Genomic DNA, 57,671 nt, shown 5'->3' with positions numbered 1-57,671 from the left:
GAATTGCACGTGCTAACCTTTTAATAGAGAGAGTTCCGGGAGCTACCATGAGTGAAGATCTTAAGAAAAGATATATTGCAGAAGCTAAAGTTCTCCGTTCTTTATATTATTTTGAGCTGTTAAGAATGTTTGGAAATGTTCCGTTAATTCTTAGCACCATAAAATTTGATGATGATTACTGGAATATACCACAGGCCAAGCCAAGCGATGTCTATGCTCAGATAGAAAGTGATATCAATGCTGCTATTCCGGATCTGATGATGACGCCAAGTATCGGTGATAAAGGACGAATTACGCAGGGAACAGCCAGAGCTATATTGGGTAAAATCTATCTTTATGATAAAAAAATGCCTGAAGCGGCTGCACAATTTGCTCAAGTAAATGGTACGCCTGGAGGAACCAGCCAGTATGGTTACAAGCTCGTGGCAAATTATGCAGATTTATTTAAAGTGGGGCTGGAAACTGATCCGGATCCCAATAGATACAAATTTTTATCAGAATCCATTCTTGAAGTAATGCATACCAATAAGGGAAGCTCCGACTGGGGATTCTGGGGACAGGGAAAAGATGAAGGTAACTCTATCAATGTAATGGTAGGACCCCGTTCCTATTCATTAAAAAATGTTCCGAATAATAATGCACCAGATCTCTATTCGGGCTGGGCATTTAATACAGTAACAGAGAATTTTGTCAGTTTTATGCAGGGGGATCCTAGACTGGATGTGACGGTTTTTGATGCGAAAAAACTGGTGACAGAAGGTAAAATCACTTATGCACCTGCTTTTGCAGATACCGGCTATTTCCTAAACAAATATTTACCTACAAATGCTTTGAAGAGCTCACTTCCAGGACCAGCAGAACTGAATTTCAGGCAGAATTATATAGCCATAAGACTGGCGGATACTTATTTAATGGAAGCTGAAGCTTTGGGCGGTGCCGGAGGCAGAGCACAGGCTCTGTTGGATGCCGTAAGAGCAAGAGTAGGGTTAACTTCAGTTCCTGTTTCTCTACAGGCCATTAAAGACGAAAGAAGAAGAGAACTGGCAGGAGAAGGACACAGATGGTTTGACCTTGTCAGATGGGGAGATGCTCCTTCTAAGCTTGCCGTCAAAGGATTTAAAGCAAATAAAAATGAAATTCTTCCAATTCCGTTCAATGAATTGCCGAATACTGCTTTAAAACAAAACCCAGGTTACTAAAATATGAAGTTTCACAGTTTATATAGTTTCTTTTTTAAAGGTACTGCGCTGCTTTGCGGCGTGGTACTTTTTCCTGTATCATGTGCATCGGTAAATGAGGGTAAAGAAATTGATGTTCAGTCCTGGCTGACGAAAGGCAATGAAAGTGTAAAATTACAGCAGCAGAACCCTGTTAAGTTTGTTAAAAATGCCAACAACTGGCAGAATATTGAAATTGATGATACTCAGAAATTTCAATATGTTGACGGTTTTGGATATACCCTGACAGGAGGAAGCGTTGAGGTGATCAACAGGCTTTCATCTTCCAAACGAAAGGCACTTCTGAATGAACTTTTTGGAAAAGATAAGAATTCGATTTCCATAAGCTATTTACGGTTAAGCATTGGAGCTTCCGATCTCGATGGTGAAGTTTTCTCTTACGACGATCTTCCGGAAGGCCAGACAGATCCTACACTTTCAAAATTCAGCCTGGCAAAGGATAAAGATCTTATTGCAATGCTGAAAGAGATCCTGGCCATTAATCCCAACATCAAAATCATTGCCGCTCCATGGTCACCTCCGGTTTGGATGAAAGATAACGGAAAATCCAAAGGAGGAAGTTTAAAGCCCGAATTTTTTAAGGTATATGCAGAATATTTTGTAAAATATATCCAGGGAATGAAAAAAGAAGGCATTACCATTGATTCCATTACGCCTCAGAATGAACCTCTCCATCCAGGAAACAATCCGAGCCTGTATATGTCGTCTGAGCAGCAGAAGGATTTTGTCAAAGATCATTTGGGACCTGTTTTTAAAGCAAATCATATCAAAACAAAAATTGTTGTTTACGATCATAACTGCAACAAACCTGAATATGTCCTTGATATTCTGAAAGATCCCGAAGCGTATCAATATATTGACGGTTCGGCTTTCCATTTGTATGAAGGAGATATTTCAGCATTAAGTACGGTGCACAACGCGTTTCCCGATAAAAATTTGTATTTTACCGAGCAGTGGACCGGATCGAAGGGAACTTTTACTGAAGACCTGAACTGGCACATGAAAAATGTAATCATCGGTTCCATGAGAAACTGGAGCAGAATTGCTTTGGAATGGAATGTAGCTAATGATCCGCAATACAAACCTCATACAGACGGCGGATGTACAGAATGTAAAGGGGCAATAACAGTTTCCGATAGTGAACACTTTACCAGAAATGTTTCCTATTACATTATTGCGCACGCTTCCAAATTTGTTCCTGCAGGCTCCCGGCGTATTGCCTCTACACAGACAGAAATACTGTCTACGGCAGCATTTAAAACTCCTGCCGGAAAAACGGTACTTATTATCCAGAACGGAAACAGTACAGATGAAAGTTTTAATATCAAATATAACGGAAAGACCGCCCCGGTTACCCTTTCAGGATACTCGGCAGCGACTTATGTTTTTTAATTTAATATCATGAAAAAAGCTTATTTCTTACTTACAGTTGCAGCATTGGGAATGAATGTTCACGGACAGAAAACGGTTGATCAGAAAGTTGCAGAACTGCTGTCTAAAATGACACTCGAAGAAAAAGTAGGACAGATGGTCCAGTACAGCGGATTTGAATATGCTACAGGACCTCAACAGTCTAATTCTGCCGCGGTTTTAGAAGAAATAAAAAAAGGGAAAGTAGGCTCCATGCTCAATGTAGCCGGTGCTGAGGAAACCAGGGCTTTTCAGAAACTGGCTCAGCAGTCAAGGCTGAAAATACCCTTACTGTTCGGTCAGGATGTGATCCATGGCTACCGGACGACTTTTCCTGTTAACCTGGGGCAGGCAGCAAGCTGGGACCTGGCAATGATTGAAAAGTCAGAAAGAATTGCCGCTACAGAAGCTTCGGCTTATGGGATACACTGGACCTTTGCACCTATGGTAGATATAGCAAGAGATCCGAGATGGGGAAGGGTAATGGAAGGTTCCGGTGAAGATACCTATCTGGGAACGCAGATTGGTCTGGCAAGGATTAAAGGATTTCAGGGAAAAGGTTTAGGGAGCCTTGACGCGGTAATGGCCTGTGCCAAGCATTTTGTGGCGTATGGAGCAGCTGTCGGAGGAAGAGATTACAATTCCGTAGACATGAGCTTACGACAGTTGAATGAAACTTATCTGCCGCCGTTTAAAGCCGCCGCAGAAGCGGGAGTGGCCACATTCATGAATTCTTTCAACGATATCAACGGAATTCCTGCTACAGCCAATCAATATATTCAAAGAGAACTTTTAAAAGGAAAATGGAATTATAAAGGTTTTGTAGTATCAGACTGGGGAAGTATAGGAGAAATGATTCCTCACGGTTATGCCAAAGACGCAAACGAAGCCGCTGAAAAAGCAGTTTCAAGTGGAAGTGATATGGATATGGAAAGCCGTGTTTATATGGCCGAACTTCCGAAACTGGTTAAAGAAGGAAAAGTAGATGTGAAATTAGTGGATGATGCAGCAGGGAGAATTTTAGCCAAGAAATTTGAAATGGGACTTTTCGATGATCCTTACAGGTTCAGCAATGAAAAGAGACAGAAAGAACAGACCGACAATCAGGAACACAGGAAGTTCGGAAGAGAATTTGGCTCAAAAAGTATTGTTCTACTGAAAAATAAAGGAAATATTCTTCCGCTTTCTAAAAACGTGAAAACCGTTGCGCTAATCGGGCCTTTCGGGAAAGAAACAGTAGCCAATCACGGATTCTGGTCTATTGCCTTCAAAGATGACAACCAAAGAATTGTTTCTCAGTTTGACGGAATTAAAAATCAACTCGATAAGAATTCAACTTTATTATATGCAAAAGGATGTAATGTAGACGATCAGGACAGATCCATGTTTGCAGAAGCAGTGGAAACTGCAAAAAAAGCTGATGTAGTGATCATGACGTTAGGAGAAGGTCATGCCATGAGTGGTGAAGCCAAAAGCAGAAGCAGTATCGGTTTTTCCGGCGTACAGGAAGACTTATTGAAAGAAATAGCTAAAACAGGGAAACCTGTTGTTTTAATGATCAATGCGGGAAGACCTTTGATCTTCAACTGGGCAGCAGATCATATCCCTGCAATAACATACAATTGGTGGCTGGGTACTGAAGCAGGAAATTCTATTGCTGATGTTCTGTTCGGTGCAGTGAATCCGGGAGGAAAGCTTCCAATGAGCTTCCCAAGAACCGAAGGACAGATCCCGGTTTATTATAACCATTACAATACAGGAAGGCCTGCAAAAAACAATACGGACCGGAATTATGTTTCAGCCTATATTGATCTGGATAATGATCCGAAATTTCCATTTGGTTATGGCCTAAGCTATACGGATTTTAAATATTCTGATATGGTTTTAAATTCTGCAAATCTTAAAGGAAATCAAACATTAAATATCAGCGTTACTATTACCAATACAGGAAAATACGACGGTGAAGAAGTGGTGCAGCTTTATATCAGAGATCTTTTCGGAAAAGTGGTAAGACCTGTAAAAGAATTAAAAGGCTTTCAGAAAGTTTTCATTAAAAAGGGCGAAAGTAAAAAGGTTGATTTTAAGCTGACCACTGAAGATCTGAAATTCTATGACGATCAGTTAAATTACGACTGGGAAAGCGGTGAATTTGATGTGATGATTGGAACCAATTCTCAAGATGTTCAGACGAAAAGAATTAACTGGGTAAAATAAATAGCAATGAGAACATTAAAAGAGGAAATGAAGGAATGGACTGATGCTGATATTGCAATGCATCAATTAGCATTACAATTAGGGATGATACCGGAAGATAATTTTCCAAAGTTTAAATCTTGTTATTGGACAAATAATGAGAAAAGTAAAGTGCTAAAAAACATCCTGTTGGAATTGTCTAAAATAGGGTTTATGAATTTTAATGAAGATGAAAATACTTTCAAAGTAAATCCAGATTTTATTTTTAAAGAAGATTGAGATACGAAGCCACTTTGCACAACATTGTATAGAAAAAATTAGGATGAAAATCAAGATAAACATCTATTTTTTAACAGGAATATTAGCTTTTTCTGCTGTAAGTTGTATTTCAAATAAAACAGATTCTAACAGAAAACTGATCTGGAGTGATGAATTTAACGGAGCCGGACTTCCCGATTCCTTAAAATGGAATTATGATGTAGGTGGCGACGGATATGGAAATCAGGAAGCTCAGTTTTATACAGAGAAAAGACCTGAAAATGCCAGAATGGAAGATGGAAATCTTGTTATTGAAGCCAGAAAAGAAAACTGGGACAAGAATAGATATACTTCTGCAAGGCTTTTGACCAAAGGGAAATTCTCTTTTCAGTACGGAACAGTAGAAGTAAGGGCAAAACTTCCCAAAGGCCGTGGAACCTGGCCAGCCATCTGGATGATGAGTGAGAATATGAAAAAATGGCCGGAAGACGGTGAACTGGATATCATGGAACATGTAGGTTTCAATCATGGGTATATCCATGCTTCAGTGCACACCAAGAAATATAATCATATTCAGGGAACACAGAAAACGGATACCTTGATAGTGAAAGATGTCAGTGAAAAATTCCATGTATATAAAGCAGACTGGACACCGGAAAAAATTGATGTCTACATTGACGGGAAGAAGTTTTTTACCTATGAAAATAAAGAAAAAACCTATGAAGCCTGGCCTTTTGATCAGCCTTATTTTATTATTTTAAATCTGGCTGTAGGCGGTTTCTGGGGCGGAAAAGAAGGAATAGATGACACTATATTTCCGCAAAAATATTATATAGACTATGTAAGAGTTTATCAAAATAAATAATGAAGAGAGGGCAGTTACGCCCAAAACAGAAAGAAAAAGATTATGAAAAAACTAATTGTTAGCTGTTTGACAGTAGGAGTGTTTCTGAATGCGAATGCACAGAACTATTGGAAAAAGAACGCAGGGAAAACAGCAAAGGTTATTCTTACCAATTCCAAGACCAATGAAAAAATGGCGGATAAAGGATCGGTTAAGTTTGAGAAATTCGGACAGCCTAAAGAAACAGATGCCTGTATCTTTGTAGATCCGGATTTTAAATATCAGAAGCTGATCGGAATAGGTGGTGCCATCACTGATGCGTCTGCAGAAACCTTTTATAAAATGCCGAAGGATAAGCAGAAAGAAATTATAGAAGCTTACTTTGGGAAAAATGGATTGGGCTACACAGTAGTGCGTACCAATATGAACTCCTGCGATTTTTCCAGCGATTCCTATACTTATGTAGAAGATAATGATACAGCTTTGAAGACTTTCAATATTGCCCATGACGAAAAGTATAAGATCCCGATGATCAAAGAAGCCCAGAAAGCGATAGGTAAAGATTTTACATTTTACTTCTCCCCATGGAGCCCGCCAGCATGGATGAAATCTAATAAAAGTATGCTGAAAGGAGGCCGTCTGGAAAATGCATTCTACCAGACTTGGGCAGATTATTATATTAAATTTATTAAAGAATACGAAAAAAGAGGGATCAACATCTGGGGGCTGACTATACAGAATGAGCCTATGGCAACACAAACCTGGGAATCCTGCATTTATTCAGCTGAAGAAGAAGGTGAATTTCTTAAGAACAATCTGGGACCAACACTTTGGAAAAATGGCTACAGAGACAAAAAGGTAATGATCTGGGATCACAACCGGGATTTGATCTATCAAAGAGCCACTACTACTTTAAGTGATCCTGAAACCTCAAAATATGCCAGCGGAATTGGGTATCACTGGTATGAAACCTGGAATAATAAAACCCAGCTTTTCGACAATCTATCCGAAACCCAGAAAGCTTTCCCGGATAAGTTTCTCGCTTTTACCGAAGGTTGTAAAGAACAGTTCAACATGTCCGGAGTTTATGATGTGAGCCTGGGTGAACTTTACGGAAGAAATATGCTTAATGATTTCAATAAAGGAACGGCTTTATGGACAGACTGGAATGTATTGCTGGATGAAACGGGAGGCCCAAACCATGTCGGAAACTTCTGTTTTGCCCCAATTATAGCAGATACCAAGACAGGAGAGGTACATTATACCTATGAATATTATTATGTAGGCCACGTCTCAAAATTCATTAAGCCTAATGCCCAAAGAATCGGGAGTTCATCAAACAGAGCCGCTCTTACATCTACCACTTTCATGAATGAAAACGGTCAGCTGGTTACTGTGATCATGAATGATTCTGCGAACGATATTGAAACGAATTTGTGGATCGAGGGAATGGCTGCAAAATTATCTGCGCCGGCCCATTCTATACAGACTGTTATCCTGTAACTTCATATTAACATTTTATAGAACCGGCGGCCTCGTAGAGGCCGCCGGTTTATTGTTACAGTATATTTTTAATGTTGTTATTCAACATCATATTTGCTGATCACTTTCTGAGTTACTCCCGAGCTGCTGAAACCACCGTCATGGAAAAGGTTCTGCATGGTTACTTTCTTGGTAAGGTCAGAGAAAAGAGTTACACAATAGTCTGCACATTCTAAGGCTGTAGCATTTCCAAGCGGAGACATATCTTCCGCATATCCAAGGAATCCTCCGAAACCTTTCACACCGCTACCTGCAGTGGTCATTGTTGGAGACTGGGAAACTGTGTTGACACGTACTTTTCTTTCTCCCCAGTAGTTTCCGAAAGTTCTTGCGATACTTTCCAGGTAAGCCTTGTTATCAGACATATCATTATAATCCGGGAATGTTCTCTGAGCCGCAATATAAGTAAGCGCCAAAATACTTCCCCACTCATTCATGCAGTCTTTTTCCCAGGCCACACGCATTACTTTATGGAAAGAAACGGCTGAAATATCCCAACCTTTTTCTAACCAGTCGTAATTCATTTCTGTATAATGTTTTCCCTTCCTAACGTTGATAGACATTCCGATGGAATGAAGAATAAAGTCGATTTTTCCAAATTTTGCAACAGCGGCATCGAAAAGTTTTTCAAGATCTTCAATAGAAGTAGCATCTGCAGCAACCACCTCAGAACCTGTTTTTTCCGCTAAACCATTAAGTTCTCCCATTCTCAAAGCAATAGGGGCGTTTGATAAGATAAATTCAGCACCTTCTTCATGACATCTTTCTGCAACTTTCCATGCGATTGATTGCTCATTAAGGGCTCCAAAAATAATTCCCTTTTTGCCTTTAAGTAAACCGTATGACATAATTTTTTAATGTTTATTTAAATACAAATGTAGCAATAATTTGTGTTTGTGACATCATAAAAATGGAGCCTTATTGATTTAAGACTCCATTTTATTGAAAATATTTATATGACTGAAATTTTAATTGGTTTTCTTATTCCATTCTGCTTTCGCATCTTCTGCAGCATCCTTAGTTTTTTCCCAGGCTTCGTTCGCTTTATCTTTGATGTCATCCCATGCATCAGCAGCATTATTTTTTACTCTTTCAAACCAGTCTTCCTGCTGTGCCTCTTCATCATTATTCCTTTTTTCATTGATATAATCTTTTGCTCTGGCTGCCAGATCATCAATTTTCCATTTAGCATTGTCTGCTGCATTCTTTAAAGAGTTTTCTGTATTATTTACTGCATCTTCGGCTTTGTTGTATTCTGAATTGTTCATAATATATAATATTTTATTGTTGTGTAACAGTAAATAAACAATAACCATTCCTAAAATCCGGAACTGCTGTTAAACTTTTCTTAATCTTTTGTTATACTTTTCCAAATCAGTATTACCTTTAGCATAGTATAAAAATTACTGTTATGGAAAGAATACGTTGCGGCTGGTGTGAAAAAGACGACCTGTACCGAAAATATCATGATGAAGAATGGGGAAGACCTGTTTATAATGACGAAACCATTTTTGAATTCCTGATCCTTGAAAGCTTTCAGGCAGGACTGAGCTGGTATACTATTCTTGCTAAAAGGGAGAATTTCAGAAAAGCTTTTGATGATTTTAATTATAAAAAAATTGCGGTTTATACGGAAGATAAAATAGAAGAGCTTATGAATGATCCCGGCATTATAAGAAACCGGCTTAAGATAAAAGCTACGGTAACCAATGCACAGAAATTTCAGGAAGTTCAGAAAGAGTTTGGAAGTTTTTCAGAATACATCTGGGGTTTTGTTGGAGGAAAGCCGCTGGACAACAGTCCCAAAACTTTAGATGATGTACCGGCTGTAACAGATATTTCTGATGCTTTGTCTAAAGATCTTAAGAAAAGAGGCTTTAAATTTATGGGATCTACAGTTGTTTATGCTCATATGCAGGCCACCGGAATGGTGAACGATCATATTGAAAACTGTTTCGTCAGACAGAAATAGATTTTATTTTATTCATTTTTACGTGATATTTTTTATATATAATGTAATTTATTTTTAAATATTATAGATTGTGAAAGCCTTTTAATACTGCACTGGTATTGAGTTTTTAAGTTTCTTTAATGTCTGATAATGTTTCAAATATAAGTGATTAAAGGTTGATTTAATCACTATCATGTGTTTATTTATTGATTTGATAAAAAATACGGCTATTTTATTGTAAATTCGTATATTTGCAACCTCAAAAAATAAATTATTATCATCAGGCTATGCAAATTAAATCCAAACCTCAACTTTTTTTCCTTTTCTTACTGATTACTCATTTTGTTACCGCACAGGTGGGGATTGGTTTGCCTGAACCTGATTCTTCTTCTATACTGCATATCAGTTCAAAAAACAAAGGAGTCCTTTTTCCAAGTGTGTCTTTAGCATCCAATATAGATCAGGTAACCATTCAAAAGCCGGCTGAAGGATTGGTGGTCTGGAATAATGGAAATGGCGGGTTAACGGAAGCGGGTTTTTATTATTGGAATAAATCCCGATGGAATATGCTCTCCACCAGTACTGGAACCGGAATGAACGGAGGGGGTGCTACTCCAATTTCGGCATGGAACAGCTCGGCTACAAACAGCGGTAATTCAGGTGGCGCCAATACAAATCTTTCTTTAGGAACCAATACTTCGGATGACCTTATTTTTAAAGTAAATTCTACTGCAGTTGGAAGATTGGGTGTCAATAACTCAATAAGTTTTGGAAAGGCAGCCAATGCAGATCAGAATGGTATTGCCCTGGGGAATTCAAGCAGCGCTTACCAGGGAATTGCCATCGGAACAAACACTTCTGTTACGGCCAATGAATCGGTAGCCTTGGGAGCCAATTCTAAAATTTCCGGTTATCAGTCAACAGCAGTGGGGTTCAATGCCAAAGTAACTGTGAATGAAGCTACAGCAATAGGAAATAATGCGGAAGCATCAGGTTTTCAATCTTTCGCAGCAGGATACAACGCTAAAACCACAACAAATGATGCAACAGCAGTAGGGAAAAATTCAACAGCATCAGGGTTTCAGTCTACTGCAATAGGGTATAATGCAAAAACAAGTTCTAACAGTGAAACGGCTGTAGGGTATAGTGCGGTGACCAATAATCAGAATTCTACGGCAATAGGATCGGGAGCGAATGCTTTGGGGCAGTTTTCTACAGCAGTGGGATATGGAGCGGTAACTTCCCAATCTAATGCCATTGTTATCGGAAATAATAATGCTAATGTTGGTATAGGCACAGGAATCCCCAATATTTCTGCTAAACTGGATGTAAATGGGGCATACAAATTGGGTGAAAAGGGGAGTGTACAGAAAAACCAGATTACCTTTGAAGTTTGGCCGTCGGTCTCTGTAAATAACCTGCCTTCGGGAAAATCTGCTACAATGGAAATTCCGGTTCCGGCAAATATGCAGCCCGGATCCACAAGAGCTGTACTGGTAGTTTCTCCGGCAGGAGATTTTGCAGGTAATCCTTCTTTTTCCATATCAAATCCCAGGATGACCTCTACTTCCAGTATTACAGTTAATCTTACAAATATCTCCGGAGGGGTTGAAAGCTTATATTCGGCACATTTCTATGTGATGATTAATGAGTTTTAGGGAAAGATAAATATAATAAGTAATGAATTTTGCGTTGTAAGTGAACAGTAAATTTAGAGATTTTATAAAACACTTATTTTTCTTAAACGGTATAGGCTCATTATTAGTTATTGCATTTACTTCAGGTTTGTTCCACAGTCCATTAGCTGAGGTTCCTTCAACCCATTCTCCATTGGTTTTAGTAATCTTTCTTTTTGATACCCACTATGCACCAAGATCCCATCCTCAGTCACATAATAATTCTCATTACCTTCAATATCAAAATTATAAACTTTTTCGTAATGAGGCAAGGTTTCAATGCTGATAATGGTGGTGTAATGTCGTCCTTTTAGATGCAATAAGTCTCCTGGTTGTAAATCTCTGGCTTCAATCCACTCATCATTACAGTAGAAACGATGTTCAGGAGTTACCCGTACAAATTCTCCTGTTGGCAATTCTATCGCAAGCATCTGTAAAGTAAACCGTTCATGCTTTTGAAGAATAGGCTTGTATTCCTGCTGCTTTGTTTCTTCATTAAAGGTGAGGACAAAGTCTCTTCAAACAGGTCTTCAATATTGGCTAGTCCCAAACTAGGGAACTCTTCTTAATCAATTTATGTATATTGAATAAGGCTCAGATTATAAATCCAAGCCCTAAATTTTTTAACATACACACTTTGTAGGATAGTTTGCTTTATTTTTCAATCGGAGGCAAACCCTGCAAAGCTCTAATTCTGTTTACCTGGATTAAATCTTCACCAGAAAATTCTTTAAGTTTCTCTTCATCCTGAAACTTATCCCAACTATTAGATTCTTCTACTTCTTCACCGTATAAGTTTGTAAGTGTCTCTGTAAAACTATCAGCAACAAAATCTAAGTAATAATAATCTGATTCTTGCTCATGATCTTCAATAATCAATTCTTTATCTTCAACAACAAATTTTTGTTCATGATCCCATCTTACAACTTTTGGGTTAGCTTTATCTTCTCTAAAATCATAGCATAAAAAATTTCCTCCGGGATCCATCGTAATTGGGAATACCTCTTCAGGGATTTTATTCTTTAATTCTTGATATAAAGAGATGATATTTTCGCTTGAATCCAAATTAAAATTCAAAAGTTCACCAAAAGCTTTTCCAGTTTGTCTTGATGTATCGATCGTATTGGGAGATGGTGTGGCTGCATTGTTTTCTAAGACAATATTTTTATAATCTGATGGAAATTTAATACCAAAAACATCTTCTACATTCTTTATTGAATTGAAATCTTTTAATTCTTTTTTATATAACCATTTCATAAATCTTAAATTTTATTTTATCTTTTCCCCTCACCCCAGATACTATTCCCACCTGTATGGCCAGTATCTCCGTGTATTTTTCTATCAACTAATTCCATGACTCCAGTTTTCTCATTATGGTGCCAAGTAAGACCATCAGGGCGAGGCTTATGATTCATAATATCAGCCAATTGCTGATCTGTAAATTTGCTTGCCATAGCAGGGTTTTTAGTAATTTCGTCTGCTAATTTTTTGGTACAATGTTTAAATTGGCTTGGATCACTTGCTACCAAAAGGTTATCCGGAAGTGTTGTGGTAAATTTAGAATCAAAAACTGGAAATACCCCATTAACTTTTTGACCATCTACAATCACTTCGGAGTTTTAAATGGAACACCTGTTACTGGATGTACACTTCCATCTAATGACTGATTAATTGTTTTTAAACTTCCGTCATTATTGAAAACATACCCATTATGCACCAAGATTCCATCCTCAGTCACATAATAATTCTCATTGCCTTCAATATCAAAATTATAAACTTTTTCGTAATGAGGCAAGGTTTCAATGCTCATTAACAATAAATAATACTATAATTAATAGTAAAAAAAAAGAGGTTTCATCATTATGACAAAACCTCTTTTACTTAAAAAAAATATTAATAGTTTTTTAAAAACTTTTTAACTTTCAGAATGTTTTCAGAAATTTCACTTTCTAAATTGTCATTTTCAGATTTCACTAATTCCTTGAAAGATCTAATAAAAAATAGTTCTTTTAAGTATGGTATAATGGATGCTACAATTAAATTTTCATCATTCTTATTTTCTGCTTCTTCAACTTTATTTTTATTTAACAACTGTCCCAAAAGCCTTCTTTGAAAAGCTTTATTTTTAATTTTATTGATGGATTCATCATTGCCATAGTCTAATGTATCTAAAATTTTTTGTTTTAATTCTTCATTTTTAAAATTATCAATAAATAACTTTAAGACAATTATGCCTTCAACCCATGTCCATTTATTGTAATCTCCATCAAATTCAAGTTGTGATGAAATAGCAAAAATTTCATTCATCGAATTTAAATCCTCTAAGAAATAATAGCTGTAAGCCGCCATCATCAGATTTTTTAATGTTTCTGGGTCATTTAAATCTGTTTTTTCAAAATGTTGAAATATGTAAATAAAAGGTTTTTTATTTTCAAATGTTTGTCTAATCTTTTCAAAAGTATTTTCCATATTAATCTGTAATTATTATTTTAACTATTGTTCCATCGGGATATTTTCTTAGGCCATTTCCAATAGCACTTCCTGCACCTCTGTTGTCAGAGGGATTTATGTATCTTACACTTGCACCATTACCTCCCTCAGTAAACATAGCCATTGGCCATTCATCTCTGTCAAACCCTGGTTTTGTTGGAATTCCATCTAATGATGCGGCTCTGTTTGCATCAGCCATTGTTCTGTCAATCGTTATTAAATCAGGGTGACCATTCTTTATTGCATCCTCTATATGTGCTGCAGTTTCAGGATAATCGGACTTACTTATACTAATTTCTAAATCGTGAGTTAACTCGTCAACTTCTCTTACAGTAGCTTTTGGTTTATACCCATTATGTACCAAAATCCCATCCTCAGTTACATAATAATTCTCATTGCCTTCAATATCAAAATTATAAACTTTTGGTAAGGAGGAAATGCTTTAAAAAAAACTGTCTCAAAAGTAAGACAGTCTCATCATATTTTTATTTCTGTAATCCTGATATAACATACGTGGTCTATGTTAATAATTATTTATCCATTTAACAATGCATCCCACTCTTCAAAAGACAAGGGTGGTAATCCTTGTTTTTCTCTTTGCTCATTTTTAATTTTAACTGATATAGGGGTAATTTTTACTTTGCTGTTCTTTTTTGCTATCTCAATTTCTTGTTGAGTAGGAAGTTCAGGTAAAATCAAATCATTTATATACTCCTCTAAATGATTAGCAACTTTAATTGGCCAATGATCTATGCCTTCGAGCCCCCAATCGTCCTGCTCATGAAACCAATAATATATTTCTCCTGTTTTCTTATGCATACATAGTAAATCTCCTCCATCTACGCTTCCAATTGGAAATAGCTCATCAGGCATCCTATTAGTATAGGTGTAATAGTTTTCAGATAAACTTTGAAATTTGTCATCGGAGATTCCAAAAAAATAATTTAAATTAAACTGAACCTTATTATTTTTATAGAATGTTTTAATGGGTTTACAAACATTGTAATCTAATATTAATTCTTTAAGGTCGAAATGAAGTTTAAAATTATATTCTGCTTCAAAAGCATTAATTTTTTCTGCAATGATATTTTTGTCTAATTCTACTAATGTGATTATTTTAGCCATATATATATATTATTTATTTTAAGGTAAAGTCCCATCCCTTAAACCAGAAGCACCTCCAGTATGTGGGAAATTACCATTAATTGATTTAGGAACTAATTGCATTGTCAATCCATCTTCCACATGGTGCCAAACATAACCTGCTGGAGTCTCTGTATAGCCTGCAGCTGCATTTGCTAAACCTTCATCGTGTGAATATTTACCATTCATACCTGTCACTGGACTAACTTCATCAATCGCATGTGGTGAAAAATCTGGATAACCTGCAGAATTATATGTTACCGAATCTCCATTAATATCTGTGTAAGTAGTGCTACCATCGGGATGATTGACTGTTTTAGAATGATCAATTTTTTTATTTGTAGAAGATGGACTTCTTGGTTTATATCCATTATGCACCAAGATTCCATCCTCAGTCACATAATAATTCTCGTTTCCTTCAATATCAAAATTATAAACTTTTTCGTAATGAGGCAAGGTTTCAATGCTGATAATTGTGGTGTAATGCCCACCTTTTAGATGCAATAAGTCTCCTGGTTGTAAATCTCTGGCTTCAATCCACTCATCATTACAGTAGAAACGGTGTTCAGGAGTTACCCGTACAAATTCTCCTGTTGGCAATTCTATCGAAAGCATCTGTAAGGTAAACCGTTCATGCTTTTGAAGAATAGGTTTATATTCCTGCTGCTTTGTTTCTTCATTAAATGTGAGGACAAAGTCTCCTTCAAACAGGTCTTCAATATTGGCTAGTCCGTTTTGGGTATGTACTTTGGTTCCTGCGGGAAAACATACCAATGTTGCCCCTTTAGCAGCAAAAATACCTAATATCAGGCTTACACCGCTTTCCTGCAATTTTTCCAGGGCACTTTTGTCACTGCTCCAGATACTGTACTGATCATAATAAGCTCCGCCAATACCCGCACCGCGCATCAGTTTACAGAAGAATGATGCATTTTTAAACCCTTTGAAGGTAAACTGTTCTATCAGTTCCTTTCTTGCCGTATTCATGAACTGCTGTCCAAAACTTCTTGCAAATGTGCTGACACCCTGTCTCAAAGTTGCTGCTCCCATCGCTGCAGATCCGGCTCCTGTTACCATAGCAGTTCCTCCACGTCCTGCGAGAAACCCAAAAGCAAAATTGGCCACATGCCCAAGATTTGTGAGTGCTGCGCTTCCCCAAGCTTCCCATGCGGTTTCTTTCGGGGTAATAGTTCCACCTTCGGCGGGACATACCATGATGGAGGAGAGTGTAAGTGCTTTATGATCTTCTATTGAAAATTTCTGTGCCGTATTGGTCCACTTTCTGGTAGCTGCTGCAGCTTTGCATTTCAGAGCTCCTATAGCAACGGCAGCTAAAATAGCGGCAGCAATAATGGCGGCAACAAGCCATCCGGGTCCGGGAATCATAGCACAGATTCCAACAGCAATTCCCGCAACCGCTCCAGCAATAAATGCAGTTTTTCCCAGGCAGATAAAATTATTGCCTTTTAATGTGTCCAGTTCAGTGGCAGCTTTATCTCCGCTGAAGGTTACAAAATTATGGCTTGTAACTTTCATCTTTTTGGGAGCTACGCCTTTGTCACAAACAACGTAGTGTTTTTCGGTAAGATATTGTTCATCAGCCATACCATCATAATTCTAGGTGTGTATCCATATAACAGTGATAATAGAAAAACTCGCCAAGCTGCTCTGTAATTGTGAAATCAGACTTCAGCAATATTCTGTCATCATAGAAGTATTTTCCCTTTATTTTATAATCGGGGTGCATGTAGTTATCCTTTGCAAACTCCCGTAACCTCCGGATCATTTTGTCATCCCGGATCATCTGACCTTCCACATTCCATTCGCTGAATTTCTGTTCTGTAAGTTTTTCGGAAACGGAAAGACTTACAGGAATTACAACACCGGCGCCGAACCTGTCCATATCTTCTCTCTTCAGGTAGCTCTTGGAACCTTCGTTCAGAGGTTCTTTACCGAAAATGTAGAAGAATTGGTACAGAAAATGAATGAACTTAATGCTTTTAATTTCCATTTCTTCATTGGTAAGCTCATATTCTTTCGCCCTGATAATTTCGTAAGCTTCAATAGGGTGCGAATTGGTTAACCAATCTTTTACTTCTTTCCACTTGTCGCGAATAGCATCTTTATTATATATTTTAGCAATCTCTCCTTTTTTGTTGACCCCCACTTCAAGGGTGCTGTATATTCCACACACTTTATTGGTCATTTCGGTGATCTGTACAATTAATGGATCCTCATACATTTCTAAATTGTATTCAGTCTCCGTAATTTCAAAAATGTGATAATCCTCATCAGGATCTTTTCCTTTATAAGTAACTGATGTTTTAATATTGATCTTGTAATTACTGTCCAGGCTATGTACTTTGGTCTTGCCTATAATATCTGTATTGTATTGATATTCTTTGCCTATATTCATCTGATTACTTATTAATATTTACTTTACTGCCATTAATCTGAACTTCTGAACTTCCGGAAATATTTATTTTTTTGCTGCCTATTGTAGTTTCATCTTTAGAAGAAAGGTTAATACTTTTTGTAGCATCTGCAATAATTTCTTTCCCATTGATCGTTATTTTTCCTTCTTTGTCAATGATAATAGTGCTGGCACCAACTACGATTTTGAATTCTGTACTGGCAGTAAGTGATACTTTTCCTGACTTATCCATCTGAAGAATTGAATTATCCCCCACATTAATCATATTGGTATTTCCTGCCTTAACTGTATTATTATTCCCTACAGTGACTGTTTTATCATTATTGGCATTTGTCGTTGCATTTCCGGCCCCGTCAAATTTCATATTGGCTCCTCCCTGGTCTGTTAAAAATACTGATCCGGCACCGTCATCCAGTTCCAGTTTATTACCGCTTCGGCTGCTCAGGCTTTTAACGTTATTGTTTTGTCCGCCGCCACCGCCAACACCTCCGTGAAACATTCCTCCCATTACAAAAGGACGGTCCGGATGCTGATGAACGAAATTCACGACCACCTGATCTCCAACTTCAGGAATAGCCATAAAACCACGATTTTTACTTACTTTATCGCTTCCGCCTGCATCAGGAGTCATGACGCGGATAAATTCTGAGGTATCCTGCCCGTTTTGCCAGTCGAACTGGACCTGTATACGGCCCTGATTAAGAGGGTCGCTATTTGAAATAACTTTAGCGAACTGGGGATCTGCCTTAGGCATTTCAAATTCGGGACGCGGCATAAATCCGGTATCTGCAGCTATTGCTTCAAAATTTCCGGTATAATGACCTCTTGCATCTACCTCGTGACTGATTTCTGTGATCATCAGTTTGGTAAAATAGGCAGTCTGGTTGGTTTCAGATTTCCGCATTTCTACATCTGCAGTACATCCCGGATATAAAAACGGGACGGAAGTGCTTCCGGAAGTGACGAAGACATCTACAGCTTTACTTCCTGCCGTACCTTTCTGCGAAGCATCAATATCCATAAATGTGGATGCTTTGATTGGAGCTACCCTTAATGACGGGGTTGTAAAAGTTGCTTTGGATATTTCATAAGCGCGTTTCGCAATATCTGACTGATGGTTTATATTTGAACTTCCTGTGGTTAGTTTTTCGTTTTTACTGCTGTTATAGCCATAAAAGACAGGATTAACGTGCTGGGCTCTCATTTTGATCTTAATATCATGTACGCTGCTTCCGTAAACCAGCTGAACAGGTTTTTCCTGTGGAGGCAGTTTTCCAAAATGAAGAACTTCCCCATCATAATAAAACTGTTCCCCATAAGCTTCGGCCATTCTTGCGAGATAGTTATAATGGGTTTCGTCATATTGTGAGCTGTAAGAAACATTGCCGTGCTGTGAATCTACCCTGAAATCAAATTTATTTGAACCAAGTCCCTCTTTAATGACCCAGTCTGCGATGCTGTTCAGGCTGATCTCCTGTGTGCCGCCAAAACTCTGAATGTGCGGTGCAGCATCAAGAAGTACAGTCGGGCTGTTTCCGGTAAGTACAATATTTCCCAGGCTGCCTTTCTCCTGGCTGAATCCTACTTCCGTAATCACTCCTACAAAATTCCGTTCGGGACTTTCTTCTACGTCTTTATATTTGAATACGACTGTAATCCTCTTGCCCAGAAAGTTCTGTGCCTGTTCGAGATTGTGATTTTCCGGGCCTCCCAAAGCATCATGGGCAAGCATAAGATTAAACTCATGATGCTTAACAGCACTTTGAGTAAGCTTGAAATGTTTGAAATGCTTGATTATTTTACCTTCAACAATGATTTCCAGTTTAACCACGCGATTGATCCCTAAAAGTTCACTTTTTGGAATGGACCCCGCATTGTATATTTTGGAAGTAGGCTGCTCGTTCCAAATTTTATTTTCAGAAACCAGAGCTGTATTAGGCTGTGCAGCTTTGTTCATGAAATTATCGGTGTAGGAGAGGGCCTGTCCGGCGGTCTGTACAGTTTTTTTTATTTTTTCAGCTTTCTTTTCAGTTTCCTTACTTAAGCCCGGATCTGCGGATTTTATACTGTCCAGATCTTTTTTAGATTTTGAAATCTGGTTTTTTGATGATTTGCTGTCCTGGAACATAACATATTTTTTCTGGTTAGTGTATGTAACAGCAGTCGGGAATGCCGGACTGCATTATGGCTGTTCTTATTACTCACTTCAGATCAAAATACTGTCTGGTTTATGTCAACAGAATTGTATCTTTTGTGAGGATTTATCGTTCTGTTTTCACCTGATATGGGAGATAGATCCCTGTATATTTTTAATTTTTAAAATATAATTAACACTTAGTTTTAATGAATTTAATATTCTGAATTACAGTTTTGTAATGCTTTAATTAAAATCACATCCACGTGAAACAAATATAAGAAGCAAAGACTTAAGTAGGAAGAAAAAGAAAGGCTATTTTTCTTTTTGTCGTAGTTTTACTACTAACAGTTGTTAGGCCCAAAATGAGACAAAAAAACCGAGGCATAAATACATAGATTGTATGGAAAGTAAAACGCACAAATTAAATACAGCTGAAAACAAAATGCCCATTCCGATTTAAAAAAGTAACACAAAGAAAAAATTGCGGACAATATAAATTGATTTAATTTTGCCAACGTTCTGCTTATAGGTGGGAGAAAGAAGATTTAGCGCATTAATGCATACACTTGAAAATTTATGAAGAAAATAGGAATTATAGGTTGTGGCTGGCTGGGATCAAGGATTGCCGGTTCAATGTCCGGACAGTATAAAATATATGCTACCACCACTACAAAAAACAAAACTGATGAGTTGTCTTCCAAAGGATTTAATGCTTCTGTTGCCAGCTTTCCGGATTTTCAGCTGGAAGAAAAAATTACCCCGTGGACTGAGATTAAAAATACAGAGATTCTCATCATTACCATTCCGCTTTCCGGCAAAAGCTGCTGTGCAAGTTCGTTGTATAATAGGATTCAGCATTTATTTTCATTTATCGGTGATTTTAAAGGCCAGATGTTCGTGATGAGTTCTACCGGTGTATATCCGGATATTCCGGGAGAATACGCAGAAGAAAACCTTTCTACGGATAATGTTCCTGGTGAGAGAATGATGAAGAACAGATATCCGCAGGTTAATATTTTAAGGTTATCCGGACTCATGGGAGATAACAGGCTTCTTAAAAACTACACGGTTTCAAATTCTGAAGCTCCGGTAAATCACATTCATTATGAAGATATCTGTAGAGTAATTGAAAAAATGATCGAAACAGGATCAGAAGGAAAACTATATAATGTGGCAGCACCGGAACATCCGTCAAAAGCCCAGGTGATCAATGCTCAGCAAAACCTGACATCTCCTGAAGAAACAATAGGTGAGGGGAAAATAATTCTGTCTTCAAAGCTAGTTTCAGAACTGGATTATACTTTTAAATATCCGGATCCGAGGTATTTCCATTAAATTAAAAATCTGCGTGATCTCCTCAGAGCACGCAGATTTTTTGATTAAAATTTCCCCTGGAATTTTATCTAATAATTCTTTCTAATACCCAGTCAATCAGGTTTTTCTCAGAAGCATGGTGATCTGCGGAGAATTCTCCACGTCTTCTGTTGGCAATAACGTTATTCACTGTAATTGCTTTGTGGCCTAATAATTTTGAAAGAGCATAGATTGCTGAGGTTTCCATTTCAAAGTTGGTCACTCCAAGGTCATTCAATGTTTCCAGGAATTTATCATCAACGGCTTTTAAACGCAGCTGTCTTCCCTGAGGGGCATAGAATCCCGGGAAAGTAGCCGTATTTCCGTGGTATTTGGCGTCTTTATAATAGTCTCCCATTTCTTCTGCCCAATCTGAGAAATAAAGCATAGGCTTGATTTTCTCATACGGAAATTTTTCCATGAAGCTTTTGGAGAACTCATTCTCGAAGCTGTAATCCTGATAAAAATGCATCAGCCCGTCCAATCCTACAACATTCTGGGTTACCAGCATATTATCAACCTGTACGTCCGGATTTACACTTCCACAAGTTCCCATACGGAAAAGTTCCAGGGCTTTATGTTCCGTTTTGAATTCCTTGTTTTTAAGATCGATATTGACCAAGGCATCAAGCTCGTTCATTACGATGTCAATATTCTCTGTTCCAATCCCTGTAGACATTACGGTAATTCTTTCTCCGCGAAGCGTTCCGGTATGGGTGTAGAATTCTCTTTTATTTTTTTTGATCTCTACTTTATCAAAATATTTTGAAACTTTTGCCACTCTGTCCGGATCTCCCACAAGGATGATCTTATCAGCAATATCTTCAGGTAAAAGATTTAAGTGGTATACACTTCCGTCGTCATTCAGTACCAGCTCTGAGGCAGCAAGTTTATTGAGCATAATTTATATTTTTTTGTTTTAATTAATGAAAATGGCTTCTTTATAAGGCGATCCGGCAAGATCATAGATGGTATCATATTCTTCTACGATTCTTTTCTGTCCCTGGAAAATCTCATAGACTGTAATAATTGTTTTTTCAATGTTTTTAGGATCCTTTCTTTGGGTTGTAATTTCGTAGAATTTATCTCCTTTTTTTAAAACGGAGACCATTTCTTCTTTTGTAGATGAGGTACCTGCTTCTATCATTCCCGGAAAATCTCCTACAATGTCTTTAAGATCAGTATAATTTTTATAAGGTTTGGTTACTCCATTTGAATACACATAAACATTGGGAACCTGTTTACCTTCTTCCAGGCGTACCAGGTAATAATCGTTGCCTTTCTTCTCTGCATAAACGGCCATTTCTTTCTTTTTCTGCGAAAATGCACAAATCGAAAGGAAACTCGCCGCAAAAGCGAATAATACTTTTGTTTTCATAATAATATTTTGTTTTTAATTTACTGAAATGATGTTATAAATCCTCTCCCAATTTCTTCCGTCATCTTTTTTGAACCGGCCTGTAGTAAGCAGCCGCCCTTAAGTATAATGAATTTGATTTCGGGGTTTAAAATTAATAAAAATATTTTACCTAAAATATAAACATTTTTTAATCTCCAATTAATCTTCAGATAACATCGGAACGGTACTTTTGCCGCTAAAAATTCATGAGATTATATCCGCTGCTAGCTGTGATTGTTTTGATAGGTCTGGCTGTTATGTCCTTTAACCCGGTTGACAGAGGGAAAAAAAATGAGAATAGCTATGTCAATAAAGGCTTATTAGGTTTTAAAAGCAGGCTTGACCGGCTGAAATCGGATGTCTATAAATTCTCCGAGGACAAGATCTCAATTGAAGAGCTTAGAAATTCTTTAAGGGAGACAAGAAATTCATTTAAAGAAATAGAGTTTTATATCGCCTATCACTATCCGGAATTTACAAAAACACATCTTAATGCCGCTCCGCTGTTTCATATTGAAGCTGCCGGAACTTCTGCCTTTACGCTGCCACCGGAAGGACTCCAGGTTTTAGATGAACTGATATTTTCCGAAGAAGCTGCGGACGAAAAAGAAAAGATCAAAACGATTACAGATTTTCTGTACAATTCCTATTCAAGTTTTTACCTGAGCACGGTAAAGAACGGTTTAAGCCGAGGAAATAACAAAACATTGCCGTTAAGGATAGAGCTCATAAGAATGTATACCCTTGGAGTTACAGGTTTTGATACACCGGGTTCTCTGAATATTTCCGAAGAGGCCAGCCATGCCCTTGCTGGCATAAAAGGATACATCAACGATGATGTGTATTTTAAAAACTATAATATTCAGAAAGCCAATCACATCCTTACGGAAGGGATAGGTTATCTTTCGGTAAACAAGGATTTTGAAACATTTGACAGAATCGAATTTTATAAAAAATATATTCAGCCTCTGTATGAAGAACTGGGAAAATGGGATGGAAGAGCGGATGATCTTAAAGAATTCTCCGGGTGGAATGTAAAGAGCAAAAACCTTTTCAGCAGTGATTTCCTAGACCCATATTTTTACACATTACTGCAGCCTTCTGAAGATAATAAAGAACTTCGCAGCCTGGGGAAATCAATTTTCTATGACCAGAATTTAAGTCAAAACGGTAAAATGAGCTGTGCTGCCTGCCATCTTCAGGAAAACGCTTTTACGGATCTTAAAGTGAAATCCCAGAGCAATGTGGAAGGAAAAACTGTTCTGAGAAATTCTCCGTCTCTATATAACGCTGTTTTTGCGAAAAGATTTTTCTATGACCTCCGTGCGTTTTACCTTGAACAGCAGGCAGAACATGTAATTTATAATGATGATGAGTTCAATACCAGTTATGAAGACATCATTAAAAAATTAAAAACGAATCCCGAATATAAGAAGGCTTTCCGTGCAGCTTTTAAAGACGGTACAATAAGTAAAGAAAATTTTTCCAAGGCTCTAAGCTCGTATGTTGCATCCCTGTATTCTTTTGACAGTGATTTTGACCGGTTTATGAGGAACGAAAAAGACGTTTCCGAAGATGTTAAAAAAGGATACAATCTGTTTATGGGAAAAGCGAACTGTGCAACCTGTCACTTTGCGCCCCATTTTTCAGGCCTTGTACCTCCGTTTTTTAATGAAAATGAGTCAGAAGTTTTAGGCGTAACCGCTAAACCTGTTAATCAGCTTCCCGTTCAGTTGGATCAGGACCCTGGAAGAGGAAACAGTCCGGTGAAAAAAGAAAAATCATGGATCTATGATTACTCTTTCAAAACGGTTACCGTAAGAAATATTGCGCTTACCAAACCCTATTTCCATAACGGAGCTTTCAATACACTGGAAGAAGTCATGGATTTCTATAATGAAGGCGGAGGAGAAGGTCTCGGTTTAAAGATGAAAAACCAGACACTGCCACCGGATAAACTGGAACTTAGCCAAACGGAAATCAAACAAATTATTGCTTTCCTGAATTCTTTGACGGATATCAGTAAGGCAAGATAGGGTGGGAGAGTTTGAGAGTCGGAGGGTTCGAGAGTAGGAGGGTTTAAATTAATTATTCTTAAGATTTCTTATTTGCAAACCTTGGATGATTGAATGATATCACTATTGAAGTTTTATAACCCACACATTAAACTCTCAAACCCTAATACCCTCCAACTCTCAAACTCAAAAGACTCAAAAGACTCTATTATTTAACAATTATTTAACTCCCTTAACATTGGGTTATAAATTAATTAATATTCTCCACTCTATATTTAAACTCCTATTAACAGAGGTGCCACGCTAAAAAAATAGCTTTGCAGAGTCTAATAAATCAATTAAAAAATGAAGAGAAAATTACTTACAATTGCTGCGCTGGCAATGGTCGCTGGCTTTAGTGTACAGGCACAAACTTTTTTATTCAATAAAAACTCGTCTTGGAGCTACAAAGATAACAATCAGGCCCTGGCAGATTCATGGAAGGACCAGACATTCAATATCTCCACGTGGACAGCAGGAAACGGACCTCTTGGTTATGGAGATCCTGTAACCACGACTATCAGCTCAGGTCTTACAGCTGCTTATTTTGCTAAAGATTTTACAGCAGATCTGTCAACTCTTTCAGACAATATGGAATTAGGGGTAATGAGAGACGACGGGATCGTAGTTTATCTTAACGGAGTAGAAGTGGTAAGAGACAATATGCCGGCAGGTGCTATTACTTTCAGCACTCCATCAAGTACCACGATAGATGGTTCAGCAGAGAGTGTTTATAATATTTTTTCTATTCCTAAATCTAAATTTGTCAACGGAATCAACAGAATTTCTGTGGAACTTCACAACAGAACCGGAGCCAGCTCAGATCTTAGAATTGATGCTTATTTAAAGACAACAGCTACTGTTACACCTCCTCCGGCATGTACAGGAACACATATCAGCTGTTTTACTTCCATTGTTCCGACGGTTCAGACCAGTAAACTGATCATTCCGGCTGAACACAAATACCAGCTTATCTTAAAAGAAAGTGACAACTATACTGAAGGAGGCGGAATGGTAGGCGGTCAGAATGACTTTACCGCTTACGTAGCCAAAGCAGGAAGCAGTACAAACGGATATCTTTCCGTAAACCATGAAACAAACCCTGGTGGTGTTACCATAGCTGAGATCAATTACAATGCTTCAACAAAACTTTGGCAACTGACAAGATCCAGAGCGGTAAGCTTCTCGGCTCCAAGCCTGGTTCAGACGATCAGAAACTGCTCAGGAGGGATTACGCCATGGGGAACCGTGGTTACTGCAGAAGAATCTGTTACTTCCAATGATGTGAACAATGACGGTTATAAAGATTACGGATGGCTGGTAGAAATTGATCCGGCCACAGCACAGGTTGTTTCCAAAAATGCAGACGGATCCAAAGGAAAGCTTTGGCAGATGGGAATTATGAATCACGAAAATGTAGTGGTAAATAATGCAGGGACTACAGCTTACTACGGAGAAGACGGCGGAACACACATGGTCTACAAATATGTAATGGATACTCCGAATAATCTTGCTTCAGGAAACCTTTATGTATTAAAACTTGATCAGGGATTAAGTACTTCCGGAGATCCTGTAGAGACTACAGCTACATGGGTTCAGGTTCCGAACAAAGTAAAAGCGGATCAGAATAATACAACTGCTCTTGCCCAGTCATTAGGAGGAACAAGATTTAATGGAGTGGAAGATATAGAAATCAGTCCTTTGGATGGAAAGATTTATTTTACAGCAAAAGGATTGGATAAAATATACCGTCTTCAGGATAACGGAACTACTGCTTCTCAGGTAGAAACTTTTGTAGGAGGTTCTTCTACCACCTATTCTTTCAACACTCCTCAGGGAATGAAATCTGAAGCATGGGGTGATGGAAACGACAACCTTACTTTTGACGAACTTGGAAATCTTTGGGTGCTTCAGGATGGTGGAAAAAACTACATCTGGGTAATCGCTCCGGATCATACAGCAGCTAGTCCTAAAGTGAGACTTTTCGCTTCTATGCCTGCAGGGTCAGAACCTACAGGACTGACATTTACCCCTGATCATAAATTCGGGTTCTTCTCGATCCAGCATCCGGATTCTACAATTTCTACGGATGTAGATGCTACAGGAAACACTATTGATTACAGAGGGAAATCAGCTACTATCGTTATTGCCTTAAAACAAAACTTAGGAACAGCTGGTGCATTGGGAACTGTTGAAAATCAAAATGCAGAAAATACAGTTGATGTAGCGCCGAATCCCACTTCAGGAATCGTTAAAATCAATTCACCAAAAGGACTGAAAGATATTTCAGTAACAGCATACAGCATGGATGGAAAGATTGTTTACACGAATAAATTCAGTGGACTCAAAAGATCATTGGATCTTGATTTTACCCATCAGCTGGAAACATCCCGTATTCTGGTTCTGAATATTGAAGCAGAAGGTGGTTTCCAGAAGACTGTGAAATTATTAAAAAAGTAAATTATTAATATCCATTTCGGGCGGCGGCTCTGCCGCCGCCCGAAATTTATCTCTATGAAAAAGCTTGTTCTATTGATTTCTGTTTTCTCTCTATGCCTTGCAAAGGCACAGATAGATCCTGTGAAATATCCTACATTTACCAGTATTGATGAAGCTCTGAACAGCAAAAAAACTGTTTACAGCATGAGCTTCAGAGAAAAAGGACTTTTTAATCTCCCTCCACAGATCTCAAAATTGAACCCCCTGTTCTTTCTGAATATCATGGGAAATAAGCTTGAAAAAATGGATCATGAGATCTTTGCATTAACGGAGCTGGAGATTTTAAATGTGAATGAAAACAGCATCAAGTATATTCCTGACGAAATTGGAAACCTGAAAAAGCTGCATACATTTTCTATGAATCTCAACGGACTGACAAGCATTAATCCCAATGTTGCAAAACTTCAGAATTTAAAGGCCGTACATTTTGATGCCAACAATTTGAACGTTTTCCCCGAAGCCCTGATGGAAATACCGGCTTTGGAAGAAATTAATCTTCAGGGAAACCAAATCAGCAGTATTGCAGACCGGTTATATAGAATTAAAAATCTGAAATTTCTGAACTTATCTGAAAATCAGATTAATGATTTGGGAAACCTGTCTTTTCCAAAACATTTAAAATATCTGGAACTGCAGCAGAATGCTATTGTAAAGCTTCCGGAAAACCTGTTCAAAGTTCGGAATCTTGAGTTTTTGAATGCAAGCAACAATCATATCACAGAAATATCTCCTAAAATAAAAGGATTGAAAAATATCGTCAGTATGAATCTGGCCAATAATAATCTGAAAGATATCCCCGAAGAGATAGGACAGCTGAAACAGCTGAAAACCCTTATCCTTACAGGAAACCCTATAGAAAAAATAAAGATTGAACGATTGAAAAGCCTGATGCCGGAAACCCAGATCTATTTCTAGAACTATCCGCCGACTCTTTTGGTTTTATATCCCATTTCTTTAAGGATATTCATTATCTTATCACGGTTATCGCCCTGAATAATGATCGTTCCGTCTTTCTCTGAACCGCCTATTCCTAAGGTGGTTTTTATTTTTTTTGAGATTTTCTTCAAATCTTCCTCACTGCCTTCCCAGCCCTCAACAATCGTTACAGGCTTACCGTTTCTACCTTTTTTCTCAAATTTGCACACCAAAGGTTCCTGCTGTTTAAATTCTTCTTTAGGCATTTCAAAATCCTTTTCCTCATGTTCAGGAAAAAGGTTCTTTAACTGATCTCGTAAATCCATAAGACAAAATTAAATAATAATTTATAAAAGTGAGTCAGATCAATAGATAATTTAATGCGAAAAAATATAGGAATTTGAGAAAGCGGGTATAACTTATAATCTGTGTTATTACCGAAATCCGCGGGAGATCAAAAAAAGTATTCACATATTGTTTTTACCTGAATGTTTTTCAAAATAAACCTTTGAAATTCTTCCATTCATCGGAAATTAGGTAAATTTGTGTAACAAAAAGTTATAAGAAATGTCAAAAAAAGCAATATTAGCAATCCTTGACGGATGGGGACTGGGAACAAATCCTGAGGTTTCTGCCTTAGATAAAGCAAACACTCCATTTATAGACAGCTGTTATCAAAAATTTCCACATACAACACTTGAAGCCAGTGGATTGGCTGTAGGACTTCCTGTAGGACAGATGGGGAATTCTGAAGTAGGACACATGAATTTAGGAGCAGGAAGAGTAGTTTATCAGAATCTTGTAAAACTGAATATGGCCGTTGAAAACGGAACACTGGGACAGCAGCAGGTCATTCAGGATGCTTTCGACTACGCTAAAAGAGAAAATAAAAAACTGCACTTCATCGGACTGGTTTCCAACGGAGGTGTACACTCGCATATCAATCATTTAAAAGGTTTACTGACTGCCGCACATGAATTTGGGCTGCACGAAAATGTCTTTGTACATGCCTTTACAGACGGAAGAGACTGTGATCCACATTCAGGACTTGGATTTATAGAAGAGCTTCAGAACCACATGGAGGTTACAGTAGGTAAGCTGGCAACGGTGATCGGAAGATATTATGCAATGGACCGTGATAAAAGATGGGAGCGTGTAAAACTGGCATACGATGCGATGGTAGAAGGGGTAGGACTTCAGACGACAGATGCTTTGACTGCGATTAAATCTTCCTATGATAATAATGTGACCGACGAGTTTCTGAAACCTATTATCCTTATCAACAGTACAGAAATTGGAAACGTAGTTCCTGTAGCTAAAATTATAGACGGTGATGTGGTGATCTGTTTCAATTTCCGTACAGACAGAGGGCGTGAGATCACAGAAGTTCTTTGCCAGAAAGATTTTCCGGAATATTTTATGCGAAAGCTGAATCTTCATTATATCACTTTAACAAACTATGACAAGACTTTCCAGAATGTGCAGGTTGTGTTTGATGAAGAAGTACTGAAGGAAACAATGGGCGAAATTCTGGAAAGAAACAATAAAACACAGATCAGAATTGCTGAAACAGAAAAATACCCTCACGTGACGTTTTTCTTCTCCGGAGGCAGGGAAGAAGAATTCAACGGAGAAAGAAGACTGCTTTGCCCAAGTCCTAAAGATGTTCCCACTTATGATCTTAAGCCGGAAATGTCTGCCTATGACATCACGAATGCCATTGTACCCGAACTCGAAAACGGAACAGCTGATTTTGTCTGCCTGAATTTTGCCAATACAGATATGGTAGGCCATACCGGAGTTTTTGAAGCCGCAGTAAAAGCTGCAGAAACAGTAGACAAATGTATTGAGAAAGTGGCAACCACAGCGTACGAGCACGGATATGCTGTATTTATCCTGGCTGATCACGGAAATTCAGACGTAATGATCAATCCCGATGGTACTCCCAATACCCAGCATTCCACGAACCTTGTGCCATTTATTGTGATGGATAAAGACCATACATGGAATTTAAAACCCGGAAAACTCGGAGATGTAGCCCCGACTATTTTAAAAGTAATGGGAGTGGAAATTCCGGAAGTAATGACCGGAGATATCTTAGTTAGTTAAAAAATTCAATAATATTGTCCGAAAAATGCCGTTATTGTATAGATGGCGGCATTTTTGTATGATTTATGTCAGTCATGGTATGAGTTGCATAGGTTATTATGCCACAAATAATAAATAAATCATATCTTTGTAAATTAAAATCCATATAGTAAGATGTATCAAAAGCTTGTCAGAAAAGAAGTAATGGGAATTTTGGAAAAGGAAGTAGGTTCTTTTCTGGATAAATTTTTAACGCCAGTTGAAAAAATATGGCAGCCTTCCGATTATCTTCCGGATCCGTCAAGCGCTGATTTTAAATATGATTTAGAAGAAATCCAGACTTTTGCCCGTGAAATGCCTTATGATTTGTTTGTAACTCTGATTGGTGACTGTATCACAGAAGAAGCATTGCCTTCTTATGAGTCATGGTTAATGGGAGTAGACGGAATTGATCAGGAGCAGAAAGAAGTAGGCTGGGCCCACTGGATAAGAGCATGGACTGGTGAAGAAAACAGACATGGAGACCTTTTGGGCAAATATCTTTATCTGTGCGGAAGAGTGAACATGAGAGAACTGGAAGTGACCACTCAGTATTTAATTAATGACGGTTTCGATTTGGGAACAAGCATGGATCCATACAGAAACTTCGTTTATACAAGTTTTCAGGAAACTGCTACCAATATATCGCACAGAAGAGTGGGTACATTGGCAAAACAGTCCGGAAACGGGAAACTGGCTAAAATGTGTGGGGTAATTGCTGCAGACGAAGCTAGACACGCAAAAGCTTACAAACATTTTGTTGCTAAAATTTTAGAAATAGATCCATCAGAAATGATCCTTGCATTTGAAGATATGATGCGTAAAAAGATCGTAATGCCTGCTCACATGATGAGACAGTCTGGCCAGAAAGCCGGAGAACTTTGGGGACATTTCTCAGATGCAGCACAAAGATGCATGGTATATACAGGTCAGGATTATATCAATATTATGAAAGACTTATTGGATGAATGGAAAATAGAGCATGTAAAAGGACTTACTGAACAAGCTGAAAAAGCTCAGGAATACCTGATGAAACTGCCTGCAAGACTTCAGAAAATTACAGACAGAATTTCAACTCCGGATTTACAGTTTCAGTTCAAGTGGGTGAAAAGCTAGTTCCACAAATCATTAAATTATAAAACTTAAGAGTGCCATCGTTTTCGGCACTCTTTTTATTTCTTATCTTTGCAAAGCTAAAAAAAGACAAAATGTTAAATAACAAAAAAATTGCTGTTGATTTCGACGGAACTATTGTTGATGATGCATATCCGGCAATTGGTAAAGCAAAAATCTTTGCTTTCGAAACATTAAAAAAGCTTCAGGCAGAAGGATACAGGTTAATTCTCTGGACATACAGACACGGAAAAACTTTGGATGAAGCTGTAGAATTTTGCAGAAATAACGGCGTAGAATTTTATGCGGTAAATTCCAGTTTTGAAGGAGAGGTTTTCGATCCTGAAAATCAGTCAAGAAAACTGGATGCAGACTGGTTCATTGATGACAGGAATTTAGGAGGATTTCCTGGTTGGGGCGAAATCTACAATATTATCCAGGAGAGAATAGAGTTCCGTGTAGAAGGAAAAGAAGTTCTGGCTTACTCAAAACTTAAAAAAGAAAAGAAAAAAGGACTTTTCTGGTAGAAAAGTAATATAACAATTTAACAGTATAACAATGTAGCAATCTGGTATTGGTAAAATTGTTATACTGATACATTAATACATTGGTAAATTAATACAATGATTCAATTAAAAACAATAGAGGAGCTCCGCCTGATGAAGGAGAGTGCACACCTGGTTTCGAAAACACTGGGAATGCTTGCAAAAGAAATAAAACCGGGAATCAATACGTTACACCTTGATAAGCTGGCCCACGATTTCATTAAAGATCATGGAGCAGAACCTGCTTTCTTAGGATATGGCGGTTTCCCGAATTCTTTATGTATTTCTCCAAATGACCAGGTTGTTCACGGTTTTCCCAATAATGATATTATCAAAGAAGGAGATGTTCTTTCTGTAGACTGTGGGGTTATTCTCAATGGTTTTGTAGGAGATCATGCCTATACATTTGAAATCGGGGAAGTGAAGCCTGAGGTTAAAAAGCTGCTTCAGGTCACTAAAGAATCTCTTTACAAAGGTATTGAACAGTGTGTGAGAGGAAAAAGAATAGGGGATATTTCCCATGCGATCCAGGCACACTGCGAGAAAGAAGGATACGGGGTGGTGAAAGAACTTGTAGGACACGGTCTTGGAAGAAAAATGCACGAAGATCCTCAGGTTCCGAATTACGGAAGACAGGGAAGCGGAAAAGTCATCAAAGACGGTCTTGCCATTGCCATAGAACCGATGGTGAATCTGGGTACGGAAAAAGTAAAATTCCATAATGACGGCTGGACGGTGACAACTTTGGATAACCTGCCTTCTGCCCATTTTGAGCATGATGTAGCGGTAATCAACGGGAAACCGGTGCTGCTTTCAACATTCAAATATGTTTATGAGGCTCTGGGTATTGTAAGTGATGAAGAAAAGCCATTCCAACTGGATTTTTAATGAAAAAAGTAACTAAACTTTTACTGAATAAAATACCTCGCCCAATGCTTATTAAAATGAGTATCTGGGCGAGGCCGCTTATTTATCAGTTTTTTAAAGGAGAAGAATTTTATGATCCTATCGACGGAAGATCTTACCGGAAATTCCTTCCTTACGGCTATGGAAAACAAAGAGAAAATGCACTTTCTCCCGGAACCCTGAGTTTGGAAAGACACCGCCAGATGTGGTTGTATCTTCAGAATGAGACCGACTTTTTTATTAAAAATGCAAAAGTTCTGCATATTGCTCCCGAACAGGAATTCCTCAGAAAATTCAAGATGATGAAAAATCTGAATTATATTTCTGCAGACCTTTTTTCTCCTATTGTAGATGTGAAAGCAGATATTCTGGATTTACCTTTTCCTGATGAAAGCTTTGATATTGTTTTCTGTAATCATGTCCTGGAACATATCGAAGATGATGCTAAGGCGATCAGTGAATTGTACAGGGTAATGAAGCCCGGGGGCTGGGGGATTTTTCAGGTCCCGATGAGAAACTCTATGGAAAAGACCTATGAAGATTTTTCAATAAAGGATCCGAAAGAACGTCAGAAACATTTCGGCCAGTATGACCACGTCCGCTGGTACGGAATGGATTATTTCGACCGTTTGAGGAACGCCGGTTTTGAAACAGAACCGAACTTTTACTCCCAGAATTTTTCAGAAGAAGAAATCAAAAAATACGGGTTGAGACAAAATGAGATTTTACCTGTTGTTTTCAAAAAATAAAAACAATAAACCCGCCTTTTATATGAAGACGGGTTATTTAATATAGATAGAAATTGTTTTTGATCTTAGTGGGAAACAGATTTCAGCCCTACTACAGAACCGATTAAGGTTACGATAAAAAATATTCTCCAAAAGCTTACGGGATCTTTAAAAAAGAAAATTCCCATCAGGGCTGTTCCTACTGCTCCTATCCCTGTCCATACGGCATAAGCTGTTCCAATTGGCAGCGTTTGGGTAGCTTTGATCAGCAGTACCATGCTGATCGTCATGGTCACCAGAAAACCGGTATACCAATAGTACATCTCAGATCCGGAAGTTTCTTTGGCTTTTCCCAGGCAGGATGCAAAAGCAACCTCAAACAGTCCGGCGATGATTAAAATAATCCAATTCATTTCTTTAAATTTTCTCTCTGCAAATTTCAGCTTTTAAGAAGAAACAAAATTATACATTTGTTAAAAAATGATTTTATAGGACTAGGAATTTTGAAGCAAAAGGAGCGTTCAGTAGGAACTTCCAGCCTCCTTCTTCCCATCTTCCATTCTTTATTTTATTTCCGCTCGGATCCTGCTCAGACTCACTTGTGTAATTCCAAGATAAGACGCAATATGTCCCAGCTGAACCCTTTTTAAAAGATCAGGCTTATTCGCCATCAGGTCTTTATATCGCTCTAAGGAAGTTTTAAACTGTCTTGAAATGATCAGTTCTTCCGTTTTTACCAGTTCTTTTTCTGCAAATTTCCTTCCCCAGTTGGCAATGTGAATGTCTTCGTTAAAAAGCTTTTTCAGGCTTTCTGTTTTCAGAATATACAGATCACAGTCTTCCAGAAGTTCAATGCTTTCATAGCCGGGCCTGTCTTCCACATAACTTTTCATGGAAACTATGGTTTCACCCTCGCTTCCGAACCAGAATGTAATATCATTCTCAGCAGTAGAGGCATAAGCACGTACAATACCCTTCCTGATAAAATAGATATGAGGGATAATCTTATCTGCTTCCATGAGACAAAAATATTTGGGATGAGATACTTCTTGAATGTGCTGTTTTAAAGCATTTTTCGATGCTTCAGGCAGAACATAAATACGGTCGAGGATCTGGTCTATATCCATAGATGAATTCTGAAATGTAAATTTAAGCTATAAAGTTCAATGCTAATTTAATGTAAAAATAATGGAAGGTTTCTCAACTTCTGTTAATGTGGGTTTTTTAATAACAGGAACGCTTTACTATTTTTCTGCTTCAGTCATAAACTGAATTTTGTCATAAATATATCACTTTTTCAAAGGCTGCACTTACTTTTCATAGAAACAAAACCCAATTAAATTTTGTTTTCACTAACTTTGCAGCCCGGTTCAATCTTGAGCCTAAAAAATAATATATGCACAAAGCAGGATTCGTCAATATAGTCGGAAAGCCCAATGCGGGAAAATCTACCTTATTAAACCAATTAATGGGGGAGAAACTGGCTATCGTAACACAAAAGGCACAGACAACACGCCACAGGATTTTTGGAATTTATAATGAAGAGGATTTACAGATCGTATTTTCAGATACCCCCGGAGTTTTAGACGCAAAATATGGTCTTCAGGAAAAAATGATGGATTTTGTAAAAGATTCTTTACAGGATGCCGATGTATTTTTATTCATTGTAGATGTCACAGATAAAGCCGAACCTTCGGAATTCTTAATTGATAAACTTAATAAAATCCCGGTCCCTGTGCTGCTTTTATTGAATAAAGTAGATCAGACCACACAGGAAGGACTGGAGAAACTGGTGGAAGAATGGCACAACAGGATCCCAAAAGCTGAAATTCTTCCTATTTCGGCCCTTAATGCCTTCAATACAGATATCATTCTGCCGAAATTAAGATCTCTGTTACCGGAAAACCCTCCTTATTATGACAAAGAGCTGTACACCGATAAGCCTGAAAGATTTTTCGTAAATGAAGCGATCCGTGAAAAAATCCTTTTAAACTATGAGAAAGAGATTCCTTATTCTGTAGAAGTAGTTACCGAGCAGTTTAAAGAAAAAGAGGGAATTATTTTCATTGATTCTATTATTTATGTGGAAAGAGATACCCAGAAGGGAATTATCATTGGACATAAAGGAGAAGCTATTAAAAAAGTAGGAACAGAAGCCAGACTGGATCTGGAAAAATTCTTTGCCAAGAAAATACATCTGAATCTTTTTGTAAAAGTGAAAAAGGACTGGCGTAAAAACGACAGAGATCTGAAAAATTTCGGATACAGATAAACTAAAAATGCCCGCAATACCGTTCTATTAAAAGATTTTTATTAACTTTAATCTAAATTTTTAGTCAATGAACTATTTTAACTCAAATTCCAGCTCAGTACCTAAAGATATTATTTTATTGGCAGTGAGAGTATTTGTAGGCTTTGCCATGCTTTCTCATGGGTTTCCGAAACTTCAGATGCTGCTTGAAGGAGGCAAAATTGAATTTTTCGACTTTATTGGATTAGGTCCTACAGTAACGCTTGTGCTTACGGTTATTGCTGAATTTGTTTGTTCAATACTTCTTATATTGGGACTTTTTACTAGGATTTCCTTAGGATTTCTGATCTTTACAATGGCCATTGCGGCTTTTGTAGTTCATGGAGCAGATCCTTTTGAGAAAAAAGAAATGAGTCTTATCTATTTATCCGTTTATCTTCTTCTCATGGTTTTTGGTGCAGGAAAAGTATCGGTAGACCATATGATAGAAAAAAGAAAAAGAGCTTCGGATTGGTAGTCCGGTTAAAAATAAAAGATAAAAGAGCATTCAATTTGAATGCTCTTTTTTATTTCAAATGTAATGAATTGACAATAATAAGATAAGCTAGTTACATCTGCTATCAGGTTAAATAAGCATTTTAATTATTCGCAAAAATCACTACATTCGTAGAAAACGAATTTTATGAAGATAAAACTGACTATTTGCCTTCTGGCATTTCTCAATTTCTATGACGCACAGGAGAATATTACTTATCAAAAACCATCTGCTGAAATTCTAAAGCTTGCAGATTATGAAAGGCCGCCAAGCGTTCTGATGAACAGCAAAAAAGACTGGGTGGTTTTTACTTACCGCCCGACCTATAAAACACTGGAAGATCTTAATCAGCAGGAAATGAAACTTGCCGGCTTAAGAATCAATCCGGTTACTAATATTTCAAGCAGTGTGACGTACTCCGATAATCTGAAGATCAGAAAGATCAATGATAAAAGCGAGATTCAGGTGAAAAACCTGCCTGCCAATGCCAAAATTACTTATATTTCATTTTCGCCGGACGAAAAAACACTGGCATTTACCAATACGACTACGAAAGGAGTAGAACTTTGGACCGTAGATATGGAAACTGCTTCTGCCAAAAAAATTACCGGTGATAACCTGAATGCTAACTTAGGAACACCTTACACATGGTACAATGATTCCAAAAGCCTTCTGATCAGAACGCTTCCTCAGAACAGGCCTGCTCTGATAGATGCCAGCAAAGATCTCCCAACCGGACCCATAGTTTCTACGGCTGACGGTAAGGTTTCGCAGAATAGAACGTATCAGGATCTTCTGAAAAATCCTCAGGATGAAAAAAACTTTGAGGTTCTTACCGCTTCAGAAATTTATAATGTAGACCTGAACGGAAACCTCAAAAAAGTAAAAGATCAGGATATGTATTCCGGTTTAAGCTTTTCCCCGGACGGAAATTATTTAATGGCCACCGTAATCAAAAAACCTTTTTCATACATTGTTCCTTTAAACAGATTTCCTCTGACAACTACCGTATACGATATGAAAGGGAATGCAGTGAAAGTGGTAAACGATGTTCCTTTAAATGAAATAATGCCAAAAGGATTTTCATCTGTAAGAACAGGGAAAAGAAGCATGGGCTGGAGAAGTGACGCGCCGGCTACTTTAACATTCGCTGAAGCACTGGATGGAGGTGACCAGTCTAAATCTGCTGAGTACAGGGATGAGATCTTTACATGGGAGGCTCCGTTTACCGCTGCACCAAAATCATTCTTTAAAACAAAACAGAGATATGAAGGCGTAAGCTGGACCAATGATCACTATGCCATAGTTTCTGAAGGATGGTATGATACAAGAAATACCAAATCTTTCCTTGTGGATCTTAATAACGGTGAATCGAAAGTTTTTGATGACAGAAATTACCAGGATGTTTACAGTGATCCCGGGAATTTCAGCACTACAAAAAATCAGTACGGAAGATATGTAATTGATATGAAAGGAGGGAAGACCTACCTGATTGGAGACGGATTTACGAAAGACGGTCAGCATCCTTTCATCGATGAAATGGATGTAAAGTCCCTAAAAAAGAAAAGACTGTATACGTCTAACATTAAGAACGGCAAGGAGGAAATCATTGATATCCTGAATCCTTCAAAAGGCGAAATTCTAACGACTCAGCAGTCTCCAAGCCTGTATCCGAATTATTTTAAAAAGAATATTAAATCCAATAAAGCAGAACCGGTAACTCAATTTGCGAACCCTTTTGAAAGTATTAAAGACGTTTATAAAGAAGTAATTACCTACAAAAGAAACGACGGTGTTACTTTAACGGGAACTCTTTACCTGCCTGCCAATTACGACAGAAAAGCTAAAAAAGAAAAGCTTCCTTTACTGATCTGGGCTTATCCTACAGAATACAAGGATAAGAATACTGCAGGACAGAATACCCAGAACCCTAATGACTTTACATTCCCCTATTACGGATCTTTCGTATACTGGACTACAAAAGGCTATGCTGTGCTGGATGATGCTGCTTTCCCAATTATCGGAGAAGGAAAAACTGAACCTAATGATACCTTCATTCCGCAGCTGGTAGCGAATGCAGACGCTGCGATCAATGCTGTCGATCAGCTAGGATACATCGACAAAAAGAAAGTGGCTGTAGGAGGACATTCTTACGGTGCTTTTATGACGGCCAATCTTTTAACGCATTCTAAGCTTTTTGCATGTGGTATTGCCAGAAGTGGAGCTTATAACAGAACGCTGACTCCGTTTGGATTCCAGAGCGAACAGAGAAATTACTGGGATGTTCCGGAAATCTATAACACCATGTCGCCATTCATGAATGCTGATAAAATGAAGACACCAATGCTTTTAGTACATGGTGATGCTGATAACAATCCCGGAACTTTTACTTTGCAGACGGAAAGATATTTCCAGGCTCTTAAAAATTTGGGAGCTCCTGTGAAGATGGTTCTGCTTCCGAAAGAATCTCATGGTTATGTAGCTAAAGAAAATATCTTACACCTTTTATGGGAACAGGATCAGTTCCTTGAGAAGTGTCTGAAGAAATAAAATATTTAAATACAAATCCCGTTCATTATTGAGAACGGGATTATTTTTTATAAGTATTTCAACACTTCATCAATACTTTTCAGTTCCATAAAGTTTTCATGCTCTAAGTGATGCTCATGTTGTTCGTGGCTCCATGTCACATGATAAGGAATGTGTGCTGCAAAACCTCCGATTTCCAGTACTGGAAGAATGTCCGACTTTATAGAATTCCCGAGCATTAGAAATTGTTCTGGTTGGCAGTCCAGGTGTTTCAACAGTTTCTGGTAATCAGCTTCCTTCTTGTCACTCATAATTTCTATATGATGAAAATACCCCTGAAGTCCTGAATTTTTAAGTTTTCGCTCCTGATCCAGCAGGTCGCCTTTTGTTGCCACTACCAGTCTATATTTCCCTTTTAACCTATCCAATGTTTCTGTGACTCCATCTAACAATTCTATAGGTTTCTGCAGCAGTTCCTGGCCTATCTCAATGGTGCGGTTAATCAACTGCATGGATGCTGTACCTTCTGAAATCCTGCTGACGGTTTCTATCATACACAGCATAAAACCTTTTACGCCATAACCGTAGAGATGAAGATTCTTCATTTCGGTCGTGAATAGTTCCTGAGAAACAGAATGCTGTGGCAGATAATCTTCAAGCAGTGTACAAAATTCCTTTTCAGCTTCCTGAAAATAAGGTTCATTGATCCAAAGTGTATCATCTGCATCAAAAGCGATGGTTGTTATATGATTATTCATTTTACTTTTGTATTTTTCTCGTGACAAAATTCAATATAAAAATTCAAACAGAAAAGGACATTTGTCCCGGATATAATATGTTACGGACCAATCAGCTATTTTTAAACTATCTGGAAGATCTATACGAAAAACAGGAACGTAAAGAAGATATCGCAGTAAGATCTTTTTCCAAAGGCGATAGAATATTCACGCAGAGCGAAACATCCTCTAAAGTAATGCTGATCAAAGAGGGAATTACCAAATGTTTTTTTGTTGAAGAGAACGATAAAGAATATATTGTTGAATTCCTGGGGAAAGGAGAGATCATCGGGGAGATAGAGCTGATACGGAATATTCCCTGCCTTTGCAGTATTGAAGCGGTTACGGATGTCACTGTTTATGCTGTAGCTATACCGTATTTCAGAGCTTTGATTAAAACTGATATCTCCTTGAATAATCTGTTGCTGGATGTATTTGCCGAACGTATTGTCAATACATCCAAAAGAGCCTCTTATCAGCAGCTGTATGCGGCTGAACATACTTTAGCACAGCTTATTGAATTGCAGGCTCAACAGGAAATAGAGATTTCAAAAGAAGATATGGCTGCTTATCTGGGAATTACAGTGAGAAGTCTGAACCGAACTTTGAAGAATCTGGATAAATAAAGTAACGAAGATGGAGGATGAGAGAAGAAAGCTATTGATTGCGAAAAGGCTACTGGTATGTTTTCGTGGAAGAACCAGTTAGATTGTTTTTTTACCTTAAAAATTTCGGGCAATATCCTTGTCAAGGTTCAAAACCTTGACAAGGATATCTAAAAAGATGAATAGTAACCATTTTTCATCCCTCATATTAATTACAATTATTGACTGATTTTCTGTGTAAAAAACTTTATCCTCCGTATTTTTGCACGAAATAAAGCCGGAATCTACCAAAATGAAAGACCTGCAATTCAGAAATGCTGCACCGAACGATTTAGAAAAAATAGTTGAGATATATAATTCTACCATTCCTTCAAGAATGGTGACTGCTGATACAGAAAATGTCACTGTAGAAAGCAGGAAGAAATGGTTTGACGAACATAACCCCGAAACAAGACCCCTGTGGATTATTGAAAATGGTTATGAAGTGGTAGGATGGGTCAGTTTTTCTTCATTTTACGGAAGACCGGCCTATAACGGAACGGTTGAAATGAGTATTTACCTCGATGAATCCTGCCGCGGAAAAGGATACGGAAAAAAAGTAATGGAATACTGTATAGCTAGTGCTCCGGGTCTGGGAATAAAAACACTGCTCGGATTTATCTTCTCCCATAATCAAGCCAGTTTGAAACTCTTCAGAAATTTTGGATTTGAAGAATGGGGAATGTTTCCTGATGTCGCAGTTCTGGATGGAATAGAAAGAAGTCTGACGATCTTAGGAAAAAGAGTAGGATAAGTCTCTGGTATTTCAGGACGGAAAAGAATAATACATTCATACTTATTTTACTGTTATAAGAATTGATGCATAAAACATGTTGCGCGAAGTCGGAGACTTCGCGCAACATGTTTTAAATATAATCGATAGAATTTAATCTCCCAATTGATCTATTGTTATGTTCTGTTTCTGATTTATTCTCTTCGCAGACATATTTAAAAATCGCTTCACCAGGAAAACGGCAGAAACTGTGAGACCCAGTCCTAAAGCAATCCACATTCCGAAAGCACCCATTTTTAAAGTGACACATAAGAAATATCCTAAAGGAATGGTAATCACCCAATAAGCGATGAAAGTATAGATTGATGGGATCTTCACATCCTGAAGTCCTCTGAGCATCCCTAAAGCCGTTACCTGGATTCCGTCCGAAAGCTGGAATAAAGCAGCAATGATCATTAATTTCGATGCAAGGCTAATCACTTCAATTTCTTCTTTTTTAGTAAAGAAAGTAGGTAATATATTTCTTCCCAGAATAAAGACCAATCCACAGATGCACATGAAAATAAAGGCGATTTTCAGGTTGTTAATTCCTACTTTTCTTAATTCAACAAAGTTCTGCTCACCAAGCTTTCTTCCGATCATAACCGTTGAAGCTACACTGAACCCTACACAAAGGTTGAAGGTAAATGAAGCCATACTTAAAGCAATCTGGTGAGAGGCAATATCGTGAGCTGAAATAAGCCCGCAGATAAATGCTGCACCGGCGAAAGCTGTCACTTCAAAGAACATCTGTAAAGCGGTAGGCAGGCCCAGTTTCACCATTCTGTCAAACATATTTTTGGAGAAAACCTGAATTTTTAAAGAAAAATCTTTAATATATCTTCTTGTTTTTTTCTCTTTAACCAATACGAAATAAAGAAATACGACCATGAATATTCTGGAGATCAGTGTTGCTAAAGCTGATCCTTTTACCCCCATTTCAGGAAAGATCCAAAGTCCTTTAATGAAAACATAGTTCAGTACAATATTAATAATGTTTGCAATGATCGTAGCTTTTGTAACACCGATGGTATAAGACAGACCTTCAGAAACTTCACGAAGCGTCTGAAAAGCCATGAACGGAATCATACTGATCGCCATAATACCCAGAAAGTCTACCGTATTCGGAATGATCTTCTCTGGCTGCCCGGAATGGTAGAGTAGCGGCATCCCTAAAAGCAAAACAGCCATTAAAATAACCCCTACAGACATATTGATCACAAATCCGTGGCTGAATACAGAATTAATAGTTCCGTGGTCCTGCTTGGAATGTGCCTCAGAAACCAGAGGCGGTATGGCAAATGAAAATCCCAATGCCAGTACGAACACCGAGAAAAATACGGCATTTCCCAATGAAACGGAAGCCAGCGCATCCGCTCCTAAAAGTTTTCCGACAATGATATTGTCGAACAGATTCACCGAGACCTGCCCAACCTGCGTAAGCATCACAGGAAGAGCCAGGGTGAGGCATTCTTTCGTATAGTTTTTGTTTAAAAAGTTCATAGTATTTTATGATTCATATAGAGTTTAATATTTAAAAATAGAGCAAAAAAAATTTGCAGTAAGGCTACTGCAAATTGTTATCATATATTTAATGTTCAATTAAATTATTTCCTTACAAAACTTGCAACATCCTCCTCAGAAACAGTGTTTCCACCAAGAATAATTAATCTTTCCACAACATTTCTCAGTTCTCTGATATTTCCGGTCCATGAAAGAACTTTAAGCGCATCAATCGCCTTATCATCAAACTTTTTCACGGCAGTACCATGCTCATCGGCAATTAATCCGGAAAAATGATCTACCAATAATTTGATATCCTCTTTTCTGTCATCCAACGGCGGAACATAGATTTCAATTACAGAAAGCCTGTGGTAAAGGTCTTCTCTGAATTTTCCTTCCTCAATTTCCTTCTGCATGTTCTTATTCGTTGCTGCAATTACCCTTACATCAACTTTTATTTCCTTATCGCTTCCTACAGGAGAAACTTTGCTTTCCTGCAATGCTCTCAAAACCTTAGCCTGAGCAATAAGGCTCATATCACCAATCTCATCTAAAAAGATGGTTCCTCCGTTCGCCTGCTCAAATTTTCCCTGCTTGTCTTTAATCGCTCCTGTAAAAGAACCTTTTACATGTCCGAAAAGCTCAGATTCAATAAGCTCAGAAGGGATCGCAGCACAGTTTACTTCGATCATCGGGCCTCTTGCACGTTCACTTTGGTTGTGGATAGCGTGTGCTACCAATTCTTTTCCGGCTCCGTTAGGTCCCGTAATCAAAACACGGGCATCAGAAGCAGCTACCTTTTCGATCATATCCTGGATCTTTTTCAAAGCAGGAGAATCACCGATCATCTGGTATTTTTTGTTGACCTTTTTCTTTAAGGTCTTATTTTCAGTTTGGAGATTTTTATTTTCCTTTTTCAGACTTTCTTTAGCTAAAGCATTTTTAACACTGGTAATCAGTCTGTTGATGTCTATCGGCTTGGAAATAAAGTCATATGCACCCTCTTTCAGACAGGAAACAGCAGAATCAATATCCGCGTGGCCTGAGATCATGATAAATGTGCTTTCAGGCTTTAAGATCATACTTTGCTTTAAGAGTTCTGTTCCTGAAAGTTTAGGCATCTTGATATCAGAGATCACCAATGCGAAATCTTCTTTTTCTATCTGTTTGTAGCCTTCAAGGCCATCTTCAGCGATAACAAATTCGTAATCGGTAAGTTCATCAGAAAGAATACTGTGTAATACTCCCGAGATTGCTTTTTCGTCTTCTACAATAAGGATTTTTTGCATAGTTGCAAATTTAGATTTTTTGATTCAATTATTAGCAAAAACCATACCTAAATATACTATTTTGAGTAATCTCTTCTGCCGAAAATAGCGGATCCAACCCGTACGGAATTGGCACCACATTCAATGGCAGCCGGGAAATCATCACTCATTCCCATAGATAAAGTTTCAAGTGTTTTTAATTGATTTAATTCATCAAAAAGCCTCTTTAAAATTAAAAACTCTGTTTTCACCTGTTCTTTATCATCTGTAAATGTGGCCATTCCCATTAAACCTGTGATGTCAACATTAGAAAATCTTCCGTCAATATACTGTTGAAATAATGCTTTTGCTTCAGAAATATCAAGTCCGAACTTAGTTTCTTCTGCTGCAATTTTTACCTGAAGTAAGGCTTTAATAGTTCTGCCGTTCTTTTCAGCTTCTTTACTGATTTCAGCGAGAAGCTTTTCAGAATCCACACTTTGGATGGTATCGATAAAAGGAGCAATATATTTTACTTTATTTGTCTGCAGATGCCCGATCAGGTGCCATTGGATATCTTTTGGAAGGAGAGGGTATTTCTCCATAAGCTCCTGAACCTTGTTTTCACCAAAGACTTTCTGTCCCAGATCATAAACCTCCTGAACAGTCTGAGCAGGATGTGTTTTGGAAACGGCAACCAGCTGAACTCCCGCGGGAAGCTGGTTTTTTATTGCGTTATAATTTTCTTTAATATCCATGAATGCAAATTTCTGAATTTTAAAAGCAAAAAACTAATGAATCTGTAAAATTGTTGTTGGGATTGCAGGTTACCGGTTCTAGGTTAGCACCAATGTAATTTATTCAACACATCATTAAATTGTTACATTGCTACACTGATACATTGTTACATTAATTAAGAATATCATTGATCTTCGGATACTGAGAGATTTTTCTGAATACAAATTTATTGCTTTTCTGCAGCTTTTCAATAAACATATCCAGTTCATTGATGGAATCGGCATCCCTGAGGTATTGGTCATGCGTAAGGAAAACCAGGTGTCGTGATGTTTTCTCCAGGTCATTCAGGAAAATACTGTCCACTTTTTTGATCATGTCCTCATGACTTCCTTTTAAGGTCATTTTTTGAGAAGGTCTCCATTCAAGATCCCAGCCGATCACTTTATAGCCTGCTTTTCTAAGACCGTTTGCAGCATCGGTGGAACTTTTAATGTCGGTAACATTAATATTGTTCAGCCTCCAGATATTTCTTCCCGGCGTTCTTGCTATCTTATCGTAAAGCTTAAGACTGTCTTTGGCAATATCAAAATCATGGATTACAGCTTCAGGGCTCTTATAAAAATCGGTGTATTTATTATGAGCATGGCTAAAACTGTGATTGGCAAGCTCGATCAGAGGGTTGCTTTTTAAAAGTTCCATATCATCTTTCTGTCTTTTGCTTCCATAGGCGTGTTTTCCTACCAGAAAAGCAGTAGCACACACATTCCTTTTATTTAATATTTTAAGGAGATTTTCCGTTCCCTGGTTGGGACCATCGTCAAAAGTAAGGTAAATGATTCTTTTATCGGATTCTATGTTCTCATCATCTATTTTGGGGACCGTTTTCACGGTGGGATGTTCCAGTGAAACTGTTTTTTCAAACTCTTTCACATCAGTTTTGCCGTTGCAGCCGTTAAATATAATTGAGGCCGCACTCATCAATGCAGTCATCCCGAGAAAAGTCATGTTTTTTGACTTTCCCCCAAAATTTTTTCTCATAAAGATACTGGAGATTTAAATCGTTAAAAAATGTTAAATTATCTTTAAAATATTAACAAATTATATGCCAGTGTCTGCTAAAATGTAGCTTTTTAATTTTATTTTAAGAACTTATCTAAACGTAATTCTTAATGAATGAAAAGGTTTTAAATTATCTTTTTCTTTTTCTCTGATTTTAACATTTATAATTATAAAAACAATAGCTTTTCTCTATTTCTGTTGAGTTTAAAATATTTTTCCTGTTTTGGAGAATTATTTTAATTGAATAAATAAAACTACTGAATTTTGTTTCTAAATATAGAATAGCAAAGAGAATTAAGATGATGACGGAGAACATAAAGACTTATTTTAAAATCCCCTTAAGATATATCGCATTTTTAATGGCAGCAGTGCCCCATGTATTGTTGAAGAATACAAATGTTTTTTTTCCTGAATGGTTGATTTTTCCGGCCAGATCATCAAGGAAATCCGAACTGTATTCCGATTTATAGAGAATTGGTTTTCCGTGAAGTCTGTAATACAAAACTTCAGGATGATTGATTATTATTTTTTCAGGAAGATCACCGGGAAAACTGACTCCGGAAAAAACAATATTATTTTCTTTTAAAACAGTGAAAATTTCATCAGTCCACCAGGAGGTATGACGGAATTCTATCACGTTTAAATAATTGAAATCAAGGCTTGCCAATATCAGATCAATATTTTCCTTCGATTTTTTAAATGAAGGCGGAAACTGATACAGGAATCCGGAAAGCTTTTCCTTTAAATGAATTTGGATATGTTTACAGAATTCTGAAATATCTTCTTTAGCGTCTTTCAGCCGTTTTTCATGGGAAATGGTTTTTGGTATTTTAATGAAAAATTTAAAGTCAGCGGGTGTTTCATCATACCATTTCAGAAGTGTTTTAGCAGTTGGTTTTCTGTAAAAAGTGGAATTGATCTCCACTGTATTGAAAGTCGCGGAATATAAGGTAAGAAAGTCTTTACTTTGGGTACTTTCAGGATATAGCGACCCTTTCCAGTCGTTATTATAAAATCCCGAACATCCAATGTAAAGACTTTCTTTTTTCATGACTTATTTTATATCTGCATCAAGATTTACAGAGTTCAGCCGCAGTGAGTTCAGAATAACAGAGAGTGAACTGACGCTCATTGCTGCTGCTGCAATCATAGGTGACAACAGTATTCCAAAGAAAGGATACAATAAGCCTGCCGCTACCGGAATTCCCAATACATTATAGATAAACGCAAAAAACAGGTTTTCTTTAATATTCTTAAGAAGCTTTTCACTTAACAATTTGGCTTTTGCAACGCCTAAAATATCGCCTTTTAATAGGGTAATCTCAGCACTTTCCATAGCGACATCGGTTCCTGTTCCCATAGCAATCCCTACATCAGACTGGGCCAGGGCAGGGGAATCATTAATCCCATCACCGGTCATTGCTACGATTTTACCCTGCTGCTGAAGTTTTTTCACCTCATTCAGCTTATCTTCCGGAAGACAGCCTGCTTTATAATGTTTGATTCCTAACTCGTCCGCAACGGCCTTGGCCGTATGTTCATTGTCACCGGTCATCATGATCACGTCAATTCCCTCATTCATCAGACGCTGAACTGCTTTTTTGGAAGTTTCTTTAATTTTATCGGTAAAGCTGATGAAGCCAAGCACCGTTTTATCCTGCGCAATATAAGAGATGGTATGTGCCTTGGACTGTACTTCGACTGCTTTTTGCTTTAATTCCTGTGGAACAGGCAAATGGTTGGAAATCAGAAGGCTTTCATTTCCTAAATAAACTGTTTTTCCATTGATTTTGCCCTGAACTCCTTTTCCTGAAATGTTCTCAAAGTAGTCCACCTTTTCAGCAGTTAAATTTTCAATTTTTGCTCTTTTGATCACCGCATTGGATAGTGGATGTTCCGAGTTTTGATTAAGAGAAAAAGCCAGTTTCAGTATTTCATTTTTATCTCCGCTTCCTGTAGTCTCAATATATTCTACAGAAGGCTTTCCTTCTGTTAAAGTTCCTGTTTTGTCTGTGATCAGAACATTCACCTTATGCATCTGTTCCAGTGCTTCTGCATTTTTAATGAGAATTCCGCTTTTAGCTCCTTTTCCGATTCCAACCATCAGGGACATAGGAGTTGCCAGACCAAGGGCACACGGACATGCTACAATTAATACCGCAACTGCATTTACGAATGCAAATAAGCTTCTTTTTCCTTCCGGTCCGAAAAACTGCCATAAAATAAAAGTAAGAACAGCAATCAGAATTACCACAGGAACAAACACTTTGGAAACCTTATCAGTCAGTTTCTGTATCGGGGCTCTGCTCCGGCTGGCTTCATTAACCATTTTAATAATCTGTGAAAGAAGGGTTTCATCGCCTACTTTTTCAGCTTTCATGATGAACACCTTGTTTCCGTTAATCGTTCCTGAAGAAACTTTATCATCTGTGTTTTTCTCCACAGGAACAGGCTCTCCCGTAATCATACTTTCATCTACCAAAGAGCTTCCTTCGGTAATCTTACCGTCAACGGGGATTTTTTCACCAGGTTTCACTTTTAAAAGGTCTCCGATTTTTACCTGGGAAAGCAATACTCTTTTTTCTTCTCCGTTTATGATGAGATTGGCTTCATCGGGAGAAAGATTCATCAGTTCCTTGATGGCATTTCCAGTTTTTTTATGGGCGGCAGCTTCCATAAGCTGTCCTAAAATTACAAGTGTTAAGATCACACAGACCGCCTCAAAATATAAAGGAATTTCATGATTGTGACCTCTGATTTCATGAGGGATTATATCAGGAAAAGCTAAGGCGGCAATACTGAAGATAAATGCTGCTGCAACACCTAAAGCAATCAGACTGAACATATTTAAATTCCACGTTTTAAAAGAAACCCAGCCTCTTTTCAGCAGGAACCATCCCGAATAAAACATCACGGGAAGCGTTAAGGCAAGCTCAATAAACCCTTGTATCTTATGGGAAAAAGGAAAATTGATGAACATTCCGCCCATCGAAAGAATAAAAACCGGAATAGTGAAGGCAAGAGAAATCAAGAACTTCTTTTTCAGGATATTATAGGTTTCATCCTCTTCATCTTCTCCGCTGTCTGGCATTCTTACCAGATCCATTCCGCATATCGGACAGTCACCCGGTTCATCACGGATGATTTCAGGATGCATAGGACAGGTATATTTTGCGGTTTTCTTTTCCGGATATTTTACAAGGTCCATTCCGCAGACGGGGCAGCCTACATTGGAATCATAGGTTTTGTCGCCTTCACAGTACATCGGACAGTAATATTTTCCAGCCATATCATCCGTCACTTTGGGAGCTTCATGATGATGGCTGTGACCGTGATGGTGAGAATGATGATTGTGAGATGAAATATTTTTAACTAAATCTTCAGTAATTTTTTCAAGGTGCATATGGCAAACCGGGCAGTCACCTTTCTCATCATATACTGTATCCCCTTCACAGAACATAGGACAGTAATACTTTCCAATGCTGTTCTTAAAATTTTCGGGTAGATTAGAGGAAGAGTAGGTGGGCTTATAATTGGGATCTTTAGCCTGTTTTTCCTCGATGGGAACCAGATACATTTTACAGACCGGACATCTTTCACCCTGTTTAAAGTATACTTTGTCACCCTCGCATTCCATCGGGCAGTAATATACTGATGAAGGAGAAACCCTGTCCTGGGGGGTTACAAATGTTTCCGTAGGTTGATTTGGGTCTGCCAGCCTGTATTTTCCTATTTCTTCTAAAGCATTATTCAGAACCGACAGTTCAATTTCCTTATCAGACGTGATGGTTGCCGTATTGTTTTCCAGATTTACGTCGGCAGTAACTCCCTCAATAGAGTTAAGCTTTTCAGAAATTTTTTTCTGACAGCCGGAGCAGGTCATTCCGAGTATATTATATTGTCTCTCCATGATTCTTGAATTTATAATGCAAATTTCCAAAATGAATTGGTAAGGCTGTTATAAATTTAAGGATAATAGTTATAAAATTTTGCCTGCTATGAGAGTGGGAGAGTCGGAGTGTTTGAGTGTTTTAGAGTGGGAAGGTTTCTGATATTGTAATAATTGAGTATTTTAAAAACTCCTTTACTCTAAAACCCTCCTACACTCAAACTCAAAAACTATCCAAAGTCTTCCTCTGATGATCCTTCAGTTTCTTGAATTCAGTTGGCGTAAAGCCTGTAGTATTCCTGAATTGGGAGGAAAGATGCTGAACACTTTTATAGCCCAGCTTCCCGGCAATTTCTGTAAGGGTGAGTTCATTATAAAGAAGCAGTTCTTTTACTTTTTCTATTTTGTGAAGAATAAAAAACTGTTCGAGGGTAATATTTTCGTTCTGAGAAAAGGTTTTGGAAAGAGCGCTGTAATCTTTGGGGATTTTTGAACTTAAAAACTCAGAGAGAAGAAAGTTTTCATCAATGTCCAGCTCACCGATTTTGATGATGATCATATTTTTGATCTTGTCAATAAGCTGGTGGGTAGAATCTTTGATCCTCTCAAATCCAGTCTCGAGAAGACTTTTTTCTATGGTCAGCATTTTTTCTGCTGACACATCACTGTTGGTTTCTACTTCCCCTAAGGCTACAGAGTTTACTGTTATACCAGCCTCGCTGAATATTTTTTCCACTGCAGAAATACAGCGGTTACACACCATGTTTTTTATGAAAATTTTCATGGTTTGCTGAGTCTGTCTTTTACAAATTCAATCTGTGTTTTTCCGTGCGGAGCAGGGTTTCCTTCGCTGTCCAGGTTCACCATTACGATTTTGTCCACAGTAATGATCGTCTGGTGGGTCATTTTGTTCCTTACATTACATTTTAAGGTAACAGATGAAGATCCGAAATGTGTGGCTTCAATACCTATTTCTATAATGTCTCCCTGTTTTGCAGAGCTTACAAAATTAATCTCTGAAATAAATTTTGTAACCACTTTTGTATTTTCCAACTGAATGATTGCGTAAAGCGCAGCCTCTTCATCGATCCACTGTAAAAGTCTTCCTCCGAAAAGAGAATGATTGGGATTCAGATCTTCGGGCTTTACCCATTTTCTGGTATGATAGTTCATGTTTTGATAATTTGCTCCACAAATTTAGTGTTAAAAACTGGGTTTATCAAAGAAACGGTATTTACTGATCTGAAGGACATGATTCATTTTCTCAATTATATTTTCTTGGAGCGCATTGCTTTTACTTTTTTCACTGCAGGATCTTTTAAAAATTTTTGATATTCATTACTTTCAACGGGAAACAGGGCTACTTTTCCTTCTTCATTATGATGAGTTCCGAATCCATAACGTTTGGACAGTGGAGAACACCTGAGACAAGGCTGTCCTTTGGAGAAAAACTGTATTTTTGCCTGCTGCTTTTCGCTTTCCGGGATATCATTTTTCAGCGCATAACATTCGAATATGATATCGTCAGAGGTGTAGCGGTAAGGATTTCTTATGATTTGCTCATACTGAAGCTCTGCTAATGTCTTTACTTTCTTTTCCTGAGGTGTCTCAGCCTGGGAAATAGGGCAGTCGTCGGCAACTTCAATAAAGGTGTTGATATAATTTGTAGTATGTTTCATATAGGTTATTAATAAGGTTACATATTCATAGATACTTGCGGTTTAAATTCAGATTAGTCTGTGAATTCTAAAATATCACCGGGCTGGCAGTCCAGAGCTTTACATAGGGCATCAAGCGTACTGAAGCGGATTGCTTTTGCTTTTCCGGTTTTCAAATTGGATAGATTGGATAGGGTGAGATTTACTTTTCCTGAAAGCTCGTTCAGTGACATTTTTCTCTTAGCCATCATCACATCAAGGTTTATTACAATAGGCATAGGGCTGTTTCTCTTTTAAAAGGTTGTATTTTGCACTTTACAGAATAATTTATTATGTTAACTAACTTTAACTTTTGGTAAATTTCAGTAAAATTTTAGTTATTAGCAATACTTATTTATTATTAATCAATAAAAAATAGCTTTGAATTCATTAAAATGTGACAAATACATTAAAAAAAACTTTGATTTAAAATTTTTAATTGTATCTTGCATACGTTTATATTTGGAATCAATATTTGTTCATTAATTTATGTTGTTTTTCTTTTATATACCAAATTTTTATTAATTTTTAATTTTTATTTAAAATGAACATTTTTGTTTCAAACATCAATTACGCAACTAAAGAGTATGAGTTGCACGATCTATTCGCAGAATTTGGTGATGTATCATCAGCTAAAATTGTTACAGACAGAGAAACTGGCCGTTCAAGAGGTTTCGGTTTTGTAGAAATGGGTGATGAAGAAGGAAAGCAAGCTATCGAGGCTCTTAACCAGAAAGAATTTAACGGAAAAGAGTTGAACGTATCAGAAGCTAAACCAAGAGAAGAAAAACCAAGAAGAAGCTTTGACAACAACAGAAGCGGCGGATACGGCGGAGGAAACAACCGTGGTAATGGCGGCGGATACGGCGGTGGAAACAACCGTGGTAACGGCGGCGGAAACCGTTGGTAAAAATATAAGGCGGCTTTTTAGCCGCTTTTTTTATGCATTATTATCCCTTCCTGATTGTAATTGGCATTTGCTGATTATTTCAGGAAGGGATAATTATTTTTAGTTGTTTTCTTTTTGTTTTTTTTCGATGATTATTATTAAAACTGAGCTCAGACAAGAAAAACGCTGAAAATAATGTTTTATCGTAAAGGCAAATAAAGTAGAATTTCCGGCATTTTAATAAGGAAAACAAGGGCATTTCATTCAGCAGAGTTATACAAAACTGTACTTCCCCTTAGCCGCCTTATTATTTCTATTTTTCTTTGATCAGCAATGCTGCATTACTATAGAATATATTCTTTTGCTTACTGTAAGGAGAGTTTTCTCTTGAAATACTTGGAAAAACTATTTTGATGTGGTATTTTCCTAAATCGCTTTCCATAGAGATTTCTTTCATTTTTACAGTTTCGGAATTGCCGGCATTGTTTCCGAACAGGGTATCTATGGCTGAGCTAAAATCTATCGTTTCCTCTGAATTAAGAGTTACTTTTATGGTTTTTCTATTATTGCCTCCGGTTTGGCTGTCTATCATAAATGTATCTCCATTGATAGATTTCGATTCCTGATTATAGCTGTCAAAATTGATTAAGTACTGATACCCTTGAATGTTCGTTACTTTTGATTCCGATTCTAAGACAAGTCTTTTAAAGTCTGATCCGTCTGAAGTCTTATTGACATGGGTAAAAGCATTTCTAAGAGTACTGCTGATCAATGAAGAGTGAATGTTCTCAAAGTCTCCTGCTAAAAGATTATGCGTTTTGCCGGCAGTTAGATTCAGTAGAAAATCTTTTTGTTTTCTTTCAGCCAGAAATTCAAATTTATTGGCAATTTCATCAACGAGAGTATCAGAGACTTTCTTTTGAAAATCTATTTTGTTGTTGACCAGAAGTTTGTTTTTATCCAGAAGAGCCATCAATTGATTTTTCTGACTTCTTTTAGCGATACTGAATGCATTTAAATAAGGAAAGATCAATGAGAAAGCGCCAAATATAAATAAGCTGACCGGAATGAATTTTATGCTGGCCTTTTTATTCAGTACAAAATAAGAAACCACAGTCAATAGCCATAATGCCAGAAGCAATACGAAGTACCTGGGCTCTGTGTAACCGTACTCAAGGATCCTTGTAAATATGGCTGTAAATAATAAAACAAGTAAAGGAATTATCGTGTAATAAAACAGCTTTGAAAATACCTTGACCCAGGACTTTGCTTTTTCCTCTTTAAGAGGATATACAAGGAGTAAAGCAAGGATGCCGATAATACTGTAAGCCAGGACCAGATAAGAAACCCATCCTCTGGGAAGTTCCCAGTTGATAACTATTTTAAATGAATAAACATATAGGATGACCAGATAAATGAAAAGCAGGGGGATCAGGACGAACTGTGTGAAAAACTTTAAGATCACCGGATACGCACTGTCTTTTTCAAGATAGCTCAGCCCGGTATCATTGAACAGAAGAAAGATAAAACAACTTCCCAAAATAGCCAACACATAAAACGTATCAGCATATAAATTATCACTGAAATTAAAATCGAATAATTTGTCAACTGCGAGGATGGCCAGCTCTACACCTCCAGTAAGCACGCCTGTAAAAACTGCCGTCAGGAAAATATTGACGAAAAGATTCTTATTGTACTGCCAGAAATTAAGCTCCTTATTCTTTTCAAGAAAGGCACAAAAAGAAACCAATAAGTGAGAAAGAAGAAAGGTAATAGCTATGATAAAGCCGTGAACTTCGGTAAAATCTTTTTCTTTTGCAGGGAGAATGAAAAAAAAGCCGATCAGAAAGACTGTTCCCAATATTTCAAGTAACAGTCTTTTTCCGATTCTCTGAGAAAGAATTTTCAACGCAAACATGAGAGAAATACCAAGGCAGCAGCAAATAGTGAATTTGGAATGAATGAAGAACGATTCACGGTCATACTTACTGTCCAACATACGAATGGCACCCGCGGAAGAGAGCAGTCCCATTAATAAAACCATTGGATAGCGCGACAGAACCTCCTGTGCCTTTCCTGTTATTTCCCGGATTTTCGTTTTCATGATTCGTGTATTTTGTGCTTAGTCTTTTTTCTTTTTTTTCTTCTTGTCTTTATCCTTGTCTTTTGGTTTGCTCTTTTTAACTTTTTTAGGGTTTAAAACCTCTTCAGCATATTCGAATTTCGGTTCTTCAATTTTCGCGGGAACAAGTTCAATTTTAAGATCAAAATAATTCTTCAGGTCATCCTGGGATATTAATTTTTCATTAAATAAAAACTCCAGCATTTCCTTTCCTGAATCATTGAAAAAGTTATGGGCAAGCTCTTTTAGCAGGAATTTACGGTATTCTTCCATAGGAACAACTACAGTATATTTGAAGATTCTTCCTTCCTTTTGAGTTGTGATATAACCTTTCTCAACCAGTATTTTCAGGTAAGTAGATACGGTATTCTGGTGCGGCTTCGGTTCAGGATGCTGCTCCATGATGTCTTTAAGATAAAAAGTTTCAAGCTTCCAAAACAGCTTCATAAAATTCTCCTCAGCACCGGTAAGATGATTTATTTTCATAGAATGTTCTTAATGTTGAAATTGTATATTGCAATAAAGATAAATAAAAGATACCACAAATGCTATTCCGGCACCCATAAATACTTCTTTTACTGTATGTCTTTTTAAAATAATTCTTGTAATTCCCACTAAAGCAGCAATTCCCAGCCATGCCAGTCCGGCTTTCCAGTCCAATGTGAAGAACAGGGCTGCAACAAATACATTAAAAGCTGTATGCATAGAGCTTTTAATATAGAGATTACTGATCTGCATTGTAAAAACAAGGATCAGAACAAACAGCATCACAAGATCAATATATCCGTTTTTTAAATAATTGAAAACAAGATAGGTAACCACACAGGCAGCAATGAAAATATAGAGTGTTTTCCGTTGGACACGGTTCGAAACGTCCATATTGGTATATCTTCCGGTCTTTACATTCCAAACCAGCCAGATTACGACCGGTGCAATAATCATTAATAATATAGGAAGAAAGTAAAGAAGAGAGTCTTTCAGTGAATATTCCTTTATACTCATATAAATGAAAAAAATAAATAAAGAAACAAGCGGATTGAAAAAATCTGAGATGATTTTTGAAATTTTATGTACTGTTGAAGGCTGTTTTTCTTCCATATTTAAGTTTAAAATTCAAATATAACACTATAAGCAAAAAAACAATTAGTATGTATACGATAAAAACAAAGTTTTTTTTATAATTTTGCTCAAATATTCATCATAAAAAAGCAAGAGCTAGCACATGAAAGAATTTTCTAAAGAGGTATACCTGAAGTGGTATGAAGATATGACTATGTGGAGAAGGTTTGAAGACAAATGCCGTTCTCTTTATCTAAAACAAAAGATCAGAGGTTTTTTACATTTGTATAACGGTCAGGAGGCTATTCCTGCCGGCTTCACGCATGCAATGGATTTAACAAAGGACAGTATGATTACTGCTTACAGATGCCACATCCATCCAATGGCGATGGGGGTAGATCCGAAGAGAATCATGGCTGAGCTTTGTGGTAAAGCTACCGGAACGTCCGGAGGTATGGGTGGTTCTATGCACATTTTCAGTAAAGAGCACCGTTTCTATGGCGGACACGGTATCGTAGGCGGACAGATTCCTTTGGGAGCTGGAATTGCTTTTGCAGATAAATATTTTGACAGAAAAGCTGTAAATATCTGCTTCTTCGGAGATGGAGCAGCAAGACAGGGATCGCTTCACGAAACATTCAATATGGCGATGAACTGGAAACTTCCTGTAGTATTTGTAGTAGAAAACAACCAATATGCAATGGGAACTTCTGTAAAAAGAACAGCCAACCACGAAGATATCTATAAATTAGGTTTAGGATATGAAATGCCTTGCCTTGCCGTAGATGCAATGGATCCTGAAAAAGTAGCCGAAGCAGCTTACGAAGCAATCGAGAGAGCAAGAAGAGGAGACGGACCTACTTTCATTGAAGCCAGAACTTACCGTTACAGAGGACACTCTATGTCCGATGCTGAACCTTACAGAAGCAAGGAAGAAGTAGCGATTCATAAAAATGATGACCCTATGGAACTTGTAAAGCACAGAATTTTGGAAAACGGATGGGCTACTGAAGCAGAATTGGAAACGATTGACAATAAATCAAGAGATTTTGTAGACGAGTGTATTGAATTCATGGAAAATTCTCCATATCCGGATCCTGATAAAGTGTACGAATATGTTTATGCTCAGGAAAACTATCCATTCTTAGATAAATTAGAAAACTAAAATAATTTGTTGATCCAATGATAGATGGTGTGGAAAATCATCTGTTTCTATTATTAATCATCATATTAAAAAAATAATACAATAAATTATGGCAGAAGTAATTACGATGCCCCGCCTTTCGGATACTATGACGGAAGGTAAAGTGGCGAAATGGCATAAAAAAGTAGGAGATAAAGTAAAAGAAGGAGATATTTTAGCCGAAATTGAAACAGATAAAGCTGTTCAGGATTTCGAATCTGAAATAGAAGGAACTCTTTTATATATTGGTGTAGAAGAAGGCGGTGCTGCTGCTGTGGATTCTGTTTTAGCGATTATTGGGAATGAAGGTGAGGATATTTCAGGACTGACTGGCGGAGCTGCTGCTCCGGCTGCAGGTGGTTCCGAAGAAAAAAAGACTGAAGAAGAATCAAAAACAGAAAATAAAGGTACCAGCATTGAGCAGACTACTGCAGAAGTTCCTGCCGGTGTAGAAATTATTACAATGCCAAGACTTTCCGATACAATGACGGAAGGTAAAGTGGCGAAATGGCATAAAAATGTAGGCGATACAGTAAAAGAAGGAGATCTTCTTGCTGAAATTGAAACAGATAAAGCAGTTCAGGATTTTGAATCTGAATTCAACGGAGTATTATTGAAGCAGGGTGTAGAAGAAGGTGGTGCTGCTCCGGTAGATTCAGTATTGGCAATTATCGGTCCGGAAGGAACAGATGTTTCTGCAGTTGGTGCTCCAAAAGCAGCAGCTCAGGCTTCTGAAAAACCTGCTGAACAGAAAACTGAAGCCAAAGTGGACGAAAAGGCAGCTCCGGCGGCAAGCTCTTCCTCTTCAGAAAGAGTAGCGATTTCCCCGTTAGCTAAGAAAATGGCTCAGGAAAAAGGGGTTGATATCAACAGCGTTAACGGTTCAGGTGAAAACGGAAGAATCGTTAAAAAAGATATTGAAAACTACCAGCCTTCCAAGACACAGGCTCAGCCGGCAGCTTCTGCTCCTGCAGCGGCTCAGGTTGCATTGAGCTTTGTTCAGGGTGAAGATACGGAGACTCCAAACTCTCAGGTAAGAAATATTATTGCAAAACGTCTTGCTGAAAGTAAATTCTCTGCTCCTCACTATTATCTGATGGTGGAGATCAATATGGATAAAGCAATTGAGGCCAGAAAAGAAATCAATTCTTTACCGGATACCAAAATCTCTTTCAACGATATGATTATTAAGGCAACTGCTGTTGCTTTAAGAAAACATCCTCAGGTGAATTCAAGCTGGGCAGGAGATAAGATTATCCACAGAGGAAATATCAATGTGGGTGTAGCAGTGGCTATTCCTGACGGGTTAGTGGTTCCTGTACTTAAAAATACAGATCAGATGAACTATACTCAGATCTCTGCAGCAGTAAAAGATATGGCTTCCAGAGCTAAGAGCAAAGGCCTTAAAGCCAATGAAATGGAAGGTTCTACATTCTCAATCTCAAACCTGGGTATGTTCGGAATCGAAACATTTACAAGTATCATCAACCAGCCGAATTCTGCCATCCTTTCAGTAGGAGCGATCATTGAAAAACCGATTGTAAAAGACGGACAGATCGTGGTAGGAAACATCATGAAGCTTTCATTGGCATGTGACCACAGAGTGGTAGACGGTGCTACGGGAGCTCAGTTCTTACAGACTTTAAAAACATATCTGGAAAGTCCTTTGACTCTGTTACTGTAACAGTTCAGATTGTGTCTCGTCCTGAAAATCCGATACAGATTAAAGGACAAAAATAAATAATTAAACCAGAGCAAATTTGTTTTTGCTTTGGTTTTTGCTTTTATAAGTTTTCATTTTGATTTCCTTTTGTTTATGCATT

Annotated in this window: 56 protein-coding genes (1 of these 56 running past the window's edge); 25 read left to right on the top strand and 31 right to left on the bottom strand. The window is 37.7% G+C overall.

The genetic code is table 11. The features are described 5' to 3' along the window. The 6 genes in view from J4Q03_RS19070 to J4Q03_RS19045 are tightly spaced (at most 43 nt apart) and all read left to right on the top strand, a layout consistent with a single transcriptional unit that may run on beyond the window. Window positions 1-1,199, top strand: partial view of a RagB/SusD family nutrient uptake outer membrane protein gene (locus J4Q03_RS19070; protein WP_426049700.1) — the 3' portion only. It extends 361 nt beyond the left edge of the window; 1,199 of the gene's 1,560 nt are visible here — the last part of the coding sequence; its start codon lies off the left edge, out of view; it ends in the stop codon at window positions 1,197-1,199. Between the two features lie 3 nt (window positions 1,200-1,202). Beyond that, window positions 1,203-2,630: a glycoside hydrolase family 30 protein gene (locus tag J4Q03_RS19065; RefSeq protein ID WP_426049699.1), complete on the top strand. Its 1,428-nt coding sequence runs from the start codon at window positions 1,203-1,205 to the stop codon at window positions 2,628-2,630. A 9-nt stretch (window positions 2,631-2,639) separates the two neighbouring features. Next, a complete protein-coding gene (gene bglX, locus J4Q03_RS19060) occupies window positions 2,640-4,862 on the top strand; it encodes a beta-glucosidase BglX (protein WP_426049698.1) in 2,223 nt (740 codons plus the stop codon). A 6-nt stretch (window positions 4,863-4,868) separates the two neighbouring features. After that, complete coding sequence (locus tag J4Q03_RS19055; protein ID WP_426049697.1) at window positions 4,869-5,120, top strand: hypothetical protein; 252 nt, start codon at window positions 4,869-4,871, stop codon at window positions 5,118-5,120. A gap of 43 nt (window positions 5,121-5,163) precedes the next feature. Beyond that, entirely contained in the window at window positions 5,164-5,964 is an 801-nt protein-coding gene (locus J4Q03_RS19050) for a glycoside hydrolase family 16 protein (protein ID WP_426049696.1), read from the top strand. 42 nt (window positions 5,965-6,006) lie between these two features. Continuing rightward, a complete protein-coding gene (locus J4Q03_RS19045; protein WP_426049695.1) occupies window positions 6,007-7,446 on the top strand; it encodes a glycoside hydrolase family 30 protein in 1,440 nt (479 codons plus the stop codon). 77 nt (window positions 7,447-7,523) lie between these two features. Here J4Q03_RS19045 and J4Q03_RS19040 read toward each other — a convergent pair whose 3' ends face one another. Both J4Q03_RS19040 and J4Q03_RS19035 read right to left on the bottom strand, forming a co-directional pair. After that, entirely contained in the window at window positions 7,524-8,333 is an 810-nt protein-coding gene (locus tag J4Q03_RS19040) for an enoyl-ACP reductase FabI (RefSeq protein WP_426049694.1), read from the bottom strand. Window positions 8,334-8,453: 120 nt separating this feature from the next. Next, window positions 8,454-8,753 carry a hypothetical protein gene (locus J4Q03_RS19035; protein WP_426049693.1) on the bottom strand — a complete coding sequence of 100 codons (300 nt, stop codon included), beginning with the start codon at window positions 8,751-8,753 and terminating at the stop codon, window positions 8,454-8,456. Window positions 8,754-8,896: 143 nt separating this feature from the next. On the opposite strand from J4Q03_RS19035, the gene J4Q03_RS19030 reads away from it, so the two are divergent. Beyond that, the gene (locus J4Q03_RS19030) at window positions 8,897-9,457 is read left to right on the top strand and encodes a DNA-3-methyladenine glycosylase I (RefSeq protein ID WP_426049692.1); all 561 of its coding nucleotides are present in this window, start codon (window positions 8,897-8,899) and stop codon (window positions 9,455-9,457) included. A 266-nt stretch (window positions 9,458-9,723) separates the two neighbouring features. Continuing rightward, window positions 9,724-11,094: a hypothetical protein gene (locus J4Q03_RS19025; RefSeq protein ID WP_426049691.1), complete on the top strand. Its 1,371-nt coding sequence runs from the start codon at window positions 9,724-9,726 to the stop codon at window positions 11,092-11,094. A 116-nt stretch (window positions 11,095-11,210) separates the two neighbouring features. Here the strand turns inward: J4Q03_RS19025 and J4Q03_RS19020 are convergent, their stop codons facing one another. From J4Q03_RS19020 to J4Q03_RS18975, 10 genes are all read right to left on the bottom strand, one after another. After that, window positions 11,211-11,576: a Hint domain-containing protein gene (locus J4Q03_RS19020; protein WP_426049714.1), complete on the bottom strand. Its 366-nt coding sequence runs from the start codon at window positions 11,574-11,576 to the stop codon at window positions 11,211-11,213. A gap of 190 nt (window positions 11,577-11,766) precedes the next feature. Beyond that, window positions 11,767-12,369, bottom strand: coding sequence for an SMI1/KNR4 family protein (locus J4Q03_RS19015; protein ID WP_426049690.1), 603 nt, complete (start codon window positions 12,367-12,369; stop codon window positions 11,767-11,769). 17 nt (window positions 12,370-12,386) lie between these two features. After that, complete coding sequence (locus tag J4Q03_RS19010) at window positions 12,387-12,722, bottom strand: HNH endonuclease (RefSeq protein WP_426049689.1); 336 nt, start codon at window positions 12,720-12,722, stop codon at window positions 12,387-12,389. Next, a complete protein-coding gene (locus tag J4Q03_RS19005) occupies window positions 12,719-12,922 on the bottom strand; it encodes a hypothetical protein (protein WP_426049688.1) in 204 nt (67 codons plus the stop codon). The genes J4Q03_RS19010 and J4Q03_RS19005 overlap by 4 nt, the downstream gene beginning before the upstream one ends. Before the next feature lie 83 nt (window positions 12,923-13,005). Continuing rightward, window positions 13,006-13,581, bottom strand: coding sequence for a DUF6707 family protein (locus J4Q03_RS19000; protein WP_426049687.1), 576 nt, complete (start codon window positions 13,579-13,581; stop codon window positions 13,006-13,008). Window position 13,582: 1 nt separating this feature from the next. Then, complete coding sequence (locus J4Q03_RS18995; protein WP_426049713.1) at window positions 13,583-14,041, bottom strand: NucA/NucB deoxyribonuclease domain-containing protein; 459 nt, start codon at window positions 14,039-14,041, stop codon at window positions 13,583-13,585. A gap of 95 nt (window positions 14,042-14,136) precedes the next feature. Beyond that, a complete protein-coding gene (locus J4Q03_RS18990) occupies window positions 14,137-14,727 on the bottom strand; it encodes an SMI1/KNR4 family protein (protein WP_426049686.1) in 591 nt (196 codons plus the stop codon). Window positions 14,728-14,745: 18 nt separating this feature from the next. Beyond that, complete coding sequence (locus J4Q03_RS18985; protein ID WP_426049685.1) at window positions 14,746-16,350, bottom strand: polymorphic toxin-type HINT domain-containing protein; 1,605 nt, start codon at window positions 16,348-16,350, stop codon at window positions 14,746-14,748. A gap of 4 nt (window positions 16,351-16,354) precedes the next feature. Then, a complete protein-coding gene (locus J4Q03_RS18980) occupies window positions 16,355-17,161 on the bottom strand; it encodes a hypothetical protein (RefSeq protein WP_426049684.1) in 807 nt (268 codons plus the stop codon). 4 nt (window positions 17,162-17,165) lie between these two features. After that, the gene (locus tag J4Q03_RS18975; RefSeq protein WP_426049683.1) at window positions 17,166-19,307 is read right to left on the bottom strand and encodes a type VI secretion system Vgr family protein; all 2,142 of its coding nucleotides are present in this window, start codon (window positions 19,305-19,307) and stop codon (window positions 17,166-17,168) included. A gap of 585 nt (window positions 19,308-19,892) precedes the next feature. Between J4Q03_RS18975 and J4Q03_RS18970 the strand changes: the two genes are divergently transcribed. Continuing rightward, a complete protein-coding gene (locus tag J4Q03_RS18970) occupies window positions 19,893-20,651 on the top strand; it encodes a hypothetical protein (protein WP_426049682.1) in 759 nt (252 codons plus the stop codon). A gap of 64 nt (window positions 20,652-20,715) precedes the next feature. Here J4Q03_RS18970 and J4Q03_RS18965 read toward each other — a convergent pair whose 3' ends face one another. Continuing rightward, window positions 20,716-21,570 carry a nucleoside phosphorylase gene (locus tag J4Q03_RS18965; protein WP_426049681.1) on the bottom strand — a complete coding sequence of 285 codons (855 nt, stop codon included), beginning with the start codon at window positions 21,568-21,570 and terminating at the stop codon, window positions 20,716-20,718. Window positions 21,571-21,588: 18 nt separating this feature from the next. Beyond that, a complete protein-coding gene (locus J4Q03_RS18960) occupies window positions 21,589-22,047 on the bottom strand; it encodes a hypothetical protein (protein ID WP_426049680.1) in 459 nt (152 codons plus the stop codon). A gap of 227 nt (window positions 22,048-22,274) precedes the next feature. Here J4Q03_RS18960 and J4Q03_RS18955 point away from each other — a divergent pair, with 227 nt between their 5' ends. The 3 genes from J4Q03_RS18955 (at window position 22,275) to J4Q03_RS18945 (ending at window position 27,536) form a co-directional block, all read left to right on the top strand. Continuing rightward, complete coding sequence (locus J4Q03_RS18955; protein ID WP_426049679.1) at window positions 22,275-24,104, top strand: cytochrome-c peroxidase; 1,830 nt, start codon at window positions 22,275-22,277, stop codon at window positions 24,102-24,104. Between the two features lie 324 nt (window positions 24,105-24,428). Then, a complete protein-coding gene (locus J4Q03_RS18950; RefSeq protein ID WP_426049678.1) occupies window positions 24,429-26,582 on the top strand; it encodes an alkaline phosphatase PhoX in 2,154 nt (717 codons plus the stop codon). A gap of 54 nt (window positions 26,583-26,636) precedes the next feature. Next, window positions 26,637-27,536 carry a leucine-rich repeat domain-containing protein gene (locus J4Q03_RS18945; RefSeq protein WP_426049677.1) on the top strand — a complete coding sequence of 300 codons (900 nt, stop codon included), beginning with the start codon at window positions 26,637-26,639 and terminating at the stop codon, window positions 27,534-27,536. A gap of 2 nt (window positions 27,537-27,538) precedes the next feature. Here the strand turns inward: J4Q03_RS18945 and J4Q03_RS18940 are convergent, their stop codons facing one another. Then, on the bottom strand, window positions 27,539-27,862 hold the full coding sequence (locus J4Q03_RS18940) for a translation initiation factor (RefSeq protein WP_111953039.1): 324 nt from the start codon (window positions 27,860-27,862) through the stop codon (window positions 27,539-27,541). 241 nt (window positions 27,863-28,103) lie between these two features. On the opposite strand from J4Q03_RS18940, the gene gpmI reads away from it, so the two are divergent. The 5 genes from gpmI (at window position 28,104) to J4Q03_RS18915 (ending at window position 32,976) form a co-directional block, all read left to right on the top strand. Further along, entirely contained in the window at window positions 28,104-29,645 is a 1,542-nt protein-coding gene (gene gpmI / locus J4Q03_RS18935; protein ID WP_426049676.1) for a 2,3-bisphosphoglycerate-independent phosphoglycerate mutase, read from the top strand. 153 nt (window positions 29,646-29,798) lie between these two features. Further along, window positions 29,799-30,779 (top strand): acyl-ACP desaturase, encoded by a 981-nt coding sequence (locus J4Q03_RS18930; RefSeq protein WP_426049675.1) that lies wholly within the window; start codon window positions 29,799-29,801, stop codon window positions 30,777-30,779. 92 nt (window positions 30,780-30,871) lie between these two features. Further along, on the top strand, window positions 30,872-31,303 hold the full coding sequence (locus tag J4Q03_RS18925; RefSeq protein WP_426049674.1) for a BT0820 family HAD-type phosphatase: 432 nt from the start codon (window positions 30,872-30,874) through the stop codon (window positions 31,301-31,303). Window positions 31,304-31,399: 96 nt separating this feature from the next. Continuing rightward, window positions 31,400-32,209: a type I methionyl aminopeptidase gene (gene map / locus J4Q03_RS18920; RefSeq protein WP_426049673.1), complete on the top strand. Its 810-nt coding sequence runs from the start codon at window positions 31,400-31,402 to the stop codon at window positions 32,207-32,209. Beyond that, on the top strand, window positions 32,209-32,976 hold the full coding sequence (locus J4Q03_RS18915) for a class I SAM-dependent methyltransferase (protein WP_426049672.1): 768 nt from the start codon (window positions 32,209-32,211) through the stop codon (window positions 32,974-32,976). The genes map and J4Q03_RS18915 overlap by 1 nt, the downstream gene beginning before the upstream one ends. 65 nt (window positions 32,977-33,041) lie before the next feature. Here J4Q03_RS18915 and J4Q03_RS18910 read toward each other — a convergent pair whose 3' ends face one another. Both J4Q03_RS18910 and J4Q03_RS18905 read right to left on the bottom strand, forming a co-directional pair. Beyond that, window positions 33,042-33,368, bottom strand: a complete 327-nt coding sequence (locus J4Q03_RS18910) for a DMT family transporter (RefSeq protein WP_426049671.1) — start codon at window positions 33,366-33,368, stop codon at window positions 33,042-33,044. 150 nt (window positions 33,369-33,518) lie between these two features. Next, the gene (locus J4Q03_RS18905; RefSeq protein WP_426049670.1) at window positions 33,519-34,082 is read right to left on the bottom strand and encodes a Crp/Fnr family transcriptional regulator; all 564 of its coding nucleotides are present in this window, start codon (window positions 34,080-34,082) and stop codon (window positions 33,519-33,521) included. A gap of 269 nt (window positions 34,083-34,351) precedes the next feature. Between J4Q03_RS18905 and era the strand changes: the two genes are divergently transcribed. The 3 genes from era (at window position 34,352) to J4Q03_RS18890 (ending at window position 38,291) form a co-directional block, all read left to right on the top strand. Continuing rightward, window positions 34,352-35,227, top strand: a complete 876-nt coding sequence (gene era, locus J4Q03_RS18900; RefSeq protein WP_426049669.1) for a GTPase Era — start codon at window positions 34,352-34,354, stop codon at window positions 35,225-35,227. A 67-nt stretch (window positions 35,228-35,294) separates the two neighbouring features. After that, entirely contained in the window at window positions 35,295-35,723 is a 429-nt protein-coding gene (locus tag J4Q03_RS18895) for a DoxX family protein (RefSeq protein ID WP_426049668.1), read from the top strand. 165 nt (window positions 35,724-35,888) lie between these two features. After that, window positions 35,889-38,291, top strand: a complete 2,403-nt coding sequence (locus J4Q03_RS18890; RefSeq protein WP_426049667.1) for a prolyl oligopeptidase family serine peptidase — start codon at window positions 35,889-35,891, stop codon at window positions 38,289-38,291. Window positions 38,292-38,338: 47 nt separating this feature from the next. On the opposite strand, the gene J4Q03_RS18885 is transcribed toward J4Q03_RS18890, so the two are convergent. After that, window positions 38,339-39,028, bottom strand: coding sequence for an HAD family hydrolase (locus J4Q03_RS18885; RefSeq protein WP_426049666.1), 690 nt, complete (start codon window positions 39,026-39,028; stop codon window positions 38,339-38,341). A 77-nt stretch (window positions 39,029-39,105) separates the two neighbouring features. On the opposite strand from J4Q03_RS18885, the gene J4Q03_RS18880 reads away from it, so the two are divergent. Continuing rightward, a complete protein-coding gene (locus tag J4Q03_RS18880) occupies window positions 39,106-39,672 on the top strand; it encodes a Crp/Fnr family transcriptional regulator (protein ID WP_426049665.1) in 567 nt (188 codons plus the stop codon). A gap of 271 nt (window positions 39,673-39,943) precedes the next feature. Further along, window positions 39,944-40,444 carry a GNAT family N-acetyltransferase gene (locus tag J4Q03_RS18875; protein ID WP_426049664.1) on the top strand — a complete coding sequence of 167 codons (501 nt, stop codon included), beginning with the start codon at window positions 39,944-39,946 and terminating at the stop codon, window positions 40,442-40,444. 132 nt (window positions 40,445-40,576) lie between these two features. Here the strand turns inward: J4Q03_RS18875 and J4Q03_RS18870 are convergent, their stop codons facing one another. The 10 genes from J4Q03_RS18870 to J4Q03_RS18825 form a co-directional block, all read right to left on the bottom strand. Next, entirely contained in the window at window positions 40,577-41,965 is a 1,389-nt protein-coding gene (locus J4Q03_RS18870) for an MATE family efflux transporter (RefSeq protein ID WP_426049663.1), read from the bottom strand. 104 nt (window positions 41,966-42,069) lie between these two features. Beyond that, window positions 42,070-43,254: a sigma-54-dependent transcriptional regulator gene (locus J4Q03_RS18865; protein WP_426049662.1), complete on the bottom strand. Its 1,185-nt coding sequence runs from the start codon at window positions 43,252-43,254 to the stop codon at window positions 42,070-42,072. Between the two features lie 56 nt (window positions 43,255-43,310). Beyond that, complete coding sequence (locus J4Q03_RS18860; protein WP_426049661.1) at window positions 43,311-43,970, bottom strand: YggS family pyridoxal phosphate-dependent enzyme; 660 nt, start codon at window positions 43,968-43,970, stop codon at window positions 43,311-43,313. A gap of 151 nt (window positions 43,971-44,121) precedes the next feature. Then, window positions 44,122-44,988 carry a polysaccharide deacetylase family protein gene (locus J4Q03_RS18855; protein ID WP_426049660.1) on the bottom strand — a complete coding sequence of 289 codons (867 nt, stop codon included), beginning with the start codon at window positions 44,986-44,988 and terminating at the stop codon, window positions 44,122-44,124. A gap of 343 nt (window positions 44,989-45,331) precedes the next feature. Next, a complete protein-coding gene (locus tag J4Q03_RS18850) occupies window positions 45,332-46,060 on the bottom strand; it encodes a DUF72 domain-containing protein (RefSeq protein WP_426049659.1) in 729 nt (242 codons plus the stop codon). A 3-nt stretch (window positions 46,061-46,063) separates the two neighbouring features. Beyond that, the gene (locus tag J4Q03_RS18845; protein ID WP_426049658.1) at window positions 46,064-48,919 is read right to left on the bottom strand and encodes a heavy metal translocating P-type ATPase; all 2,856 of its coding nucleotides are present in this window, start codon (window positions 48,917-48,919) and stop codon (window positions 46,064-46,066) included. A 202-nt stretch (window positions 48,920-49,121) separates the two neighbouring features. Then, window positions 49,122-49,682, bottom strand: a complete 561-nt coding sequence (locus tag J4Q03_RS18840) for a helix-turn-helix domain-containing protein (RefSeq protein ID WP_426049657.1) — start codon at window positions 49,680-49,682, stop codon at window positions 49,122-49,124. Continuing rightward, on the bottom strand, window positions 49,679-50,071 hold the full coding sequence (locus J4Q03_RS18835) for an acyl-CoA thioesterase (protein WP_426049656.1): 393 nt from the start codon (window positions 50,069-50,071) through the stop codon (window positions 49,679-49,681). The genes J4Q03_RS18840 and J4Q03_RS18835 overlap by 4 nt, the downstream gene beginning before the upstream one ends. A gap of 95 nt (window positions 50,072-50,166) precedes the next feature. Next, window positions 50,167-50,577 (bottom strand): DUF6157 family protein, encoded by a 411-nt coding sequence (locus J4Q03_RS18830; protein WP_426049655.1) that lies wholly within the window; start codon window positions 50,575-50,577, stop codon window positions 50,167-50,169. Window positions 50,578-50,630: 53 nt separating this feature from the next. Continuing rightward, window positions 50,631-50,834, bottom strand: coding sequence for a helix-turn-helix domain-containing protein (locus J4Q03_RS18825; protein WP_426049654.1), 204 nt, complete (start codon window positions 50,832-50,834; stop codon window positions 50,631-50,633). 305 nt (window positions 50,835-51,139) lie between these two features. Between J4Q03_RS18825 and J4Q03_RS18820 the strand changes: the two genes are divergently transcribed. After that, entirely contained in the window at window positions 51,140-51,505 is a 366-nt protein-coding gene (locus J4Q03_RS18820) for an RNA recognition motif domain-containing protein (RefSeq protein WP_426049653.1), read from the top strand. A gap of 292 nt (window positions 51,506-51,797) precedes the next feature. Here the strand turns inward: J4Q03_RS18820 and J4Q03_RS18815 are convergent, their stop codons facing one another. The 3 genes from J4Q03_RS18815 to J4Q03_RS18805 are packed head-to-tail and all read right to left on the bottom strand — an operon-like array spanning window position 51,798 to window position 54,704. Next, window positions 51,798-53,588 (bottom strand): DUF4153 domain-containing protein, encoded by a 1,791-nt coding sequence (locus tag J4Q03_RS18815; RefSeq protein ID WP_426049652.1) that lies wholly within the window; start codon window positions 53,586-53,588, stop codon window positions 51,798-51,800. Window positions 53,589-53,606: 18 nt separating this feature from the next. Continuing rightward, the gene (locus tag J4Q03_RS18810; RefSeq protein WP_426049651.1) at window positions 53,607-54,092 is read right to left on the bottom strand and encodes a BlaI/MecI/CopY family transcriptional regulator; all 486 of its coding nucleotides are present in this window, start codon (window positions 54,090-54,092) and stop codon (window positions 53,607-53,609) included. 9 nt (window positions 54,093-54,101) lie between these two features. Further along, window positions 54,102-54,704 carry a phosphatase PAP2 family protein gene (locus J4Q03_RS18805; RefSeq protein WP_426049650.1) on the bottom strand — a complete coding sequence of 201 codons (603 nt, stop codon included), beginning with the start codon at window positions 54,702-54,704 and terminating at the stop codon, window positions 54,102-54,104. Between the two features lie 124 nt (window positions 54,705-54,828). On the opposite strand from J4Q03_RS18805, the gene pdhA reads away from it, so the two are divergent. After that, window positions 54,829-55,830 (top strand): pyruvate dehydrogenase (acetyl-transferring) E1 component subunit alpha, encoded by a 1,002-nt coding sequence (pdhA, locus tag J4Q03_RS18800; protein WP_111953105.1) that lies wholly within the window; start codon window positions 54,829-54,831, stop codon window positions 55,828-55,830. Window positions 55,831-55,918: 88 nt separating this feature from the next. Continuing rightward, window positions 55,919-57,532: a 2-oxo acid dehydrogenase subunit E2 gene (locus J4Q03_RS18795; RefSeq protein WP_426049649.1), complete on the top strand. Its 1,614-nt coding sequence runs from the start codon at window positions 55,919-55,921 to the stop codon at window positions 57,530-57,532. Window positions 57,533-57,671 lie beyond the last annotated feature (139 nt).

Origin of the sequence: Chryseobacterium sp. NFX27, from assembly GCF_049887855.1 — a bacterium.
Lineage (GTDB): Bacteria > Bacteroidota > Bacteroidia > Flavobacteriales > Weeksellaceae > Chryseobacterium.
This window is presented reverse-complemented; position numbering and strand designations above follow the sequence as displayed.

Coding starts and splice junctions, on each gene's coding strand:
- J4Q03_RS19065 (WP_426049699.1), top strand. CDS start 1,203: ATGAAGTTTCACAGTTTATATAGTTTCTTTTTTAAAGGTACTGCGCTG.
- bglX (WP_426049698.1), top strand. CDS start 2,640: ATGAAAAAAGCTTATTTCTTACTTACAGTTGCAGCATTGGGAATGAAT.
- J4Q03_RS19055 (WP_426049697.1), top strand. CDS start 4,869: ATGAGAACATTAAAAGAGGAAATGAAGGAATGGACTGATGCTGATATT.
- J4Q03_RS19050 (WP_426049696.1), top strand. CDS start 5,164: ATGAAAATCAAGATAAACATCTATTTTTTAACAGGAATATTAGCTTTT.
- J4Q03_RS19045 (WP_426049695.1), top strand. CDS start 6,007: ATGAAAAAACTAATTGTTAGCTGTTTGACAGTAGGAGTGTTTCTGAAT.
- J4Q03_RS19040 (WP_426049694.1), bottom strand. CDS start 8,333: ATGTCATACGGTTTACTTAAAGGCAAAAAGGGAATTATTTTTGGAGCC.
- J4Q03_RS19035 (WP_426049693.1), bottom strand. CDS start 8,753: ATGAACAATTCAGAATACAACAAAGCCGAAGATGCAGTAAATAATACA.
- J4Q03_RS19030 (WP_426049692.1), top strand. CDS start 8,897: ATGGAAAGAATACGTTGCGGCTGGTGTGAAAAAGACGACCTGTACCGA.
- J4Q03_RS19025 (WP_426049691.1), top strand. CDS start 9,724: ATGCAAATTAAATCCAAACCTCAACTTTTTTTCCTTTTCTTACTGATT.
- J4Q03_RS19015 (WP_426049690.1), bottom strand. CDS start 12,369: ATGAAATGGTTATATAAAAAAGAATTAAAAGATTTCAATTCAATAAAG.
- J4Q03_RS19005 (WP_426049688.1), bottom strand. CDS start 12,922: ATGAGCATTGAAACCTTGCCTCATTACGAAAAAGTTTATAATTTTGAT.
- J4Q03_RS19000 (WP_426049687.1), bottom strand. CDS start 13,581: ATGGAAAATACTTTTGAAAAGATTAGACAAACATTTGAAAATAAAAAA.
- J4Q03_RS18990 (WP_426049686.1), bottom strand. CDS start 14,727: ATGGCTAAAATAATCACATTAGTAGAATTAGACAAAAATATCATTGCA.
- J4Q03_RS18985 (WP_426049685.1), bottom strand. CDS start 16,350: ATGGCTGATGAACAATATCTTACCGAAAAACACTACGTTGTTTGTGAC.
- J4Q03_RS18980 (WP_426049684.1), bottom strand. CDS start 17,161: ATGAATATAGGCAAAGAATATCAATACAATACAGATATTATAGGCAAG.
- J4Q03_RS18975 (WP_426049683.1), bottom strand. CDS start 19,307: ATGTTCCAGGACAGCAAATCATCAAAAAACCAGATTTCAAAATCTAAA.
- J4Q03_RS18970 (WP_426049682.1), top strand. CDS start 19,893: ATGAAGAAAATAGGAATTATAGGTTGTGGCTGGCTGGGATCAAGGATT.
- J4Q03_RS18965 (WP_426049681.1), bottom strand. CDS start 21,570: ATGCTCAATAAACTTGCTGCCTCAGAGCTGGTACTGAATGACGACGGA.
- J4Q03_RS18960 (WP_426049680.1), bottom strand. CDS start 22,047: ATGAAAACAAAAGTATTATTCGCTTTTGCGGCGAGTTTCCTTTCGATT.
- J4Q03_RS18955 (WP_426049679.1), top strand. CDS start 22,275: ATGAGATTATATCCGCTGCTAGCTGTGATTGTTTTGATAGGTCTGGCT.
- J4Q03_RS18950 (WP_426049678.1), top strand. CDS start 24,429: ATGAAGAGAAAATTACTTACAATTGCTGCGCTGGCAATGGTCGCTGGC.
- J4Q03_RS18945 (WP_426049677.1), top strand. CDS start 26,637: ATGAAAAAGCTTGTTCTATTGATTTCTGTTTTCTCTCTATGCCTTGCA.
- J4Q03_RS18940 (WP_111953039.1), bottom strand. CDS start 27,862: ATGGATTTACGAGATCAGTTAAAGAACCTTTTTCCTGAACATGAGGAA.
- gpmI (WP_426049676.1), top strand. CDS start 28,104: ATGTCAAAAAAAGCAATATTAGCAATCCTTGACGGATGGGGACTGGGA.
- J4Q03_RS18930 (WP_426049675.1), top strand. CDS start 29,799: ATGTATCAAAAGCTTGTCAGAAAAGAAGTAATGGGAATTTTGGAAAAG.
- J4Q03_RS18925 (WP_426049674.1), top strand. CDS start 30,872: ATGTTAAATAACAAAAAAATTGCTGTTGATTTCGACGGAACTATTGTT.
- map (WP_426049673.1), top strand. CDS start 31,400: ATGATTCAATTAAAAACAATAGAGGAGCTCCGCCTGATGAAGGAGAGT.
- J4Q03_RS18915 (WP_426049672.1), top strand. CDS start 32,209: ATGAAAAAAGTAACTAAACTTTTACTGAATAAAATACCTCGCCCAATG.
- J4Q03_RS18910 (WP_426049671.1), bottom strand. CDS start 33,368: ATGAATTGGATTATTTTAATCATCGCCGGACTGTTTGAGGTTGCTTTT.
- J4Q03_RS18905 (WP_426049670.1), bottom strand. CDS start 34,082: ATGGATATAGACCAGATCCTCGACCGTATTTATGTTCTGCCTGAAGCA.
- era (WP_426049669.1), top strand. CDS start 34,352: ATGCACAAAGCAGGATTCGTCAATATAGTCGGAAAGCCCAATGCGGGA.
- J4Q03_RS18895 (WP_426049668.1), top strand. CDS start 35,295: ATGAACTATTTTAACTCAAATTCCAGCTCAGTACCTAAAGATATTATT.
- J4Q03_RS18890 (WP_426049667.1), top strand. CDS start 35,889: ATGAAGATAAAACTGACTATTTGCCTTCTGGCATTTCTCAATTTCTAT.
- J4Q03_RS18885 (WP_426049666.1), bottom strand. CDS start 39,028: ATGAATAATCATATAACAACCATCGCTTTTGATGCAGATGATACACTT.
- J4Q03_RS18880 (WP_426049665.1), top strand. CDS start 39,106: ATGTTACGGACCAATCAGCTATTTTTAAACTATCTGGAAGATCTATAC.
- J4Q03_RS18875 (WP_426049664.1), top strand. CDS start 39,944: ATGAAAGACCTGCAATTCAGAAATGCTGCACCGAACGATTTAGAAAAA.
- J4Q03_RS18870 (WP_426049663.1), bottom strand. CDS start 41,965: ATGAACTTTTTAAACAAAAACTATACGAAAGAATGCCTCACCCTGGCT.
- J4Q03_RS18865 (WP_426049662.1), bottom strand. CDS start 43,254: ATGCAAAAAATCCTTATTGTAGAAGACGAAAAAGCAATCTCGGGAGTA.
- J4Q03_RS18860 (WP_426049661.1), bottom strand. CDS start 43,970: ATGGATATTAAAGAAAATTATAACGCAATAAAAAACCAGCTTCCCGCG.
- J4Q03_RS18855 (WP_426049660.1), bottom strand. CDS start 44,988: ATGAGAAAAAATTTTGGGGGAAAGTCAAAAAACATGACTTTTCTCGGG.
- J4Q03_RS18850 (WP_426049659.1), bottom strand. CDS start 46,060: ATGAAAAAAGAAAGTCTTTACATTGGATGTTCGGGATTTTATAATAAC.
- J4Q03_RS18845 (WP_426049658.1), bottom strand. CDS start 48,919: ATGGAGAGACAATATAATATACTCGGAATGACCTGCTCCGGCTGTCAG.
- J4Q03_RS18840 (WP_426049657.1), bottom strand. CDS start 49,682: ATGAAAATTTTCATAAAAAACATGGTGTGTAACCGCTGTATTTCTGCA.
- J4Q03_RS18835 (WP_426049656.1), bottom strand. CDS start 50,071: ATGAACTATCATACCAGAAAATGGGTAAAGCCCGAAGATCTGAATCCC.
- J4Q03_RS18830 (WP_426049655.1), bottom strand. CDS start 50,577: ATGAAACATACTACAAATTATATCAACACCTTTATTGAAGTTGCCGAC.
- J4Q03_RS18825 (WP_426049654.1), bottom strand. CDS start 50,834: ATGCCTATTGTAATAAACCTTGATGTGATGATGGCTAAGAGAAAAATG.
- J4Q03_RS18820 (WP_426049653.1), top strand. CDS start 51,140: ATGAACATTTTTGTTTCAAACATCAATTACGCAACTAAAGAGTATGAG.
- J4Q03_RS18815 (WP_426049652.1), bottom strand. CDS start 53,588: ATGAAAACGAAAATCCGGGAAATAACAGGAAAGGCACAGGAGGTTCTG.
- J4Q03_RS18810 (WP_426049651.1), bottom strand. CDS start 54,092: ATGAAAATAAATCATCTTACCGGTGCTGAGGAGAATTTTATGAAGCTG.
- J4Q03_RS18805 (WP_426049650.1), bottom strand. CDS start 54,704: ATGGAAGAAAAACAGCCTTCAACAGTACATAAAATTTCAAAAATCATC.
- pdhA (WP_111953105.1), top strand. CDS start 54,829: ATGAAAGAATTTTCTAAAGAGGTATACCTGAAGTGGTATGAAGATATG.
- J4Q03_RS18795 (WP_426049649.1), top strand. CDS start 55,919: ATGGCAGAAGTAATTACGATGCCCCGCCTTTCGGATACTATGACGGAA.